This window comes from Mycobacterium sp. H4Y, from assembly GCF_000364405.1.
GTDB classification, from domain to species: domain Bacteria; phylum Actinomycetota; class Actinomycetes; order Mycobacteriales; family Mycobacteriaceae; genus Mycobacterium; species Mycobacterium intracellulare.
Genome location: NZ_AKIG01000001.1, coordinates 3,051,586 through 3,099,687, shown reverse-complemented (window position 1 = coordinate 3,099,687; position 48,102 = coordinate 3,051,586). Strand labels below are relative to the sequence as shown.

47 protein-coding genes and 3 pseudogenes (1 of these 50 only partly in view) are annotated in these 48,102 nt (G+C 69.7%); 33 read left to right on the top strand and 17 right to left on the bottom strand.

What is annotated here, in order from left to right; all coding sequences use genetic code 11:
* From W7U_RS26480 to W7U_RS13640, 5 genes and pseudogenes are all read left to right on the top strand, one after another.
* Positions 1-948: pseudogene (locus tag W7U_RS26480) on the top strand (hypothetical protein); the annotation flags it as partial.
* Between the two features lie 248 nt (positions 949-1,196).
* Positions 1,197-1,922 carry a hypothetical protein gene (locus W7U_RS13655; RefSeq protein ID WP_008258819.1) on the top strand — a complete coding sequence of 242 codons (726 nt, stop codon included), beginning with the start codon at positions 1,197-1,199 and terminating at the stop codon, positions 1,920-1,922.
* Between the two features lie 167 nt (positions 1,923-2,089).
* Positions 2,090-2,959 (top strand): siderophore-interacting protein, encoded by an 870-nt coding sequence (locus W7U_RS13650; RefSeq protein ID WP_008258817.1) that lies wholly within the window; start codon positions 2,090-2,092, stop codon positions 2,957-2,959.
* A gap of 25 nt (positions 2,960-2,984) precedes the next feature.
* The gene (locus W7U_RS13645) at positions 2,985-4,145 is read left to right on the top strand and encodes a lactate 2-monooxygenase (protein ID WP_008258815.1); all 1,161 of its coding nucleotides are present in this window, start codon (positions 2,985-2,987) and stop codon (positions 4,143-4,145) included.
* Between the two features lie 32 nt (positions 4,146-4,177).
* A complete protein-coding gene (locus tag W7U_RS13640) occupies positions 4,178-5,074 on the top strand; it encodes a tyrosine recombinase XerC (RefSeq protein ID WP_008258813.1) in 897 nt (298 codons plus the stop codon).
* A gap of 243 nt (positions 5,075-5,317) precedes the next feature.
* Here W7U_RS13640 and W7U_RS13635 read toward each other — a convergent pair.
* Positions 5,318-5,770: pseudogene (locus tag W7U_RS13635) on the bottom strand (M23 family metallopeptidase); the annotation flags it as partial.
* 330 nt (positions 5,771-6,100) lie between these two features.
* Here W7U_RS13635 and rpsB point away from each other — a divergent pair.
* From rpsB to W7U_RS13620, 3 genes are read left to right on the top strand one after another with little or no spacing between them, the layout of a single operon-like run.
* On the top strand, positions 6,101-6,937 hold the full coding sequence (gene rpsB, locus W7U_RS13630; protein WP_008258810.1) for a 30S ribosomal protein S2: 837 nt from the start codon (positions 6,101-6,103) through the stop codon (positions 6,935-6,937).
* A 12-nt stretch (positions 6,938-6,949) separates the two neighbouring features.
* Positions 6,950-7,777: a translation elongation factor Ts gene (tsf, locus tag W7U_RS13625; protein ID WP_008258809.1), complete on the top strand. Its 828-nt coding sequence runs from the start codon at positions 6,950-6,952 to the stop codon at positions 7,775-7,777.
* 31 nt (positions 7,778-7,808) lie between these two features.
* The gene (locus W7U_RS13620; protein ID WP_008258808.1) at positions 7,809-9,212 is read left to right on the top strand and encodes an amidase; all 1,404 of its coding nucleotides are present in this window, start codon (positions 7,809-7,811) and stop codon (positions 9,210-9,212) included.
* Here W7U_RS13620 and W7U_RS13615 read toward each other — a convergent pair whose 3' ends face one another.
* Entirely contained in the window at positions 9,213-9,638 is a 426-nt protein-coding gene (locus tag W7U_RS13615) for a MarR family transcriptional regulator (protein WP_008258807.1), read from the bottom strand. It abuts the gene before it with no gap.
* A gap of 132 nt (positions 9,639-9,770) precedes the next feature.
* On the opposite strand from W7U_RS13615, the gene W7U_RS13610 reads away from it, so the two are divergent.
* From W7U_RS13610 to W7U_RS13590, 5 genes are all read left to right on the top strand, one after another.
* Positions 9,771-10,184, top strand: a complete 414-nt coding sequence (locus W7U_RS13610) for a ChaB family protein (RefSeq protein ID WP_008258806.1) — start codon at positions 9,771-9,773, stop codon at positions 10,182-10,184.
* A 343-nt stretch (positions 10,185-10,527) separates the two neighbouring features.
* On the top strand, positions 10,528-11,505 hold the full coding sequence (locus W7U_RS13605; protein WP_008258805.1) for a phosphatidylserine decarboxylase: 978 nt from the start codon (positions 10,528-10,530) through the stop codon (positions 11,503-11,505).
* A 139-nt stretch (positions 11,506-11,644) separates the two neighbouring features.
* Positions 11,645-12,145, top strand: a complete 501-nt coding sequence (locus W7U_RS13600) for a hypothetical protein (protein WP_008258804.1) — start codon at positions 11,645-11,647, stop codon at positions 12,143-12,145.
* 11 nt (positions 12,146-12,156) lie between these two features.
* The gene (locus W7U_RS13595) at positions 12,157-13,647 is read left to right on the top strand and encodes a molybdopterin-dependent oxidoreductase (protein ID WP_014712071.1); all 1,491 of its coding nucleotides are present in this window, start codon (positions 12,157-12,159) and stop codon (positions 13,645-13,647) included.
* A 1-nt stretch (position 13,648) separates the two neighbouring features.
* A complete protein-coding gene (locus W7U_RS13590) occupies positions 13,649-14,005 on the top strand; it encodes a hypothetical protein (RefSeq protein WP_008258801.1) in 357 nt (118 codons plus the stop codon).
* Here W7U_RS13590 and W7U_RS13585 read toward each other — a convergent pair.
* The 4 genes from W7U_RS13585 to W7U_RS26475 all read right to left on the bottom strand — a co-directional run bounded on the left by W7U_RS13585 (position 13,971) and on the right by W7U_RS26475 (position 16,564).
* The gene (locus tag W7U_RS13585) at positions 13,971-14,303 is read right to left on the bottom strand and encodes a hypothetical protein (protein WP_008258800.1); all 333 of its coding nucleotides are present in this window, start codon (positions 14,301-14,303) and stop codon (positions 13,971-13,973) included. The two genes, W7U_RS13590 and W7U_RS13585, sit on opposite strands and share 35 nt — an antisense overlap.
* 10 nt (positions 14,304-14,313) lie before the next feature.
* On the bottom strand, positions 14,314-15,384 hold the full coding sequence (locus tag W7U_RS13580; protein ID WP_008258799.1) for a hypothetical protein: 1,071 nt from the start codon (positions 15,382-15,384) through the stop codon (positions 14,314-14,316).
* An 81-nt stretch (positions 15,385-15,465) separates the two neighbouring features.
* Positions 15,466-16,305, bottom strand: coding sequence for an SDR family oxidoreductase (locus W7U_RS13575; RefSeq protein ID WP_008258798.1), 840 nt, complete (start codon positions 16,303-16,305; stop codon positions 15,466-15,468).
* 82 nt (positions 16,306-16,387) lie between these two features.
* Positions 16,388-16,564 (bottom strand): hypothetical protein, encoded by a 177-nt coding sequence (locus W7U_RS26475; protein WP_167324040.1) that lies wholly within the window; start codon positions 16,562-16,564, stop codon positions 16,388-16,390.
* Positions 16,565-16,860: 296 nt separating this feature from the next.
* Between W7U_RS26475 and W7U_RS13570 the strand changes: the two genes are divergently transcribed.
* Entirely contained in the window at positions 16,861-17,439 is a 579-nt protein-coding gene (locus tag W7U_RS13570) for an MPT63 family protein (protein ID WP_008258797.1), read from the top strand.
* A gap of 91 nt (positions 17,440-17,530) precedes the next feature.
* Positions 17,531-18,469 (top strand): lysophospholipid acyltransferase family protein, encoded by a 939-nt coding sequence (locus W7U_RS13565; RefSeq protein ID WP_020188526.1) that lies wholly within the window; start codon positions 17,531-17,533, stop codon positions 18,467-18,469.
* A gap of 45 nt (positions 18,470-18,514) precedes the next feature.
* Here W7U_RS13565 and W7U_RS13560 read toward each other — a convergent pair whose 3' ends face one another.
* Together W7U_RS13560 and W7U_RS13555 are read right to left on the bottom strand one after the other, a co-directional pair.
* Positions 18,515-19,237 carry a response regulator transcription factor gene (locus W7U_RS13560; RefSeq protein WP_008258794.1) on the bottom strand — a complete coding sequence of 241 codons (723 nt, stop codon included), beginning with the start codon at positions 19,235-19,237 and terminating at the stop codon, positions 18,515-18,517.
* 190 nt (positions 19,238-19,427) lie between these two features.
* Positions 19,428-19,667: a CsbD family protein gene (locus tag W7U_RS13555; RefSeq protein ID WP_008258793.1), complete on the bottom strand. Its 240-nt coding sequence runs from the start codon at positions 19,665-19,667 to the stop codon at positions 19,428-19,430.
* Positions 19,668-19,992: 325 nt separating this feature from the next.
* Here W7U_RS13555 and pyrH point away from each other — a divergent pair, with 325 nt between their 5' ends.
* From pyrH to rlmN, 4 genes are read left to right on the top strand one after another with little or no spacing between them, the layout of a single operon-like run.
* Entirely contained in the window at positions 19,993-20,790 is a 798-nt protein-coding gene (gene pyrH, locus W7U_RS13550; RefSeq protein ID WP_014712070.1) for a UMP kinase, read from the top strand.
* Between the two features lie 15 nt (positions 20,791-20,805).
* On the top strand, positions 20,806-21,363 hold the full coding sequence (gene frr, locus W7U_RS13545) for a ribosome recycling factor (RefSeq protein WP_008258791.1): 558 nt from the start codon (positions 20,806-20,808) through the stop codon (positions 21,361-21,363).
* A 32-nt stretch (positions 21,364-21,395) separates the two neighbouring features.
* A complete protein-coding gene (locus W7U_RS13540) occupies positions 21,396-22,340 on the top strand; it encodes a phosphatidate cytidylyltransferase (RefSeq protein ID WP_036429090.1) in 945 nt (314 codons plus the stop codon).
* A 32-nt stretch (positions 22,341-22,372) separates the two neighbouring features.
* A complete protein-coding gene (gene rlmN / locus W7U_RS13535) occupies positions 22,373-23,476 on the top strand; it encodes a 23S rRNA (adenine(2503)-C(2))-methyltransferase RlmN (RefSeq protein ID WP_008258789.1) in 1,104 nt (367 codons plus the stop codon).
* A 102-nt stretch (positions 23,477-23,578) separates the two neighbouring features.
* Here the strand turns inward: rlmN and W7U_RS13530 are convergent, their stop codons facing one another.
* Positions 23,579-23,833, bottom strand: a complete 255-nt coding sequence (locus W7U_RS13530; RefSeq protein WP_036390065.1) for a DUF2631 domain-containing protein — start codon at positions 23,831-23,833, stop codon at positions 23,579-23,581.
* A 114-nt stretch (positions 23,834-23,947) separates the two neighbouring features.
* On the opposite strand from W7U_RS13530, the gene dxr reads away from it, so the two are divergent.
* From dxr to W7U_RS13465, 13 genes are all read left to right on the top strand, one after another.
* A complete protein-coding gene (gene dxr, locus W7U_RS13525) occupies positions 23,948-25,159 on the top strand; it encodes a 1-deoxy-D-xylulose-5-phosphate reductoisomerase (RefSeq protein WP_020823213.1) in 1,212 nt (403 codons plus the stop codon).
* A 19-nt stretch (positions 25,160-25,178) separates the two neighbouring features.
* Complete coding sequence (locus W7U_RS13520; RefSeq protein WP_008258786.1) at positions 25,179-26,402, top strand: M50 family metallopeptidase; 1,224 nt, start codon at positions 25,179-25,181, stop codon at positions 26,400-26,402.
* Between the two features lie 8 nt (positions 26,403-26,410).
* Positions 26,411-27,589 (top strand): flavodoxin-dependent (E)-4-hydroxy-3-methylbut-2-enyl-diphosphate synthase, encoded by a 1,179-nt coding sequence (gene ispG / locus W7U_RS13515; protein ID WP_008258784.1) that lies wholly within the window; start codon positions 26,411-26,413, stop codon positions 27,587-27,589.
* A 49-nt stretch (positions 27,590-27,638) separates the two neighbouring features.
* A complete protein-coding gene (locus W7U_RS13510) occupies positions 27,639-28,493 on the top strand; it encodes a GNAT family N-acetyltransferase (protein WP_008258775.1) in 855 nt (284 codons plus the stop codon).
* A 167-nt stretch (positions 28,494-28,660) separates the two neighbouring features.
* Positions 28,661-30,475, top strand: coding sequence for a penicillin-binding transpeptidase domain-containing protein (locus W7U_RS13505; RefSeq protein ID WP_008258774.1), 1,815 nt, complete (start codon positions 28,661-28,663; stop codon positions 30,473-30,475).
* Positions 30,476-30,526: 51 nt separating this feature from the next.
* Entirely contained in the window at positions 30,527-31,111 is a 585-nt protein-coding gene (locus tag W7U_RS13500; protein WP_008258773.1) for a DUF1707 domain-containing protein, read from the top strand.
* Between the two features lie 31 nt (positions 31,112-31,142).
* Positions 31,143-32,000: a type I methionyl aminopeptidase gene (map, locus tag W7U_RS13495; RefSeq protein WP_008258772.1), complete on the top strand. Its 858-nt coding sequence runs from the start codon at positions 31,143-31,145 to the stop codon at positions 31,998-32,000.
* Between the two features lie 25 nt (positions 32,001-32,025).
* Complete coding sequence (locus W7U_RS13490) at positions 32,026-33,546, top strand: cobyric acid synthase (protein WP_008258771.1); 1,521 nt, start codon at positions 32,026-32,028, stop codon at positions 33,544-33,546.
* Between the two features lie 153 nt (positions 33,547-33,699).
* Positions 33,700-34,251 carry an alpha/beta hydrolase gene (locus W7U_RS13485; protein WP_008258770.1) on the top strand — a complete coding sequence of 184 codons (552 nt, stop codon included), beginning with the start codon at positions 33,700-33,702 and terminating at the stop codon, positions 34,249-34,251.
* 20 nt (positions 34,252-34,271) lie between these two features.
* Positions 34,272-35,657, top strand: coding sequence for a glutamine synthetase family protein (locus W7U_RS13480; protein WP_008258769.1), 1,386 nt, complete (start codon positions 34,272-34,274; stop codon positions 35,655-35,657).
* Positions 35,638-36,435, top strand: a complete 798-nt coding sequence (locus W7U_RS13475) for a gamma-glutamyl-gamma-aminobutyrate hydrolase family protein (RefSeq protein WP_232518832.1) — start codon at positions 35,638-35,640, stop codon at positions 36,433-36,435. The genes W7U_RS13480 and W7U_RS13475 overlap by 20 nt, the downstream gene beginning before the upstream one ends.
* A gap of 1 nt (position 36,436) precedes the next feature.
* Positions 36,437-37,801 (top strand): aldehyde dehydrogenase family protein, encoded by a 1,365-nt coding sequence (locus tag W7U_RS13470; RefSeq protein ID WP_008258767.1) that lies wholly within the window; start codon positions 36,437-36,439, stop codon positions 37,799-37,801.
* 3 nt (positions 37,802-37,804) lie between these two features.
* Positions 37,805-38,584, top strand: a complete 780-nt coding sequence (locus tag W7U_RS13465; RefSeq protein WP_008258766.1) for a 3-oxoacyl-ACP reductase — start codon at positions 37,805-37,807, stop codon at positions 38,582-38,584.
* Here the strand turns inward: W7U_RS13465 and W7U_RS13460 are convergent.
* From W7U_RS13460 to W7U_RS13425, 8 genes and pseudogenes are all read right to left on the bottom strand, one after another.
* Positions 38,556-39,515, bottom strand: coding sequence for a PPE family protein (locus tag W7U_RS13460; RefSeq protein ID WP_008258765.1), 960 nt, complete (start codon positions 39,513-39,515; stop codon positions 38,556-38,558). The genes W7U_RS13465 and W7U_RS13460 overlap by 29 nt on opposite strands.
* Before the next feature lie 117 nt (positions 39,516-39,632).
* Entirely contained in the window at positions 39,633-40,094 is a 462-nt protein-coding gene (locus tag W7U_RS13455) for a hypothetical protein (protein WP_014712063.1), read from the bottom strand.
* A gap of 82 nt (positions 40,095-40,176) precedes the next feature.
* A complete protein-coding gene (locus W7U_RS13450) occupies positions 40,177-41,301 on the bottom strand; it encodes a nucleotide pyrophosphatase/phosphodiesterase family protein (protein ID WP_008258763.1) in 1,125 nt (374 codons plus the stop codon).
* Positions 41,302-41,348: 47 nt separating this feature from the next.
* A pseudogene (locus tag W7U_RS13445) lies at positions 41,349-42,215 on the bottom strand (hydrogenase maturation protein); the annotation flags it as partial.
* Between the two features lie 24 nt (positions 42,216-42,239).
* Positions 42,240-42,737 (bottom strand): hydrogenase maturation protease, encoded by a 498-nt coding sequence (locus W7U_RS13440; protein ID WP_008258761.1) that lies wholly within the window; start codon positions 42,735-42,737, stop codon positions 42,240-42,242.
* Between the two features lie 397 nt (positions 42,738-43,134).
* Positions 43,135-44,274, bottom strand: coding sequence for a HoxN/HupN/NixA family nickel/cobalt transporter (locus W7U_RS13435; RefSeq protein ID WP_008258760.1), 1,140 nt, complete (start codon positions 44,272-44,274; stop codon positions 43,135-43,137).
* Positions 44,275-44,417: 143 nt separating this feature from the next.
* Positions 44,418-45,797 carry a mycothione reductase gene (gene mtr, locus W7U_RS13430; RefSeq protein WP_008258759.1) on the bottom strand — a complete coding sequence of 460 codons (1,380 nt, stop codon included), beginning with the start codon at positions 45,795-45,797 and terminating at the stop codon, positions 44,418-44,420.
* A gap of 4 nt (positions 45,798-45,801) precedes the next feature.
* Positions 45,802-46,815 (bottom strand): alpha/beta hydrolase, encoded by a 1,014-nt coding sequence (locus W7U_RS13425; protein ID WP_008258758.1) that lies wholly within the window; start codon positions 46,813-46,815, stop codon positions 45,802-45,804.
* A gap of 166 nt (positions 46,816-46,981) precedes the next feature.
* On the opposite strand from W7U_RS13425, the gene mqo reads away from it, so the two are divergent.
* On the top strand, positions 46,982-48,102 hold the 5' portion of the coding sequence (gene mqo / locus W7U_RS13420) for a malate dehydrogenase (quinone) (protein ID WP_050989421.1). 313 nt of this gene lie beyond the right edge of the window; 1,121 of the gene's 1,434 nt are visible here — the first part of the coding sequence; the start codon lies at positions 46,982-46,984; the stop codon falls past the right edge of the window.

The following is a 48,102-nucleotide window of genomic DNA, read 5'->3' as shown; positions in this document are numbered from 1 at the left end:
ACTGTCACGGTCAATGGTGGGTCGGTTTTGGTTCCTGCGGGCAGTCTTGTTGATGACGGCAGTGTGACGGTGGCCGATGGTGGTGTCTTGTCGGTTGATGGTGGGTCGGTGCTGGGTTCGGGTGGGGTCTTGACTGACGGCGGTGCCTTGACGGTTGCGGATGGTGGTGCTCTGTCGGTCAATGGTGGCTCGGTGGTTGGTTCTGGGGGTTCGTTGACGGTCGGTTCCGCGGGCACGTTGACCGATGGCGGCAGCGTCACCGTCGGTGGTGGAGGGCTGTTGGGTTCGGGTGGGACGTTGACCGATGGTGGCACTGTGACGGTCAGCGCCGGCGGCGTCCTGACGGACGGCGGCACATTGACCATCAATGCCGGTGCCACGCTGACGGATTCCGGGACCGTGACCGTCATCGGTGGCGGTACGTTGACCGACGGCGGTACGTTCACAGTCAGCGTGGGTGGCACGCTCACCGACAGCGGCACATTCACGGTCAGCGTGGGTGGCGCGCTGACCGACGGTGGCACGGTCACGGTCGGCGGCACCCTGGCCGACAGCGGTATCGTCACCGTCGGGTCCGGCAGCACCTTCACTGTCGATCCCGGCGGCATCGTCCCCATCCTCAACGGCGGAAGCATCATTATCGGCCCCGGCGAGGTCATCACCATTGGCCCCGGTGGCAGTTACACCTCTACCGGCGTGATCGGTCCCGTCACCATCGCCCCCGGTACGCCGGTGCCGCCGGTCCCGTCCCATGTGGTGTTCGGAATTCCTCCGGGCGGGCTTGCCTCCCCCGGCCTGGCCGGCCTGGCGGGGCTTTCCGGAATCCAACCCCCACAAGACAATTCAATGTTATGCGCGCCTGGATCGGACGGTGGATCCTGCTGCCGGTATATAGACGCAAACGGAGGTCAATGCTGCTGGGACCTCCTCGCGTGCGAGGTTGATTGATGGGTTCGGTTGGGCCAGGAGAAATCATGGAAAGCGTTCAACGAGAAGGCGATTCGAAATCCACGACGCCGGAGGCGCCGCGGTCGCGATCCAGCGAGGCCTCCGGGCGCCGGGGCAAGGCAATTGCGCGCGGGCCGTTATCGGTGCCGCCGAGTTGGTCCGCGGATGCCCCGCGGATCCAGACGGCCTCGCCTCTGTCGGCTGTCGCCAGTCGTAACGCCACCCCTCGGCCCACCGTAGAAAACCCAATGGTGAGCACCTACTCCAAAGGGCTGATGGCAATGCTTACCTGGCCGGGTGCGATCTCTGCAGCGACCCGTTCACCGGATCACCGCAAGAGCACCGCAGACAACGCCGGGGTTCGCCGCGCCGAGACTCGGGCCCGAGATGACGCCACCGCGCATGACGGCAAAGCCGCTGATCCCGCGTCCGCAGTCGCCCAGACGCCAACCAACACCGCGGTGCGGACCGCGGACCACGTAATCGTCATCCGCATCCTGCAAGGCCAAACCGTCACCCTCCCGGTTGGCAGCACCATCGCTCTCGGCGAACGCACCACCATGCTCGTTGAGCGCGGCTCCATCAGCGTGGAAGGCGCTGGGGCCTGCGTCGCGAACGTCCCCGTTACCGTCAACGACGGCAGCACTGTCACCACCCTTGGTCGGTGTCGCGCGGCCGGCGCCGTCATCCCCTCCAACACGCGGCTACTCGCTGGCAGTTACGGCGCCTTCACCCTCACCCAGTACCGCCGTGCACGGGTCGAAATCGAACTGATCAACGGCTCCGCCACTACCGGTACCGGCCCACACGTCGGCCAGGTCACCATCCCCGCCCTGCGCACCGCCACCGCCACCGTCGGCGCGGGGGGCGTCACCATCACCAACACCGGAGGCACGATCACCGTCACCACCCGTCGGTACCCGCGACTCGGGTATTGCAACGGCGCCCGTTCGCCGGGTCGGGTGCGCTCATAACGCGCGGCGTGGTGTTCGACGTCTCGATGGGTTCACAACTCGGCGGCTCGCAGTCACGTCGATAGGCGCTGGCGCCGTCGCGTCGCCGCAGGCCAAGCTGCGGCCCAAGCTCTCAGGACTCGCGACTCGTATAGTCGACGGGGGTCAGGGGCTGGACAGGAGGACACGTGGCAGGTCGACCGCTGCAATGCTTCGAAGTTGTCGGTACCGAGCAGCTCACCCCGCACATGGTGCGGGTGGTGCTGCGGGGCAAGAATTTTGACGCCTTCGTGCCCAGCAAGTTCACCGACTCCTACGTCAAGCTGGCGTTCGTCGCCGACGACGTGGACGTCGCCGGTCTTCCCGAGCCGCTGACCCTCGACAGCTTCGCCGGTCTGCCCCCGGAGAAGAGGCCCACGGTGCGCACCCTCACCGTCCGGCACGTCGACGTCGAGGCCCGCCAGATCGCGCTGGACATCGTCGTGCACGGCGAGCACGGGACGGCCGGCCAGTGGGCGGCCACCGCCCAGCCCGGCCAGCCGATCTACCTGATGGGCCCGGGCGGCGCCTACACGCCGGACCCCGCCGCCGACTGGCACCTGCTGGCCGGCGACGAATCGGCGCTGCCGGCCATCGCCGCGGCCCTGGAGGCGTTGCCGCCCAGCGCGGTCGGGAAGGCGTTCATCGAGGTGGCGGGGCCGGAGGACGAGATCCCGCTGACCGCACCGGATGGCGTCGAGGTGCACTGGGTGTATCGCGGCGGACGCGCCGACCTGGTGCCCGAGGACCGCGCCGGCGATCACGCCCCGCTGATCGAGGCCGTCACCAGCGCCCCGTGGCTGCCGGGGCAGGTGCACGTGTTCATCCACGGCGAGGCGCAGGCGGTCATGCACAACCTGCGGCCCTACATCCGCAAGGAGCGGGGCGTGGACGCGAAATGGGCGTCGTCCATCTCGGGTTACTGGCGCCGCGGCCGCACCGAGGAGACGTTCCGCCAGTGGAAGAAAGAACTCGCCCAGTCAGAATCCGAGGCGGAGGCGGCGAACTCGTCCGCCTGACGGCTCGACTGGCATTCTCTTTTCCATGGCATTCGCGGACTACCAGAACGAGATCTACTTCAAGGGCCTGGGCGGAATCGCGCCCGCGCTGCCGATGGCCTTCGCGGAGTTGGAGGCCCGCGCCGAGCGGGCGATGTCGCCGTCGGTGTGGTCGTACGTCGCCGGCGGCGCCGGTGACGAACGCACGCAGCGGGCCAACCGGGAGGCGTTCGATCGCTGGGGCCTGATCCCGCGCATGTTCGTCGGCGCCGCCGACCGCGACCTGTCGGTCCAGATGTTCGGCCTGACCTTGCCGTCGCCGGTGTTCATGGCGCCGATCGGCGTCATCGGCATCTGCGCCCAAGACGGCCACGGCGACCTGGCCACCGCGCGCGCGGCCGCGAAAACCGGTGTGCCGATGGTGGTTTCGACGCTGACCGCCGACCCGATGGAAGATGTCGCCGCCCAGTTCGGCGATACCCCCGGCTTCTTCCAGTTGTACACGCCGAAGGATCGTGACCTGGCCGCCAGCCTCGTGCGGCGGGCCGAAGCCGCCGGCTTCCAGGGCATCATCGTCACCCTCGACACCTGGATTCCCGGGTGGCGCCCGCGCGACCTGTCCACGGCCAACTTCCCGCAGTTGCGGGGGCTCTGCCTGAGCAACTACACCAGCGATCCGATCTTCCGCGCCGGCTTGGCGCGCCCGCCCGAGGAGGACCCGCAAGGCACCGTGCTGCAGTGGATCACGACCTTCGGAAACCCGTTGACCTGGGACGACCTCGAATGGCTGCGGTCGCTGACCGAGCTGCCGCTGATCATCAAGGGCATCTGCCATCCCGACGACGCCCGGCGGGCCAAGGACGGCGGCGTCGACGGCATCTACTGCTCCACCCACGGTGGGCGCCAGGCCAACGGCGGCCTGCCCGCGCTGGACTGCCTGCCGGGCGTGGTCGAGGCGGCCGACGGGCTGCCCGTGCTGTTCGATTCGGGCGTGCGCAGCGGGGCCGACGTCGTCAAGGCGCTCGCGCTGGGCGCGACGGCCGTGGGTATCGGCCGGCCCTACGCCTACGGCCTGGCGCTCGGCGGCGACGACGGCATCGTGCACGTGCTGCGCTCGATCCTCGCCGAGGCGGACCTCATCATGGCCGTCGACGGCTATCCCACGCTCAAAGATCTCACCCCGGACACGCTGCGGCGCGTCGGCTAGAGCGCCCCGGCCGGCCCTGCGACCGTGGGGGAGTGCAGGCGATCCTCGAGGAGTTCGACGAATACCTGGATTTGCAGTGCCTGCGTTCGGCGCACACCCGCCGCGCCTACCTGGGCGACCTGCGCTCGCTGCTCGCTTTCGCGGCGGAGCGCGGCGTCGGCCTGGACGGGTTGAGCCTGCCGCTGCTGCGCTCGTGGTTGTCCGCCGCGGCCGCGGCCGGCGTCGCCCGCACGACACTGGCCCGGCGCACCTCGGCGGTCAAGGCGTTCACCGCCTGGGCCGTCCGGCGTGGCCTGCTGGACACGGATCCGGCCGCGCGGCTTCAGGTTCCCAAGGCGCACCGCACCCTGCCCGCGGTGCTGCGCCAGGACCAGGCCCTCGACGCCCTGGCCGCCGCCAAATCCGGTGCGCAGCAAGGTGAGCCGATGGCCCTGCGGGACCGGCTCATCGTCGAGATGCTGTATGCCACCGGGATCCGCGTCAGCGAGCTGTGCGGCCTGGACATCGACGACGTGGACACCCGGCATCGGCTGGTCCGCGTCCTGGGTAAGGGCAACAAGCAGCGCAGCGTGCCGTTCGGGGCGCCGGCCGCCGAGGCGCTCGACGCGTGGCTGGCCGACGGGCGTCCCGCCCTGGTGAACGCCGCGTCGGGCCCGGCGCTGCTGCTGGGCGCGCGGGGACGCCGGATCGACGTCCGCCAGGCCCGCACGGTGGTGCACCAGACCGTCGCCGCGGTGGACGGCGCGCCGGACATGGGTCCGCACGGCCTGCGGCACAGTGCGGCCACACACCTCCTCGAAGGGGGCGCCGACCTGCGCGTCGTCCAGGAGCTGCTCGGCCATTCCAGCCTGGCGACCACGCAGCTCTACACCCACGTCGCGGTGTCCCGGCTGCGCGCCGTGCACGACCAAGCCCACCCCCGCGCCTGAGCGCCGCCGCGGCCCGGGCGACGGGCCGGCGTCGTCGCACGTCGCGTCGCACCAGTCCCATCGGCCACACCAGGCGCTGGCGGAGGGCGCACTGCGAGTGCCCACCTCCGAGCGACAACACGTTTTCGCAGGTCATGGGCCCGCCCGAGATTGTCGCTCGGAGGTGGGCGCAGCGCCTGTCCACCCGCGCAGCGACGCGTGTGGCGCCTGTTACCCATGTTGCGCGGCGTCGCCCGGCGGCCGCAGCGGCTTGAGCCGGATCGGCGTCGACCTCAGCAGGCCCAGCGGATCGACATAGTGGGCCCCCGACGCCGGACCCCACATCGCGCCCCAGTGCAAACACGCCGCGACCCGGCACCCCGGGTGGCCGGCCATCAACGTCCCGATCACGGTCCCGGCCGCCACCGACTGCCCGGCCCGCACGGCCGCCCGCACCGGCTCGTAGCTGGTGCGCAAGCCCCCGGGATGCGCCAGCGACACCACCGGCCGCCCCACCAGCAGCCCGGCGAAGACCACGGTGGCCGCGCCCGCCGCGTACACCGGCTGACCGGCGGCGCCGGCCAGGTCCACACCGCGGTGGCCGGGATGCCAATCCTGCACGGGGGCATCGAACGCCCGGGTGACGGCCGGCGGCGGGCGCAACGGCCAGTCCAGGCGATCGTCGTCGGCCGCCGCCGGCGCCGCGCTGACCAGGGCCGCACCCAACGTCAGCGCCATCCACCGCATCCAGGCAGTTCAGCGCGGCCCGCCCGGCGACGCCACCCGGCCGCACCGGCACTGTGGACGGCGACGCCGCCTGGGGAAGCGTGGCAAAAGCACCCGCCGAACCGGTGTAAACTGCTGGTCGCAGCTCGTCCGCGGGCTGACTTCGCGCGTCCGCATCGCGTCTCCGGTTCCACGAGGAGAACGCAATCGCGTGCCGGGCGGTCCCGACCGGGTTTTCCGGACGGGTCCGGCATCGCAGCAGGCGCCAGGGCCCGGCTTCACCCGATGCCAGGCGACAACCGACACAAGTAAGGCACAACCATGGCCGTCGTAACCATGAAGCAGCTGCTCGACAGCGGCACCCACTTCGGGCACCAGACCCGCCGGTGGAATCCCAAGATGAAGCGGTTCATCTTCACCGACCGCAACGGCATCTACATCATCGACCTGCAGCAGACGCTGACCTTCATCGACCAGGCGTACGAGTTCGTCAAGGAGACCGTCGCCCACGGCGGCACCGTCCTGTTCGTCGGCACCAAGAAGCAGGCGCAGGAATCCGTCGCCGCCGAGGCGACCCGCGTCGGCATGCCCTACGTCAACCAGCGCTGGCTGGGCGGCATGCTGACCAACTTCTCCACCGTGCACAAGCGGCTGCAGCGCCTCAAGGAGCTCGAGGCGATGGAGCAGACCGGTGGCTTCGAGGGCCGCACCAAGAAGGAAATCTTGATGCTGACCCGCGAGAAGAACAAGCTGGACCGCAGCCTCGGCGGTATCCGCGACATGGCCAAGGTGCCGTCGGCCATCTGGGTCGTCGACACCAACAAGGAGCACATCGCCGTCGGCGAGGCCCGCAAGCTCGGCATCCCGGTCATCGCGATCCTGGACACCAACTGCGACCCCGACGAGGTCGACTACCCGATCCCGGGCAACGACGACGCGATCCGGTCGGCCGCGTTGCTGACCAAGGTCATCGCCTCCGCCGTCGCCGAGGGCCTGCAGGCCCGCGCCGGGGTCGGCCGCGGCGACGGCAAGCCCGAGGCCGAGGCCGCCGAGCCGCTGCCCGAATGGGAGCAGGAGCTGCTCGCCTCCGCCGCTGCCAGCGCCCCCACCGACGCCGCTGCGGGCACCCCCGAACCAACCACCACTGAATCCTCCTAGGAAGGCTGAACATTGGCGAACTTCACCGCTGCCGACGTCAAGCGGCTTCGGGAACTCACCGGTGCCGGCATGCTCGACTGCAAGAACGCGCTGGCCGAAAGCGACGGCGACTTCGACAAGGCCGTCGAGGCGCTCCGGATCAAGGGCGCCAAGGACGTCGGCAAGCGCGCCGAGCGGGCGACGGCCGAGGGTCTGGTCGCCACCCAGGGCGGCGCGCTCATCGAGTTGAACAGCGAGACCGACTTCGTGGCCAAGAACGCGGAGTTCCAGGCGCTGGCCGACCAGATCGTGGCCGCGGCCGTGTCGTCGAAGGCCGCCGACGTCGACGCGCTCAAGGCTTCTTCTATTGACCAAACCTCGGGTACCAAGACCGTCGAGCAGGCGATCGCCGAGCTGTCGGCCAAGATCGGCGAGAAGTTGGAGCTGCGCCGGGTCGCGAACTTCGACGGCACCGTCGAGGCGTACCTGCACCGGCGGGCGGCGGACCTGCCCCCGGCGGTGGGCGTGCTGGTCGAGTACCAGGGCTCCGACAAGGAGGCCGCGCACGCGGTCGCCCTGCAGATCGCCGCGCTCAAGGCCCGCTACCTGTCCCGCGACGACGTGCCCGAGGACGTGGTGGCCAGCGAGCGCCGCATCGCCGAGGAAACCGCCAAGGCGGAGGGCAAGCCGGAGCAGGCCCTGCCCAAGATCGTCGAGGGCCGGTTGAACGGCTTCTTCAAGGACGCCGTGCTGCTCGAGCAGCCGTCGGTGTCCGACAGCAAGAAGACGGTCAAGGCCCTGCTCGACGACGCCGGTGTGACGGTGACGCGGTTCGTGCGCTTCGAGGTGGGTCAGGCGTAGCCGGCGCGCGTGAGCGGCTAGCGTCACTGCTATGCGGCACGTGCACGCGTTCGGCGACGACGCCCTCGGCGATCTCGACGCGGTCGGGCTCGCCGAGGCCATCCGCTCCGGACGCGTCGGCAGGGCCGAGGCGGTCGAGGCGGCGATCGCCCGCACCGAAGCCGTCGACCCGGCCCTGAACGGGTTGGCGTACGCGGGTTTTCGGCAAGCGCGTGCGGCCGCCGAGCAGGCGGCCGACGGCTATTTTTCCGGCGTCCCGACGTTCATCAAGGACAACGTCGACGTCGCGGGCCAGCCGTCGATGCACGGCACCGACGCGTGGACACGCCGCGACGCCGTCGCCGACAGCGTGTTCACGAAGCTGTACCTGGCCACCGGGATGACCTCGCTGGGCAAGACGCAGCTTTCGGAATTCGGTTTCAGCGCGTCGGCCGAACACCCGCGGCTGGGCCCGGTCCGCAACCCGTGGGACACCGAATACAGCGCCGGCGCATCGTCGTCGGGATCGGGGGCGTTCGTCGCCGCCGGTGTGGTGCCGATCGCGCACGCCAACGACGGCGGCGGCTCGATCCGCATCCCGGCGTCCTGCAACGGGCTCGTCGGCCTCAAGCCGTCGCGCGGGCGGTTGCCCCTGGACGCGGTGCTGCGCCGGATGCCGGTCGGCGTCGTCGTCAACGGCGTGGTGACCCGTTCGGTGCGCGACACCGCGGCGTTCTACCGGGAGGCCGAGCGGATCTGGCGTAACCCCAAGCTGGCCCCGGTCGGGGACGTCACCGGGCCCGGCCGGCAGCGGCTGCGGATCGCGGTGTTGACCCGCTCGATCCAGCGCGAGTGCAGCCCCGCGGTGCGGGAGCTGACGCTGAAATCCGCGGGTTTGCTCGAAGAGCTGGGCCACCGCGTCGAACACGTCGACGAACCGCCGGTGGCGGCCAGTTTCGTCGACGACTTCGTGCTGTATTGGGGATTTTTGGCGCTGGCCCAGGTGCGCGGCGGACGGCACATGTTCGGCGAGACGTTCGACCGCGCCAAGCTGGACTGCCTGACGCTGGGCCTCATGCGACACACCGGCCGCCACCTGCACCGGCTCCCGGCGGCGATCATGCGCCTGCGCGGGGCGCGGCGGCGCACCGCGCGGTTCTACGGCACCTACGACGCGGTGCTGACGCCGACCCTGGCCGACGAGACGCCCCGCATCGGGTTCCTGGCGCCGACCGACTATCAGCAGGTCATCAACCGGCTGATCGAGTGGGTGTCGTTCACCCCGCTGCACAATGTGACCGGCGAACCGGCGATCTCGCTGCCGTTGGCCCAATCCGCCCACGGCATGCCGGTGGGCATGATGCTGTCGACCGGTATGGGGCAGGAGTCGCTGCTGCTCGAACTCGCCTACGAACTCGAAGAGGCCCGGCCGTGGGCGCGGATCCAGGCCGGGTGATCAGGCCTGCTCGTCGGACCCGAGTTTTTCGAGCATCCTTTTGAATTCGCGCTGCTGCGTCTCGGTGAGCTTGCTCAGGATCCGGGCGTCGGCGCCGCGCACCGCCGCTTCGGCGCGCTTGAGCAGGGCGCGGCCCGCGCCGGTCAGGTTGGCCGGCAGCGCCCGCCCCGACGACACCGACGAAGGCCGCTCCACCGCACCGACGTCCTCCAGCTTGCGCAGCACCGTGTTCATCGCCTGCGGGGTGACGCCCGCGTGGCGGGACAGCTCGGCGCTCGACATCCCCGGGTGCATCGAAAGGATGCGCAGGCAAACGAATTCGGGCAGGGCCAGGTCCAACGGACTCAGCACCGCGGCAACCTCCGGCCGCAACACCGTCCCCACCCGGTACAGCAGATAGCCAAGCGGGGCGTCGTCCTGGTTCATGTCAACCATGTTGACATATGTTCGCCTGGCCGCGGCGCACATTTGCCGGACCGCGATTGCCCGGCCCGCAACGGGGTAACCGACCGGCGGTAACAGGTTTCCCGCACCGCTTTTGGCGCACGAGGAGGTTCGATGCCGAAGACGACGAAAGGCGGAGCGCCCAAGAAGAGCGAACTGCCCAGCACTTTGCGGCGTTCCGACGCCAAAGCGCAACGCACGTTCGCGAAATCCCACGACGCGGCCGCCGAGGAGTACGGCAGCGAGGAACGGGCCCACCGGGTGGCTTACGCCGCCGTCAAGCACAGTTTCGAAAAGGTCGGCGACCACTGGGAACCCAAGGAGAAGAAGGGGCCGTCCGACGAGCGCGCCGAGCGTGGCGGGCTGCGACCGTCCGGCGAGTCGGCCGAGGGCGTCGACGCCAACGCCAGCAAAAAGCATCTGCTCGACGTGGCGCGCCGGCTCGAAGTTCCGGGCCGATCGACGATGAACAAAGCGGAGTTGGTCGACGCGATCAAGAAGCACAATCGCCGCGTCCGCGGACGCTGAGCGGGAATCGCCAACTCCCCGCGGTCCTTTGCGTTCGCGTGCGCACCGCGGCGATGCGGCGCCGTTTGCCGCCCGAGTCCGCGGGTACGTGACTGCCCGTGGTCGCGAAGCGTTCGCGCACAGACGACACCAGGGAGCAGTGACATGAGCGAGCCGGATTCCGTCATCCACAATCTGCGCGACACGCTCAACAACGAGCCCGGTCTCGCGGATCGGCTCGAGCGGTCTTTGCATCAGGCGCGGGCGGGCCGAATCCGAGCTGAACCCGGAGCTGTACGAGGCGCTCGAGTGGCCGCGCGACATCGGCGAGTACGAGGCCTACCTGAAGCGCTTCCTCCGATGGGTGCCCCACGAGTCGGACGCGGACGCCTGGAAGAACGAAAAGCGGCAGGCTCAAGAGGTCAGCGATCGCATGGCGCACTTCTACTTCCTGGTCGACCAGGGCGACGAGCCGGCCCAGGGCTCCGGTGTCTTTCGGGAATGGCTGACGGACTTCGCCCGGCAGTGGGGGAATTTCCTGGACACGCCGGAGTCGTTCAGCCCCGAAGCCCTGCAGTCGTTCATCGACAACGCGCCGGAGTACCGCATCCATGAGTCGCTGGTCGACGGTGCCCCGAACGCGCCCAGCGGATGGCTGACCGCCAACCAGTTCATCGCGCGGGAAATCAACGGGGGGCTGCGCCCGATCGCCGAGCCGACCACCAACCTGGTGGTGACCTCACCGGCCGACTGCAAATACCAGCACGCCTACGACATCGCTGCCGACTCGAGCATCCCCGCCACCACCGTCAAGAACGAAAAGTACGGCAACATCAAGCAACTCATCGAAGGAAGCCAATACAGCGAGAGCTTCGCCCGCGGCACCTTCGTGCATTACATGCTGCCCGTGCATGCCTACCACCGCTATCACCTGCCCGTCGCGGGACTGGTCGAGGAGTCCTTCCGGATCAACGGGAAAGTCTTCATGCGGGTGGGCCTGGAAGAACACGAGTTCGCCTCCAGCGACAGCGCCAGCAGCGGGTACGAGTTCTCCCAGACCCGCGGCGTGGTCACCGTCGACACCTCGCAATCGGATTGCGGCGACATCGGCATCGTGGCGGTCATCCCGGTGGGCATGGCCCACGTGTCGTCGGTCGTCCTCACCGCGGTGCCCGGCAAACACATGGCCAAGGGGGAGGAGTTCGGGTACTTCCAGTTCGGCGGCTCGGACATCATCATCCTCTTCCAGGAGGGGGTCGATCCCCAGCTGGACAGCAGTGAGGAGTTCCGGCTGGTCGGTTCGCCGGTGGCGCGCTGCGCCGCGCCGCGAAACCCGCAGTGAGGGTGATTATTACGCCGCCCAAGGGGTAAAAGCCCTGCCTGCGGGGGGCAAGGCGGCTTCTCCGACGGTGCGGATTGAGCCGTTCGAGGTCGCCTCGGTCGATCGTTTGTGGGGCTATCAGTCGGGGTAGTCAGCCGCAATGGCCGGTCTCCTGGGGCGACTGTGGCTCACGGCGTGGCACAAGGTGCTGTCCTCGCCCCTTCTCACGCTCAACGGCTACGTCGCCTTCGACTTGCCGCGCACCGTAACCGCGTTGGGCACATCGCTGCTCATGGGCCTGGTGGCGGTGCACGCCTACCTGGCGGCCACCCGGCCCGGCCTGCCGCTGTATTTCTGGGTGTATCTGGCCGCGCTGATCGCCGCCTGCCTGGCCGTCGCCGCCGCGATGGCCTTTGCCGCCAAACCCCTTGTGCCGCAAGCGGGCTGGTACGCCGGCAGCCTGGTGTGCGCGGCCTTCCTGGTGATCTATCTGGTCAGCCGCTTTGTCAGCCTGCCGGGTCTGGTGGCGGTGACCGGGCGGTGGGACCTGGCCCCGGGAACGTTTGCCATGGAGTTGGCCGGTGCCTTCATCGCCGTGCACACCACCGTCCTGTCCGGCATCAACGTGGCGTATCCGCAACGACAGAACTGGCGCGACTGAACGGTGACGACATGACAGTGCTCGACTATCCGGCGTGGCTGCGCATCGACCACTGGCTCAATGTCCTTTTTCTGACGCTGGTGATCCGCAGCGGCATCGAGATCCTGTCCACGCACCCGAAGCTGTACTGGCACGACGACAGCAGGCCCGGCAGCGAGTGGGCGCGCTTCACGGTCAAGGAAATGCCGGTCAACAAGCTCTACGACACCCTCGACGAGGAGGAGGACTACAGCTCGCTGTTCTCGTTGCCCGGCCACAAGAAACTCGGCATGGGCCGCCACTGGCACTTCTTCTCGGTGATCGGCTGGATCCTCGTCGGCCTCTCGTATTACATCCTGCTGTTCGCGACCGGGCAGTGGCACCGGTACTGGCCGGCGTCGTGGTCGATCTTCGGTGAGGCGTGGAACGACATCGTCACCTACATGAGCTTCAACCTGCCGCCGCTGCTGCCGGGCGAGCCACTGGACGCCATCCAGAAGCTGACCTACGCCGGGGTCATCTTCGTGCTGGCGCCGTTCCAGATCCTGACGGGTGCCGCGCAGTCACCGGCCATCGAGGCCGCGTTCCCCTGGTATGTGCGCATGTGGGGCGGCCGGCAATGGGCGCGCAGCCTGCACTTCCTCGGCCTGATCGCGTTTGTGGTGTTCATCGTCATCCACCTGTCGATGATCTTCTTCTGGAGTTGGGGCCAGCTCACCGCGTCGATGATCTTCGGTTCCGTGCGCAACATCGGTTGGGCCACCGCCCTGTCGCTGGTGATCGTCGCCGCCATCGTCGCCGTCCACGTCGCGGCGACGGTGTGGAGCCTGCGCCGGCCCGTTCAGGTGCGCCGCGTGCTCGGCGCCGTGGTCACCCGCGCCCGCAAAATCCTGTTGCGGCCGCTGAATTCGAGGCAGAACTACCCCGAGCGGATGACGTCCAAGGAGCACCGGGTCAACGGCAAGCCGCCGACCAGCGCCGAGTACAAGGTGATGGCCGTGCACAACTTCGTCGATTGGCGCGTGCGGGTGGGCGGGCTGGTGGAAAACCCGGTGACGCTGGACCTCGACGCGCTGCGCGGCCTGGCCGAACAGCAATCGCAACGCGTGATGCACAACTGCGTGCAGGGGTGGACCAGCATCGGCCAGTGGAGCGGAATTCCGCTGGCCCAACTCGCCGATCATGTGCGTCCGCTCCCGCAGGCGAAGTACATCTGCTTTTTGACCATGCAGGACACCGGCCGCGACGAGCCCAGCGCGGAGGGGGAGGGCCAGTTCTACGAGGTGATCGATCTCGAACTCGCCTACAAGCCACAGACTTTGCTGGCCTACGAGATGAACGGGAAGCCGCTGCCCATCAAGCACGGGGCGCCGCTGCGGCTGCGGGTGGAGACCCAGGTCGGTTTCAAGATGGCGAAGTGGATCAACCAGATCGAGTTCATCGACGACTACTCCGGCATCGGCCACGGCCTTGGGGGCTGGCGCGAGGACAACGTCCACTACGACAAGGACGTGGAGATCTGACATGCCCGACCCTTCGGCAACGCGTCCCGAGCTGATCGACCTGCAAAGCGTTGAGCGCGAACGAGTTTCAGAGCTGGTGGCCGTCAAGGGCGGGCACTGTGCCGGCTGCGGCGGCAAGGATTTCGCCGTCGGGCACGCGCTGTATCTCGGATTCTTGTTCCTCGACGAGGACGACGACGCCTTCATGGTGGCGTTGACGTGCCGCAACGACGGCTGTCCGGCCCCGCGCACCGGAATCGTGTTGGCCGCCAACGAGTTTTTGTCCGACTATCGGGAGATCTCCGACGTCGAGGACATCGCGAGCCGCGCCAGGGCGAGACAGGCTAGCGCAACGTGGGGTGGCTCGGGGTATCGGTGAATCGCGGCCGGGCGAGATCGAACCTCTCGATCAACTCCGACACGGAACGCAGGTCGTCACACAGGGATTGGAACCGTCGTTCGGAGGGCTCGTCGAGCACGCCCAGGCAACTGTAGTGCACCAGCCGCCGGAACCTCCCGGCGAGCGCTGCCCCCCAACGGATTCCGAAGTCGTAGGCCTGCCCTTCGGGAACGTCGTCGCGTCGCGCGAGCTCTTTGAGCGCCGCGATCTGCTCATCGAGCAGCTCGAAGTCGTCATCGATGCCGATCGGCTCGGGCCGCCGCGCTGTCGTGCTCACCTGACCTCCCTCACAGGCGTGGCTTCGCCACGCTGATCACGTGGGGCTGGCCGCGCAGGGTCAGATATACCCGCTTGGGCCCGATCGCCATCCCGGACAGCGGCGCCGAAGCGACCGGGCCCGACGGCAATCCCGCCCGGTAGTCGAGGGTGCGGATCACCCGGATGGTCCCGTTCGGAAAGCCGGTGAAGCTCGCGGTTTCCAGCACCGTCACGTCGCGGTCGGTGGCCGCGTAGATGCGCGTGTCGTCGGTGCCCAGATAGCGGATCGGCGACGACAGTTCGGTTCGGGCCAGCACCTCGAGCCCGTCGCCGCCGCGACGCGAGTCGACCGCGTACAGCACCTTGTCGTCGCGCCCGGCCACATAGCTGCGGGTGACCTGGGTTCCGTCGCCCGCCCACACGGCGACGGCCATCGGAAGCGAGCCGCGTTCTTCGGGCGGCGACGTGGGCCCCTTGTAGTAGCGGATGCCCGAGGCGCCGTAGAGGTGGTACTCGATTTGCCGCCCGCGGTTGGACCCGTCGATCGTGTCGGCCGGCTCCCCGGCGTAGGTGGCCGTCGGCAGCTTGCGGAACCCGTACTGGTCCACCGGCGTCACCGACGAACCGTCCGCGGCGAGCGCCAGCAGCACCCGCATGCCGGCGTCCTCGGCGAGGTAGGAAGGCGCGGGGCCGGCGTCGATTTCGGCGACCGGCCGCAGGGTCGCGATGTCGACGACGGCGACCTTGCCGCGTTCCGGCTGCGGCACGAAGACGTGGCGGTCGTCCTTCTGGCTGATCTGCAGGTTGCGCCCGGACCCCATCGGGGCCGACAGCCGGGTATGGGCGGTGCCCGGCCCGGCGTAGCCGATCGCGGCCAGCCGGTGATCGTCGGTGAGGCCCAGCAACTCGTGGTCGTGATAGGACCAGACCGGGTCATGCAGGGTCGCGTCGATGGTCGCCACGCTGACCGCCGGCGCGCTCTCCAGCGAGGACCCGGGCGCCGAACAACCCGCTACCGCCACGACTGCGGCGGCCGCCGCGACCGACCACCGTCGCAACCTTCGTCGCTGACCGCTCCCGATGGCCACGATCGGTGCCATCCTTTCGCCGTTTCGCCCGTCCGGGCTGTACCCCGCCGGGCGGCCCGTTACACCTGCGAGAGGACGCGACGGGAGCGCCGCCTACAGAATCGGCCGCCCGCCCGTGACGGCCACCCGCGCCCCGGAGATGTAGCTCGCGTCGTCGGAGGCCAGCAGCACGTAGAGCGGGGCGAGTTCGGCGGGCTGGCCGGCACGCCCCAGCGGCACGTTGTCGCCGAAGGACTCCACGCTGTCCGGCGGCATCGTCGACGGGATCAGCGGCGTCCAAATCGGACCCGGCGCCACGCTGTTGACCCGAATCCCCTTCTCGCCCAACAGCTGAGCCAAGCTGGCGGAGAAATTGGCGATCGCCGCCTTGGTCGCCGCGTAGGGCGCCAGGGTCGGATTGGGGCTGTCGGAGTTCACCGACGAGCTGCCGATGATCGACGAGCCGGCGTTCAGGTAGGGCAGGGCCGCCTTGGCGAGGTAGAAATACGCGCCCACGTTGAGCCGGAAGGTGTAATCCCACTCCTCGTCGCTGATCTCGTCCAGGCTCTTGCGCATCATCTGATACGCGGCGTTGTTGACCAGGATGTCCACGCCGCCCAATTCCTGCACCGCCCGGTCCACGACGGCGCGGCAGTGGGCGGCGTCGGAGAGGTCACCGGGCACCAGCACGCACTTGCGTCCGGCGTTGGTGACGTAGCGGGCCACGTCGCGCGCGTCGTCGTCCTCGTTGAGGTACGCGATCAGCACGTCGGCGCCCTCGCGCGCGAAGGCGATCGCGACCGCACGCCCGATGCCGCTGTCGCCGCCGGTGATGATCGCCTTTTTGCCGAGGAGTTTTCCCGAGCCCTGGTAAGTGTTTTCACCACAATCGGGAATTGGATCCATCTGGGCCTGCACGCCCGGGACGGATTGTTGTTGCGCGGTAAAGCCCATCTTGATTTCCTTTGCCTCGCTCGAAAGTTGGCCATGTCATTGGAGAAGCCGGCCCGGGCAAACGCCGGCGCCGCTTCCCGCTTTACGATTCGCGACGGGTTGGGCCGGCGGCCGGAACGTCCGGATCGTCGTCGGCCGGCGGCTCCGGGTCCCGCCACTCCTCGCTACGGCTGGACCGATTGCCGCGGACCGTGCCCTCCAGTTCGTGCTTGAGCTCGTCGTCTTCCCGTGAGCTGTGCTTGGAGTTGCCACGTTGCACGCGATCGCCCCCTTCGCGGATGTCTCGGCCTGTGCTCAGAACGCCTTCGCGCACCGGTTACCCGGCGGCGCACGGCTTAATCGGGGCGCGCGGCGGGTGTTAGCGGTGATGCGGATGTTGTGTTCTGTTACCAAAGATGTCGTCGGCGAAAACACCCGCATTTCACCAGCTAATGGACCCGATTATTGGCGTGCGGCGCGGGTAGATGTTTAAAGCCGGAGCCGCATGGCTATTTCGCTGCGTATATCTGCATGCCCTTGACGGGGGGCGTTTGTGTGCGACGAAAGGAATGAAGAATGAAGGTCACCAAGACGGCCATTAAGACAGTTGCCGCCGCCGGGATTGCGGCCGCGGGCGTTTTCGCCGCGGCGCCGGCTTTGGCTTCGCCGCCGCCCAACATTCAGGGATTCGGCACCAGCGAACAGCTCGTGGACGGCGCCCTGATCACCAATTACACCGTGAGCAACCTGCAGCCGAGCAATGTCACCATCCCGGGCTACACGCCCAAGGGCACGCTCTACCAGGCGGACATCAGCGCCCGGTCGGAGGCCGGCCTCGTGACCCCGATGGTCAACGACTTCATCGCCCGCGGACCCAACGGTCAGAATTACCGGGTGATCGACAAGGTCGGGACCCCGAACGGGCTCAGCCCCGCGCCGATCCCGCAGGGCAGCGAGTCGACCGGCACGCTGTACTTCGACGTGACCGGCGCGCCCCCCAACGGCGTCGTCTACAACGACGGCATGCAAGACGTCCTGATCTGGACGTCGAACATGGAGGGCGGCTCCGCGTCCGGGACGATCAACAGCCCGGCGCCCGGCGCGCCGAACAGCCCGGCACCCGGTGCCCCGCCGGCGCCGGCGCCCAGCGCCTGATCCGGCCGGCAAAACTCCCCGCACCCCCGTGGTGCGGGGAGTTTTTGCGTCCCGACGAATCGGGCGCGGGTGAACCGGGTACCCGGCATTCATGAGTAATCCGGACCACAGGCCGGCGAGCGTGCGCAAACAAGCGCAACGCAACGCCGAGCGAACGCGAGCGGCGATGGACGAGCGGCGCAGCGAACACAGCGGCGGGCTGAGCGGCTGGGTCGCCGAGCGCGCCGGCCGCTGGGATCTGTCCGGCCAGGACGAGGCCGCCCTGCAGCGACAGAAGTATTTGTGGAATGTGCTGGTGGACTATTGGTTTCGGATGGAGATCGACGGCTGGGAGAACATTCCGGAAGCACCGCCGGCGCTGCTGGTCGGGATCCACTCCGGGGCCCCGTTCGTGTGGGACGCCTGGACGGTTGGTCTGCAATGGTGGCGACGGTTCGGCCAGGACCGGCCGCTGCACGGCACCGCCCATGACGCGTTGATGGCAATCCCGTTGTTCGGGCGCTACTTCCGGTCGATGGGGGTGCTCCCGGCCGCCCCGGACGCGATCGCCACCGCCCTGGCCGAAGGGCGTGACGTCGCGCTGTGGCCGGGTGGGGAAGTGGACTCGCTGCGCCCATGGACGGAGCGCGATCGGGCCAACCTCGCCGGGCGGACGGGCTTCGTCAAGATGGCGATCCGGGCCGGGGTGCCGATCGTGCCCATCGCCACCGTCGGCGGGGCCGACGCGATGCCCGTGCTGATCCGCGGCGACCGGCTGTCAAAAGCCTTGCAACTGGACCGGTTACTGCGGCTCAAGGTGTTCCCGCTGGCGATCTCGCTGCCGTGGGGGATCGCCCCGGCGGCGCTGCCCCAACTGCCGCTGCCGGCCAAGATCAGGACGCGCTTCATGCCCGCCGTGGAACTCGACCACGACCCCGCGCGGGCGGACGACGAGGAATACATCGACCGCAAATACCACGAAGTGCAGGATTCCATCCAGGAGGGCATGGACGCGCTGGCGCGCAAGCGCGCCTTCCCGTTCTTCGGGTGACGGCCGCGAAAACCGTTGCGGCCACGTCGATGAGGGCGTCGTGGATCAGGTTGCCCGCGTGGGTGTCAGCGCCGGATCGGCGAGCACCCACTCCGGTTGCGGGGGCGTGGGCGCCCGGTAACCGACCCCGCGGACGGTGCCGATCATGAATTCGTGCCGGGTGCCGAGCTTGGCGCGCAGTCGCCGGATGTGGACGTCGACCGTGCGGGCCCGGCTGTTGCTGTCATAGCCGCACGCCTCCCGCATCAATCGGGTGCGCGTGAAGGCCTGGCCGGCATGCAGCACAAGGAAACTCAGCAATCTGAACTCGGTCAGGGTCAGAGTCAGGTCGTGGCCGTCCAGCGACGCGGTGAAGCTCGCCGGGTGCAGGCGGAGGTCGCCGAACTTCAAGATGCCGTCGGCGGTGCCGCGGCGGCGGCCGACCGCCAGCCGCAACCGCGCCCGCAGCTCGTCCGCGCCGGTGCCGGGCAGCATCACGTCGTCGAAATTGCCATCGGTGTCGACCGCGGCGCAATCCGCCGGCCTCACCAGGGCCACCACCGCGGTAGCGGGGTTCTGCGCCGCCAGTCGGCGGCTAACCGCCTGGGCCGCAGGCATATTGCTGCGCGCGTCGACGATCGCCACGTCGGCGGTGGCGCAATGACCGTCGGTGTGGGCGGTCAGCGCCACGCGCGCCGGGAGCGCGAACGTGGTCAAATCCGGTAAGGCCGATTCGAAATCAGCCTCGTCGGTGAGCACCACAATGTCCATCGACCTGTCCAACGACATCTCCAACCTCGTGAGGTCCCTGCGTTCCCCCCGGTCCGTAGGCGCCTCGCGCGAGATGTCTGGCAGCGCTAGGGCTGTTTACCCACTCGGCCGAAAACTATGCAAAGCTATGCAAACTCAGGCCGGCGCGCTGGAGAAAGTCGATGGGCCCGGCCCATTTTCATGGACCGGACCCATCTTTCCCATCAAGCTACTGGTTGGACTTCTGGCGCTCCTCGGCCGCCTCGGCGCCGCCACGCGCGGCTTCCGCCTCGGCTTCCTTCTTCGCCGCGTCACGCTGCGCTTCGGCCTTGTCCTGCTGCGCCTGGCCCTCACGGGTCAGGTCATCGCGACCGGCCACCGCGCCTACGGCCTCCTTGGCCTTACCCTTGACGTCCTCGACGACGCCCTTCACCGCTTCAGCGGGTCCCGACTTGTTTTCTTCCGCCATGGATCCGTTCCTCCTCGTTGGCGTACTGTGAGCGATCCACGCTCAACGATCGCGAGCGATCGATCCGGTCATACGGCGAACCCGGTCCTCATTGCTCGAGACCGCATATGTCACCGCGTTGTAGCGGGTTCCCCTGCCGTCGGCGGCTCAAACGCAGCGCCGGGCGTCGGAACATTCGGTACCGGCAGGCTCGAAAATCGCTCCCGCACGCCAACTGTGCGCATAATGCACCCCACCGACGCCCCGTTGTGCTGCGATGAGGCAGGATGTGAAATGCCGTTCCGGATGAGATCGCCCGGGATGGCACTCTCATGCGAGGAGTCTGATGACGGAGTCCAGGGAGCCCCACGTCGCCGGCCCGGCGGCTCCGAGGCAGGAGCCCACGAACGGACTGGCTTCCGGCCAGGCGCTGACCCGGGCCAGGTATTCGCGAGTGCTACTCAAGCTCGGCGGCGAAATGTTCGGTGGCGGCCAGGTGGGCCTGGATCCCGACGTCGTGGCGCTGGTGGCGCAGCAGATCGCCGAGGTGGTCCGCGGCGGCGTCCAGGTCGCCGTCGTGATCGGCGGGGGCAACTTCTTCCGGGGGGCGCAGCTGCAGCAGCGCGGCATGGAACGCACCCGTTCGGACTACATGGGCATGCTGGGCACCGTCATGAACAGCCTCGCGCTGCAAGACTTTCTGGAGAAGGAAGGCATCGTCACCCGCGTCCAGACCGCGATCACCATGGGTCAGGTCGCCGAGCCCTACCTGCCACTGCGCGCCGTACGCCACCTGGAAAAGGGGCGCGTGGTGATCTTCGGTGCCGGCATGGGCCTGCCGTACTTCTCCACCGACACCACCGCCGCGCAGCGGGCGCTCGAGATCGGCGCCGAGGTGGTGTTGATGGCCAAGGCCGTCGATGGCGTCTTCTCCGCGGACCCGCGGCAGTATCCCGAGGCCGAGCTGATCACCGCGATCAGTCATCGCGAGGTCATCGACCGCGGGCTACGAGTGGCCGATGCCACCGCGTTCAGCCTGTGCATGGACAATGGCATGCCGATCCTGGTGTTCAACCTGCTGACCAATGGCAATATCGCCCGGGCGGTCGCTGGTGAGAAAATCGGGACTCTGGTCACCACCTGATGAGGAGCGGCGCAGATGATTGACGAGGCTCTCTTCGACGCTGAAGAGAAAATGGAGAAGGCCGTAGCGGTCGCCCGCGACGACTTGTCGACCATCCGGACCGGGCGCGCCAATCCCGGCATGTTCTCGCGGATCGTGATCGATTACTACGGCGCCGCCACCCCCATCACGCAGCTGGCGAGCATCAACGTCCCCGAGGCGCGCCTGGTGGTGATCAAGCCCTACGAGGCGAGCCAGGTGGGGGCGATCGAGACGGCGATCCGCAACTCCGACCTGGGCGTGAATCCCACCAACGACGGCACCCTGATCCGCGTGGCGGTCCCGCAGCTCACCGAGGAACGTCGCCGCGAGCTGGTCAAACAGGCCAAGAGCAAGGGGGAGGACGCCAAGGTCTCGGTGCGCAACATCCGCCGCAAGGCGATGGAGGAGCTGCACCGCATCCGCAAGGACGGCGAGGCCGGCGAGGACGAGGTCGGCCGGGCCGAAAAGGACCTGGACAAGACCACGCACCAGTACACCACCCAGATCGAAGAGTTGGTCAAGCACAAAGAAGGCGAGCTGCTGGAGGTCTAGCGACCACTCGGCAGCTAAGTTGACTCAGGCCCGTGGCTACCCCAGATCCCGGCGCAGGCACCCCGCCCGACGAGCCCGGCGCCGCAGCCCAGCCGGAGCCTGCGTTCACGGCGATGCCGCCGCCCGCGAAGAAGACCTCGCGGGCCGGCCGCGACCTGCGCGCCGCGATCGCGGTGGGCGCCGGTATCGGCGGCGCTTTGGTCGTCACGCTGGTGTTCGCCCCCCGCTTTTGGGTCCCGATCGTCGCGATGGCCATCCTGGTCGCCACCCACGAGGTGGTGCGGCGGCTGCGTGAAGCCGGATTCGTCATTCCGGTCATCCCGTTGCTGGCCGGCGGGCAGCTCACGGTGTGGCTGACCTGGCCGTTCCACGCCGCCGGCGCGCTGGCGGGCTTCGGCGTCACCGTGGTGGCGTGCCTGTTTTGGCGATTGTTCATGCAGGACAACCGCACACCGCCCGAACCCGCCGGTGGGTCCCCGTCGCCGTCCTACCTGCGCGACGCGTCCGCCACAATTTTCCTGGCCGCGTGGGTGCCGCTGTTCGCGTCCTTTGCCGCGTTGCTGGTGTATCCCGCCGACGGCGCGGGGCGGGTGTTCTGCCTGATGATCACGGTGGTCGCGTCGGACGTGGGCGGCTACGCCGTCGGCGTGTTGTTCGGCAAGCACCCGATGGTCCCGGCGATCAGCCCGAAGAAGTCCTGGGAGGGGCTCGCCGGTTCGCTCGTCCTGGGCATCACCGCGGCGACCCTGACCGCGACCTTCCTCGCCGGCAAACCGCCGTGGGTGGGCGCGCTGCTGGGTCTGGTGCTCGTTTTGACCTGCACGCTCGGCGATCTGGTGGAATCGCAGATCAAGCGCGACCTCGGCATCAAGGACATGGGCCGGCTGCTGCCCGGCCACGGCGGACTGATGGACCGCCTCGACGGCGTCCTGCCGTCGGCGGTCGCGGCGTGGACGGTGCTGACGCTCGTTCCCTAGGTCGGCCCGACGTGACCGATACTGGACAGGTCATGGTCCAACAACTGGTGTTCTCCGAGCCGCGACCCGGCAAGCCGCCGCGGCACCTGGCCGATCTCGACGCGGACGGCCGCGCCGCCGCCGTCGCCGAGCTGGGGCTGCCGGCCTTTCGCGCCAAGCAGCTGGCGCATCAGTATTACGGGCGGCTGATCGCCGACCCGCGGCAGATGACCGACCTGCCGGCCGGGCTGCGCGACGCGATCGCCGACACGATGTTCCCGATCCTGCTCACCGCGGTCTCCGAGGTGGCCTGCGACGCCGGCGAGACGCGAAAGACGTTGTGGCGGGCCCTCGATGGGGTCACCGTGGAGTCGGTGTTGATGCGCTATCCGCAGCGCAACACGGTGTGCATCTCGTCGCAGGCCGGCTGCGGCATGGCGTGTCCGTTCTGTGCGACGGGCCAGGGCGGGTTGAGCCGCAACCTGTCGACGGCCGAGATCCTCGAGCAGGTGCGCGCCGCCGCCGCGGTGCTGCGCGACGACTTCGGCCCGCCCAGTCAGCGGCTGTCCAACGTGGTCTTCATGGGCATGGGGGAGCCGTTGGCCAACTACGCCCGGGTGGTCGCCGCGGTGCGGCGCATCATCGCCGCGCCGCCCCACGGGTTCGGCATTTCGGCCCGTTCGGTGACGGTGTCGACGGTCGGCCTGGCGCCCGCGATCCGCAAACTCGCCGACGAAGGGCTCGCGGTGACCCTGGCGCTGTCGCTGCACGCGCCCGACGACGAACTGCGCGACACGCTGGTGCCGGTCAACAACCGGTGGAAGATCGCCGAGGCGCTCGACGCCGCACGGTATTACGCCGACGTCACCGGCCGGCGGGTATCGGTGGAGTACGCGCTGATCCGTGACGTCAACGACCAGCCGTGGCGGGCGGACCTGTTGGGGCAGCGGCTGCATCGCGCGCTGGGGCCGTTGGTGCACGTCAACCTGATCCCGCTGAACCCGACGCCGGGCAGCGAGTGGGATGCGAGCCCGAAGGCGGTCGAGCGCGAGTTCGTGCGGCGGGTCCGCGCCAAGGGCGTGTCCTGCACGGTCCGCGACACCCGCGGCCGGGAGATCAGCGCCGCGTGCGGCCAGCTGGCCTTCGAGAACCGGTAGCGAGAGCGCAGGCGCTCACCCGGCGCCCAACGTGGACTTGGTGCGGCGAAACACCGCGAATTCGCCGCACAACTCGACGCTCGGCCGCGCCGAAGGCGCCAGCTACCTGATCCAGCCGCGCCGGCGGCCCCACAGGTCGCGGATCAGGACGACGAGGACCAGGGCCGCGAAGCCGATCAGGAACCAGTCCTCGATGTGGCCGACGTGGTTGCCGCGCAGCATCGCCAGCAACAGCCCGAAGATGCACAGGCCGACGATGTGCCAGGTCCGGTGATTGATCCGGCTCCAACCCCACGCCGCCGACGGCACCTCGACGGAGTCGACGCCGGTGAAGTGTTCGACCTCGGTACTGGCCACGGCGAATCCCTTTCGGATCGGATCGGCTTGCTGAATCCAAATTCTGGCATAAGGCCGCGCCGCGGGCGCGGCCGCATCGTGGCCCCCGTCCGGGCCGGGCGGCACAATGAATGGGTGACCAACCCGACGACCGACGGGCAAACCCCGGGCCGCGTGCGCGTGCTGGTGCTGGGCAGCACCGGCTCCATCGGCACCCAGGCGCTGGACGTCATCGCGGCCAATCCGGACCGCTTCGAAGTGGTCGGCCTGGCCGCGGGTGGGGCGAACCTGGACACGCTGCTGCACCAGCGCGCCGCCACCGGTGTGACCAACATCGCGGTCGCCGACGAAGCGGCGGCGCGGCGGGCCGGCGACATCCCCTTTGCCGGGCCCGAGGCCGTCACCCGGCTGGTCCAGGAGACCGAGGCCGACGTCGTCCTCAACGCGCTGGTGGGGGCGCTGGGCCTGCGGCCCACCCTGGCCGCGCTGGAGTCGGGCGCCCGGCTGGCGCTGGCCAACAAGGAATCGCTGATCGCCGGCGGTCCGCTGGTGCTCAAGGCCGCCAAGCCCGGCCAGATCGTGCCGGTCGACTCCGAACATTCCGCGCTGGCCCAGTGCCTGCGCGGCGGGACTCCCGACGAAGTCGCCAAGCTGGTGCTGACCGCGTCCGGCGGCCCGTTCCGCGGCTGGACCGCCGCCCAGCTCGAGGACGTCACCCCCGAGCAGGCCGGCGCCCACCCGACGTGGTCGATGGGCCCGATGAACACGCTGAACTCGGCCTCGCTGGTCAACAAGGGGCTCGAGCTCATCGAGACCCACCTGCTGTTCGGCCTTCCCTATGACCGCATCGAGGTGGTCGTGCACCCCCAGTCGATTGTTCATTCGATGGTCACCTTCGTCGACGGCTCGACCCTCGCCCAGGCCAGCCCGCCGGACATGAGGCTGCCGATCGCGCTGGCCCTGGGCTGGCCGCGCCGGGTGCCCGGCGCGGCCGCCTCCTGCGACTTCAGCACGGCGTCTAGCTGGGAATTCGAGCCCCTGGACAACGACGTCTTCCCCGCCGTCGAGTTGGCCCGGCACGCCGGGCAGACCGGCGGCTGCATGACCGCGGTCTACAACGCCGCCAACGAGGAGGCGGCGCAGGCGTTCCTGGCGGGCCGCATCGGGTTCGGTGCCATCGTCAAAACCATCGCCGACGTGCTGCACGCCGCCGACCAATGGGCCGTCTCACCCGCTAACGTGGATGAGGTACTCGACGCGCAGCGCTGGGCACGGGAGCGGGCCCAGCGTGTCGTCGCACAGGCGCAGCCCGCCAACTTATCGGTCAAAGCCTCCGGAGCGGTGTGAGAAAGGTCCTCGCAGCCTAATGATGTTCGTCATCGGCATTGTGCTGTTCGCACTGGCCATCCTGATCTCGGTGGCCCTGCACGAGTGCGGCCATATGTGGGTTGCGCGCGCCACCGGCATGAAGGTGCGGCGCTACTTCGTCGGCTTCGGCCCCACGCTGTGGTCGACCCGCCGCGGCGAGACCGAGTACGGCCTCAAGGCCGTGCCGCTGGGCGGATTCTGCGACATCGCCGGCATGACCTCGGTGGAGGAGCTGGCGCCCGACGAGACCGACCGCGCCATGTTCAAGCAGGCGGTCTGGAAGCGCGTCGCGGTGCTGTTCGCCGGGCCCGCCGCGAACTTCGTCATCTGCCTGGTGCTGCTCTACGGCATCGCGCTGGTGTGGGGCCTGCCCGACCTGCACCCGCCCACCAAGGCGGTGGTCGGCGAAACCGCTTGTGTGGCACCGGAAGTGGCGCCCGGCAAGATCGCGGACTGCACCGGGCCCGGGCCGGCGGCACTCGCCGGAATCCGTCCCGGCGACGTCATCGTCAAGGTGGGCGACACCCCGGTGTCGACCTTCGAGGAGATGGCCGCGGCCATCCGCAAGGTGCACGGCAACACCCCGATCGTCGCCGAGCGGGACGGCACCGCCATCACCACCTACGTCAACGTCACGCCCACGCAGCGCTACCTGACCACCGGGCCCGACGGGCAGGGCGCTCAACCGCAAGCCTCGACGGTCGGCGCCATCGGCGTCGGCGCCGTCCGGACCGGCCCGACGCACTACGGGGTGCTCTCGGCGATCCCGGGCAGTCTGGCGTTCGCCGGGGACCTGACCGTCGAGGTGGGCAAGGCGCTCGTCACAATTCCCACCAAGGTCGGTGCGCTGGTGCACGCCATCGGCGGCGGCCAGCGCGACCCGCAGACGCCGATGAGCGTGGTCGGAGCCAGCATCATCGGCGGCGACACCGTCGACCACGGACTGTGGGTGGCGTTCTGGTTCTTCCTGGCCCAGCTGAACCTCATCCTGGGCGCGATCAACCTGGTGCCGCTGCTGCCCTTCGACGGCGGGCACATCGGGATCGCGATGTTCGAAAAGGTCCGCAACCTGATCCGCTCGGCCCGGGGCATGGTCGCGGCCGCGCCGGTGAACTACCTCAAACTCATGCCGGCGACGTACGTCGTGCTGGTGTTCGTGGTCGGCTACATGCTGCTGACCGTGACCGCCGATCTGGTCAACCCGATCAGGCTGTTTCAGTAGGAGAACTCATGTCCGTTGGCCTGGGCATGCCGGACGCCCCGGCGCCCACGCTCGCACCCCGGCGCAAAACGCGCCAACTGATGGTGCGCGACGTCGGGGTCGGCAGCGACCACCCGATCTCGGTGCAGTCGATGTGCACCACCAAGACCCACGACGTCAACACCACGCTGCAGCAGATCGCCGAGCTGACCGCGGCCGGCTGTGACATCGTCCGCGTGGCCTGCCCGCGTCAGGAGGACGCCGACGCGCTGGCCGAGATCGCCCGGCACAGCCAGATCCCGGTGATCGCCGACATCCACTTCCAGCCGAAGTACATCTTCGCCGCGATCGACGCGGGATGCGCCGCGGTGCGGGTGAACCCGGGCAACATCAAGGAATTCGACGGCCGCGTCGGCGAGGTCGCCAAGGCCGCCGGCGCCGCCGGCATCCCGATCCGCATCGGGGTCAACGCGGGCTCGCTGGACAAGCGGTTCCTGCAGAAGTACGGCAAGGCCACCCCCGAGGCGCTGGTCGAGTCCGCGCTCTGGGAGGCCTCGCTGTTCGAGGAACACGGCTTCGGCGACATCAAGATCAGCGTCAAGCACAACGACCCCGTGGTGATGGTCGCCGCGTACGAGCAACTGGCGGAGCGGTGCGACTATCCGCTGCACCTCGGTGTCACCGAGGCCGGCCCCGCGTTCCAGGGCACCATCAAGTCCGCGGTCGCGTTCGGCGCGCTGCTGTCGCGCGGGATCGGCGACACCATCCGGGTGTCGCTGTCGGCGCCGCCGGTCGAAGAGGTCAAGGTCGGCATCCAGATCCTCGAGTCGCTGAACCTGCGCCCGCGCGGGCTCGAGATCGTGTCCTGCCCGTCGTGCGGCCGCGCGCAGGTCGACGTCTACACCCTGGCCAACGCCGTCTCGGCGGGCCTCGACGGTCTCGACGTCCCGCTGCGCGTCGCCGTGATGGGCTGCGTGGTCAACGGTCCGGGGGAGGCCCGGGAGGCCGACCTCGGCGTCGCATCGGGAAATGGCAAGGGGCAGATCTTCGTTCGCGGCGAGGTGATCAAGACCGTGCCCGAGGCGCAGATCGTCGAGACCTTGATCGAAGAGGCGATGCGGCTCGCCGCTGAAATGGGCACAGAGATGGGCGGCGATCACGGACCGGACACAACATCGAGCGGTTCGCCGGTTGTGACCGTAAGCTGATAAACGCCAGCGCCCTGGCCCTCAGATCGCACCACAGAGAGTTCGCCACATGTCGGCTCCGCCCCTTTTCCGCCTGGTCGGCGAGCGTCGGGTGTCCGTGGTGCGTGATGCGGCCGCGGTCTGGCGGGTTCTTGAGGACGATCCCGTCGCCTCGTGCATGGTCGCGGCCCGGGTGGCCGACCACGGCGTCGACCCCAATTCCATCGGCGGGGAACTGTGGACGCTGCGCGGCGCCGAGCAATCGCTGTGCTTCGCCGGCGCCAACCTGATCCCGCTGCGCGGCGCCCCGGCCGACCTGAGCGCGTTCGCCGACGAGGCCATGCGCGGGACGCGGCGCTGCTCGTCGCTGGTCGGCAGGGCCGACCTGGTGATGCCGATGTGGGAGCGGCTCGAGGGGGCGTGGGGGCCGGCCCGCGACGTGCGCGACCGCCAGCCGCTGCTGGCGTTGTCCACCCACCCGAGCTGCGACATCGACACCGCGGTGCGCCAGGTCCGGCCCGAGGAGCTGGACGCCTACCTGGTGGCGGCCGTCGACATGTTCATCGGCGAGGTGGGCGTCGACCCGCGGATCGGGGATGGCGGTCGCGGCTACCGGCGGCGGGTGGCCAGCCTCATCTCGGCCGGTCGCGCCTGGGCACGGTTCGAGCACGGCCAGGTCGTCTTCAAGGCCGAGGTGGGCTCGCAGTCGCCGGGGGTCGGCCAGATCCAGGGGGTGTGGGTGCACCCGGAGTGGCGCGGCCTGGGCCTGGGCACCGCCGGCACCGCCACGGTCGCCGCGGTGATCGTCGGCAGCGGGCGGACGGCCAGCCTCTACGTCAACGACTTCAACGCGGTGGCGCGCGCGGCCTACGCCCGCGTCGGCTTCGCCGAGATCGGCACCTTCGCGACGGTGCTGCTCGACTAGTTGTGCTCCCCGGCAGCGGCCGCCGCCCGGCTGGGCGGGCGCCGGCCGGCGAACGCCCGACTGCCCGGGCGCTCGGCATCGGGGCGAGCTGCCACGACCACGCATAACGGTTCGGTCTCGGTGTGGCGGCGCCGCAGTTCACCCCGCAGCTCATAACATCAGCACCGATGGTAACTAGAACAACAGCGGCCTCATCCGTTTCAGGCCTGCTGCTCGTCGCGGTCATCGCGCTGTCCGGGTGCACGCCCCGGCCCGACGGCCCGGGCCCGGCCGCGGAGAAGTTCTTCCGCGCCCTCGCCGTCGGCGACACCGCGACGGCCGCCCAGCTCAGCGACAGCCCCAACGAGGCGCGCGAAGCGCTCAACGCCGCCTGGTCCGGCCTGCAGGCGACCCACCTCGACGCGCAGGTCCTCAACGCCAAGTACGCCGAGGACACCGGCACGGTCGGCTATCGCTTCGCCTGGCACCTGCCCAAGAACCGCGTCTGGAGCTACGACGGCCAGCTGAGGATGGCGCGCGACGAGGGCCGCTGGCGGGTGCGCTGGACCACCACGGCTCTGCACGCCAAACTGGGCGAGCACCAGACGTTCGCGCTGCGCGCGGATCGGCCGCGCCGCGCCTCGGTGAACGAACTCGGCGGCAGCGACGTGCTGGTGCCCGGCTACGTGTACCACTACACGCTGGACGCCACCCAGGCCGGACCCGCGCTGTTCGGCACGGCGCACGCGGTGGTCGACGTACTGCACCCGTTCAACGACACGCTCAACGACCCGCAGCTGCTCGCCGAGCAGGCCAGCTCGACACCCCACCCGGTCGACCTCGGCGTCACGCTGCACCCCGACGACAACGACAAGGTGTTCCCGGCGATCGGCCGGCTGCCCGGCATCGTGGTCACGCCCCAGCCCGAAATGCTGCCCACCGACCCGCATTTCGCGCCCGCGGTCGTCGCCGCGGTGAAGAAGGCCGTGGTGGACCAGCTGGACGGCGAGGCCGGCTGGCGGGTGGTGAGCGTCAACCAGAACGGCGTCGAGGTCGAGGTGCTGCACGAGGTCGAGGGATCACCGGCCCCCTCGGTGTCGCTCACGATGGACCGCGCGGTGCAGAACGCCGCCCAGCATGCGGTGGACACCCGCGGCGGCAAGGCGATGATCGTGGTGATCAAGCCCTCGACCGGGGAGATCCTCGCGATCGCCCAGAACGCGGGCGCCGACGCCGACGGCCTGCCGGCCACCACCGGGCTGTTCCCGCCCGGGTCGACGTTCAAGATGGTCACCGCCGGCGCGGCGGTCGAACGCGACATGGCCACGCCCAACACCATGCTGGGCTGCCCGGGCCGCCTCGACATCGGGCACCGCACCGTCCCCAACTACGGGGGCTTCGACCTCGGGGTGGTGCCGATGTCGCGGGCGTTCGCCAGTTCGTGCAACACCACCTTCGCCGAGCTCAGCAGCAAGATGCCCCCGCGCGGCCTGACCCAGGCGGCCTCCCGCTACGGGCTCGGGCTGGATTACCAGATCGACGGCATCACCACGGTGACCGGCTCGGTGCCGCCGACGGTCGACCTCGCCGAGCGCACCGAGGACGGCTTCGGCCAGGGCAAGGTGCTGGCCAGTCCGTTCGGCATGGCCCTGGTGGCGGCGACGGTCGCGGCCGGCAAGACGCCGGTGCCGCAACTGATCGCGGGCCGCCAGACGGCCGTGCAGGGCGACGCCACGCCGATCAGCCCGAAGATGATCGACGCGCTGCGGCCCATGATGCGGCTGGTGGTGACCAACGGGACCGCCAAGGAGATCGCCGGCTGCGGCGAGGTGTACGGGAAGACCGGTGAGGCCGAGTTCCCGGGCGGGTCGCATTCCTGGTTCGCCGGCTACCGCGGCGATCTGGCGTTCGCGGCGCTGATCGTCGGGGGTGGCAGCTCGGAGTACGCCGTCCGGATGACCAAGGTGATGCTCGAGTCGCTGCCGCCGGACTTTCTGGCCTAGCAGTCCTACGGGCCCGGTCCGCTTCGGCCGCGGCGGCGGTAAATTGCGAGCATGACCGATACCGGCGGCGACATGGTGGCGTTGCGCGTCTCCGACGCCGACCGCAACGGCACGATGCGGCGACTGCACAACGCGGTTGCGCTCGGGCTGATCGACATCGACGAGTTCGAGCAGCGCTCCTCGCAGGTGTCCTACGCGCGCACGCGCGGGGAGCTGGACCATCTGGTCGGCGACCTGCCGGGACCGGGCGCCATCGTCACCTCGGCGGCCGACCGGGTGGAACTGCGCGGCTGGGCGGGCTCGCTGAAGCGGCACGGCGAATGGACGGTGCCCACCCGCCTGGCGCTGGTGCGCCGGCTGGGCTCGGTGGAACTCGACCTCACCAAGGCCCGGTTCGCCGGGCCGGTGGTGGTCGTCGAACTGGACATGCGGTTCGGCTCCGTCGAGATTCGATTGCCCGACGGCGCCAGCGCGTCGATCGACGACGTCGAGGTCTACGTGGGCAGCGCCAGCGATCGCCGCAAAGACCCGCCTGGTGAGGGCAGGCCGCACGTCGTGCTGACCGGGCGAGTGGTGTGCGGTTCGGTGATCATCCGGGGCCCGCGCCGCTCGCTGCTGCGCCGCCAGCGAGTCTGATCGCCGGGGGGACCCCGGTTAAGCTGGTCGCATGCCCGCTCGCACCGCGCTTTCCCCCGGAGAGTTGTCCCCGACTCTGCCGGTGCCCGGCAACGTCCCGCGCCCCGAGTACGCCTGGAAGCCGACGGTCCACGAGGGCAGCGAGCCGTGGGTGCAGACGCCCGAGGTGATCGAGAAGATGCGGGTCGCCGGCCAGATCGCGGCGCGCGCACTGGTGGAGGCGGGCAAGGCGGTCGCGCCCGGGGTCACCACCGACGAACTCGACCGGATCGCCCACGAATACATGGTCGACCACGGCGCCTATCCCTCGACGCTGGGCTACAAGGGCTTCCCGAAGTCGTGCTGTACGTCGCTCAACGAGGTCATCTGCCACGGCATCCCCGACTCGACGGTGATCGAGGACGGTGACATCGTCAACATCGACGTCACCGCCTACATCGACGGCGTGCACGGCGACACCAATGCCACCTTCCTGGCCGGCGACGTCGCCGAAGAACACCGGCTGCTGGTGGAGCGGACCCGGGAGGCGACGATGCGCGCCATCAACGCCGTCAAGCCCGGGCGTGCCCTGTCGGTTGTCGGCCGCGTCATCGAGTCGTACGCTAACCGGTTCGGCTACAACGTCGTTCGCGACTTCACCGGGCACGGCATCGGCACCACGTTCCACAACGGGCTGGTCGTCCTGCACTACGACCAGCCCTCGGTGTCGACCGTCATGCAGCCGGGCATGACGTTCACCATCGAACCGATGATCAACCTCGGCGGCCTGGACTACGAGATCTGGGACGACGGCTGGACGGTGGTCACCAAGGACCGCAAGTGGACCGCGCAGTTCGAGCACACCCTGCTGGTCACCGACACCGGCGTCGAAATCCTCACGCTGCCATGAGGGCCCCACTGCTCGCCGCGCACGGGTGAGCGGGGCGCTGCTGGTCGCCGGCACCAGCTCCGACGCCGGCAAATCGGTGGTGGTGGCCGCCCTGTGCCGGTTGCTGGCCCGCCGCGGAACCCGGGTCGCCCCGTTCAAGGCGCAGAACATGTCCAACAACTCCGTGGTCACCGTCGAAGGCGGCGAAATCGGTCGCGCCCAGGCGATTCAGGCCCGCGCGGCCGGCCTGGAGCCCAGCGTGCGGTTCAATCCGGTGCTGCTCAAGCCGGGCAGCGACCGCACCTCGCAGCTCGTGATCAAGGGCCGGGTCACCGACTCCGTCAGCGCGAAAAGCTATGTCCAACACCGCGATCGGCTCGCCTCCGTCGTACTCGACGAATTGGCATGCCTGCGAGACGAATTCGACGCGGTCATCTGCGAGGGCGCCGGATCACCCGCCGAAATCAACCTGCGCGCCACCGATTTGGCCAACATGGGGCTGGCCCGGGCCGCCGGCCTGCCGGTGGTCCTGGTCGGCGACATCGACCGCGGCGGCCTGCTCGCGCACCTGTTCGGCACCGTCGCGGTGCTCGAGCCCGACGACCAGGCGCTGATCTCCGGTTTCATCGTCAACAAGTTCCGGGGCGATCCCGCGCTGCTCGAGCCGGGATTGCGTCAGCTGCAGGCCATGACGGGGCGGCCCACCTACGGGGTGCTGCCGTACGCCGAGGAGCTGTGGCTCGATGCCGAGGACTCGCTGTCCGTGGTCGCGCACCGCGTCATCGGCACGCCCGCCCCGCCGCGCGGCGACGAGTGGCTGCGGGTGGCCGCGGTCCGGCTGCCCCGGATCTCCAACTCCACCGACGTCGAGGCGCTGGCCTGCGAACCGGGCGTGGTGGTGCGCTGGGTCGCCGACCCCGCCGGCGCGGCCGACGCCGACCTGATCGTCGTCCCGGGCAGCAAGGCCACCGTCGCCGACCTGTCCTGGTTGCGCGAGCGCGGCCTGGCCGAGGCGATCGTGTCGCACGCGCGGGCCGGCAAACCGGTGCTGGGGATCTGCGGGGGATTTCAGATGCTGTGCCGTCGTATCGATGACGCGGTGGAGTCCGGCGCCGGCGAGGTGCCGGGGCTGGGGTTGCTCGACGCCGACATCGCCTTCGATCCGGCCAAGACCCTGCGCCGCTGGCGGTGTGGGATCGACGGTCCCTTGGGCGGATACGAGATCCATCACGGGCGGATCGCGCGCTGCGCCGAGCAAACCTGGTTCGCCGCGGGCACCGATCCGCAACCGCAAGGTGTGGTGCGCGGCGCGATCTTTGGGACGCATTGGCACGGCGTGCTCGACAACGACGACTTCCGGCGCGCCTGGCTCACCCGGGTCGCCGACGCCGCGGGCCGGGGCGGCTTCGTGGTCGACGACGACACCAACGTCGCCGCGCGGCGCGACGCCCAGCTCGATCTCGCCGCCGATCTGCTGGCCGCCCATCTCGACGTCGACGCCGTCCTCGGGCTGCTGCGCGGCCCGCCGCCGGCGCGTCCGCATCTGGCAAGTCTGTTGCGCCCGTAAGGTATTCGCCGAAGTCGCGATGTGAACGCCGCCGTTGACGACGCGGCCGGCGGGCCGTCATCGAGTGCCGGTGGAAACTGTGTCCCTGTATCACATGCCGCAGAATCATCGCGCGCGCATGCCGTTTGGCTGTAGCGTGCTTGGGTGTCCTCGATGATGACCACCCTGGAGGGGTTCCCGGTCCCGGTCGTTGTGGCCGGACCGGAGACGGGCGTCGTCGTCGTCATATTGGGCGACGAGGAACGCGCCCCCGCCGCGTATGACGCGGTCTGCGAGCGCCTGCACACCGCATCGCTGCGGACGGTCGTGATCGGCTTCGACCCGCGGCTGACCCCCAAGTCGGTGATCGGCATTCTCGACGCCCTGGGAATCGGTTGGGCCGTCGTCATGGGCGACCGCGCCGGTGGCGACCTCGCGTGGGAACTGACGGCGACCCGGCTGGGCCGGTTCGTCGGGCTGGTGGTGATCGACCGCGGGCATCCGCGCGCCGGCGATCGCGACGGCGCCATCCGCGACGGGCACTGCCCACCGGTGGAGATCGGCACCACCGTGTTGGTCAGCTCGCCGGCCGCCCGGTCGGTGGCCCAGGCCAGCCAGCAGTACGTCTACGCCGACTACCGGGTGGTGCATCTGGGACGGCGCACCGTGCAGGAGTCGACGGCGCAACTGGCCGCCGAGATCATTTTGCGCACCAGCACCTGGTAGCGCCTGGTTGACTAACGGTCATGGCCTCCGACGATGACGCCGTGACCGACCCGATGCTCTCGCTGAGTGCTCTGCGGCAGCTGGTGGCCGCCGGCGCGGTGGACACGGTCATCGTGGCGTTCGCCGACATGCAGGGACGCCTGGTCGGCAAGCGGGTGGCCGCGCAACTGTTCGTCGACGAGGTGGCCACCCGGGGCGCCGAGTGCTGCGACTATCTGCTGGCGGTCGACGTCGACATGAACACCGTCGATGGCTACGCGATGTCGAGCTGGGACACCGGATACGGCGACACCGTGCTGAGGCCCGATCTGTCCACCCTGCGGCGCATTCCCTGGCTGCCCGGCACGGCCCTGGTGATCGCCGATGTGGGCTGGGCCGACGGCAGCCCGGTCGCCGTGTCACCGCGGGCCATCCTGCGCCGCCAGCTCGATCGGCTGGCCCGGCGCGGGTGGAGCGCCGACGCCGCGACCGAGCTGGAATTCATGGTGTTCGACGAGACCTATCGCCAGGCGTGGGCCGGCGGATACCGCGGCCTGACCCCGGCCAGCGACTACAACATCGACTACGCGATCGCGGCGTCGTCGCGCATGGAGCCGCTGCTGCGCGACATCCGCAACGGAATGACCGGCGCGGGCCTGCAATTCGAGGCCGTCAAAGGCGAATGCAACAGGGGACAGCAGGAGATCGGTTTCCGTTACGCCGAGGCGCTGGTCACCTGCGACAACCACGTCATCTACAAGAACGGGGCCAAGGAGATCGCCGATCAGCACGGCAAGAGCCTGACGTTCATGGCGAAATACGATGAGCGAGAAGGCAACAGCTGCCACATACACCTCTCGCTGCGCGACCCGCAGGGCGGCGCGGTGTTCGCCGACCCCGCCCGTCCGCACGGCATGTCGTCGACGTTCTGCAGCTTTGTGGCCGGGCTGCTGGCGACCCTGCGCGAATTCACCGTGTTCTATGCGCCGAACATCAACTCCTACAAGCGATTCGCCGACGGCAGCTTCGCGCCCACCGCGGTGGCCTGGGGGCTGGACAACCGCACCTGCGCGCTGCGGGTGGTCGGCCACGGGCCCAACACCCGGGTCGAGTGCCGGGTGCCCGGCGGCGACGTCAACCCGTATCTGGCGGTGGCGGCGATCGTCGCCGGCGGGCTGTACGGTGTCGAACGGGGCCTCGAGCCACCGGAGCCCTACGCGGGGAACGCCTATCACGCCCCCGGCGTCGAGCGGCTGCCCGCCACCCTGGCCGAGGCGGCCTCGGCCTTCGAGCGCTCGACGCTCGCGCGCGAGGTGTTCGGCGACGACGTGGTCGCCCACTACCTGAACAACGCCCGCGTGGAACTGGCGGCGTTCAACGCCGCGGTCACCGACTGGGAAAGGACGCGTGGTTTTGAACGGCTCTGAGCTGGATGGTGGCGACCCGCTGCGCCCGGCTGCGCCGCGCTTGCGATCGCCACGCAAGTCCGCGCGCCCGGTCGTGGGCCTGACCACGTACCTCGAGCGGGTGCAGACCGGGATCTGGGACATCCCCGCCGGATACCTGCCGACCGACTACTTCGAGGGTGTCATCCAGGCCGGCGGGATCGCCGTGCTGCTGCCCCCGCAGCCGGCGGACGACGAGATCGTGGGCTCGGTGCTCGACGGCCTGCACGCGCTGGTGATCACCGGGGGCTATGACCTCGACCCCGCCAGCTACGGCCAGCAACCGCATCCGACGACCGATGAACCCCGCACCGACCGCGACGCCTGGGAGTTCGCGCTGCTGCGCGCCGCGCTGCAGCGGGGGCTGCCGGTGCTCGGGATCTGCCGCGGCGCACAGGTTCTCAACGTCGCGCTCGGCGGCACGCTGCACCAGAACCTGCCCGACGTTCTCGGGCACAGCGGGCACCGCGCGGGCGACGGGGTGTTCACCCGGTTGCCGGTGCGCACCGTGGCGGGCACCCGGCTGGCCGCACTGGTGGGGGAGTCCGCCGACGCGCCGTGCTATCACCATCAGGCCATCGACAGAGTCGGGGACGGCCTGGTGGTCAGCGCGACCGATGCCGACGGCGTCATCGAGGCGCTGGAGCTCCCCGGGGACCGGTTTGTGCTTGGCGTGCAATGGCATCCGGAGCAGTCCCTGGAGGATCTGCGATTGTTCGCCGCGATCGTGGACGCGGCCCGGGCGTATGCGGGGCGCTGACGTGGGCGCGACGCAGCTGATCAACCCGGCGACCGAGGAGGTGCTGCGCACGGTCGAGCACGCCGACGCGGCGGCGGTCGACGACGCGGTGCGCCGCGCGCGGGTGGCGCAGCGGCGGTGGGCGCGGCTGTCCCCGGCCGAACGAGCCTCCGGCCTACGGGCTTTCGCCGCCGCCGTCGACGCCCATCTCGACGAGCTCGCGGCCCTCGAGGTCGCGAACTCGGGTCATCCCATCGGGTCGGCCGAGTGGGAGGCCGGCCACGTCCGCGACGTGCTGACCTACTACTCCGCCAGCCCGGAACGGTTGTCCGGCAAGCAAATTCCGGTGTCCGGCGGGCTGGACGTCACGTTCAACGAACCGCTGGGCGTGGTCGGTGTGATCGCCCCGTGGAACTTCCCGATGCCCATCGCCTGCTGGGGGTTCGCGCCGGCGCTGGCGGCGGGTAACGCCGTGCTGGTCAAGCCCGCCGAGGCGACGCCGCTGACCACGATCCGCCTCGGTGAGCTGGCGGCCGACGCCGGCCTGGACCCAGACCTGCTCCAGGTGCTGCCGGGACCGGGCCCGGTGGTGGGGGAGCGGTTCGTCACGCACCCCGACATCGCCAAGATCGTGTTCACCGGCTCCACCGAGGTCGGCAAAAGGGTGCTGGCCGGGGCGGCGGCCCGCGTCAAGCGGGTGACCCTGGAGCTGGGCGGCAAGAGCGCGAACATCGTGTTCGCCGACTGCGATCTGGAGCGGGCGGCCGCGACCGCGCCGGCCGGGGTGTTCGACAACGCCGGGCAGGACTGCTGCGCCCGCAGCCGGATCCTGGTGCAGCGCAGCGTCTACGACCGCTTCATGGAGCTGCTCGAACCCGCCGTCAAAGGTGTCGTCGTCGGGGACCCCGCGTCCCGGGGCACCGAAATGGGCCCGCTGGTGTCGGCCGCGCACCGCGCCAGGGTGGCGTCCTACGTGCCCGACGGCGCCCCCGTCGCGTTTCGCGGCACCGCGCCGAGCGGGCGCGGATTCTGGTTCCCGCCAACGGTTCTCACACCGCAGCGCACCGACCGCACCGTCACCGAAGAGATCTTCGGCCCGGTGGTCACGGTGCTGGCCTTCGACGACGAGCAGGACGCCGTCACGCTGGCCAACGACACCGCCTACGGCCTGTCCGGATCGATCTGGACGAACGACCTGTCCCGCGCCCTGCGGGTGTCCCGCGCGGTCGAAGCCGGGAACCTGTCGGTGAATTCGCACTCGTCGGTGCGGTACAACACCCCGTTCGGCGGTTTCAAGCAGTCGGGCCTGGGCCGCGAGCTGGGCCCGGACGCGCCGCTGCACTTCACCGAGACGAAGAACGTTTTCATCGCGATCGGGGAGGATTAGGCGGTGGCGGTCGATCTCACCCAACGGTTGGCGGGCCGGGTCGCCGTCGTCACCGGCGCCGGCGGCGGCATCGGGCTGGCCTCGGCGCGGCGGATGCGCGCCGAGGGCGCCACCATCGTGATCGCCGACGTCGACCACGACGCGGGCGCGGCCGCGGCCGACGAGCTGTCCGGCCTGTTCGTGCCCACCGACGTCGCCGACGAGGACGCGGTCGACGCGCTGTTCGATACCGCGGCGCAGGCCTACGGCCGCGTCGACATCGCGTTCAACAACGCCGGCATCTCACCCCCCGACGACGATGTCATCGAGAACACCGAGCTGCCCGCCTGGCAACGCGTCCAGGACGTCAACCTGAAGTCGGTGTACCTGTGCTGCCGGGCGGCGTTGCGGCACATGGTTCCCGCGCGGCGCGGCTCGATCATCAACACCGCGTCGTTCGTCGCCGTCCTGGGGTCGGCGACGTCGCAGATCTCCTACACCGCGTCCAAGGGTGGGGTGCTGGCCATGTCGCGGGAGCTGGGGGTGCAGTTCGCCCGGCAGGGCATCCGGGTGAACGCGCTGTGCCCCGGGCCGGTCAACACCCCACTGCTGCAAGAGCTTTTCGCCAAGGACCCCGAACGGGCCGCGCGCCGGCTGGTGCACGTGCCGGTGGGACGCTTCGCCGACCCCGGCGAAATCGCCGCGGCCGTCGCGTTTTTGGCGAGCGACGACGCGTCGTTCATCACGGCGTCGACGTTCCTGGTCGACGGCGGCATCAGCTCGGCCTACGTGACTCCGCTCTAACGGCGGTACCCACCGGCCCTGACCACGCGGGCGCCTTCGCCCGCCGGTCCCCGCCCAGGCCTTGCGCGGCGGACGCGGCCGTCGTCCAGCTGCGCGGCACCGACAGCGCGCCCAGCGACACCCCGCGGCCCACGCGCGCGTTCACCCCGTCGACGGCGGCCGGCCTGGGGAACAGTGTGCGCAGCGCCGCCGCCTTGTTCATCGAATTCAGGTGGCCGATCGCGAAATCCGACGGCGCGGTCAGCGAATTCAGCTTCGACAGCGACGGTGTCACCGAGGAAAGGGACGCCTCGAACGTGGTCCGCGATGCCGACGACAGGTGCTTGAGCGCGCCGGGAATGGCCGACATCACGCGGCGGCCGGCCGATATGACGTCGGGCGCCGCCTTCAACGGCCAGCTGTCTGCGCGCGCACCGGCGTCGGAAGGCGGAGGGGTGAACGGGGCCAACGTCGCCGCGCCGGCGGCGGCGTCGGCGTAGGCGTACATGGCGCCGGCGTTGCGCGCCCACATGGCGTCGTAGTCGGTGTCGACGTCCGCGATCGCCGCGCTGTGCTGGCCCAGCCAGTTCGCCGACACCAGCGCCGTGCGGCGCGCGCGGTTGCCCGCGATCGCCGGTGGGGGCACCGTCGCCGCGAACGCCGCGTCGTGCGCCCCGGCCGCCGCGCCCAGCTGCACGGCCGCCTCCTGGCTCCGTGCGGCGTTGGCGTCCAGCCAGTCGACGTAGCGGGCGGCCTCGCGCAGCGCCGAGGGCGCCGGGCCCTCCCATTGCGCCGCCAGCTTCGCGGTCACCGCCCGGTAGTCGGCCGCCGCGGCGCAGAGCCGCGCGGCCAGCTTGTCCCACGCCGCGGCGGCCGCGACCATCGATCCCGCACCGGGACCCGAATACATCAGCGCCGAGTTGATCTCCGGGGGCAGCGTCGCGAAATCCATTACAGCCTCCGCCGGGGGCGGGCGGTGTGGTTGGTGCTCGAAAACATTGGGGGCGTCCTTCACGAGATAGACACGGGGGATATGAGCCCTGTCGCGCGAATGCGCGGCGTGCGGCGATCAGACGCGGGCGATGCAGAGCCGGGTCAAGGTATCTCGGTCGGTGGCAATGATTGCGGGAGAACGGGATTGGGCGTGGTCGGGCGCCGCACGCACCGGGCCGAACGTCGTCGGCGCCGGTGACAGGGCCACTTGCGCTGACGAACGGTTCCAGGTTTGGGGCCGTTCCTTCGTCATCCACATGCTGTGAAACGGCTTCTTGTTGGTGTTGTCCGCCGGTGCCGGCGGCTGCCACGCGGCCGGCGCCGGGCGGCCGACGGCGGAGTGGAGGCCCCGGGGGAGCGCATGCGCGCCGACCCCGGCGGCCGGGCCGGACCAGGCGGCCGGCTCGGGCAGGCTGGACGCGGCGAACTGGGGCCGCAGCGACGAACCGGCTATCAGCGCGATGAACACACCCAGGGCTGCGACGATCGCGGTGGCGGGCCGCCACCGCCGAGTCTGACCGCCAACCCGGAACAACACAGTGCGCCGAATGTACAACGTGAATCGTGGTAAACCGGTCGGAACGAGCTGTGAAGTCGGTCCGAATCCACGGTTGGTGCAGCTAGGGGCGGAAAACGATGAGCGGGATCGCCATCTCGGCCGGGCTGGCTCCGCCGTGGAAACCGATCAGGCGCGAGGCTTCCGGCGGCTCGTGCGCGCTGGCCAGCACCGCCGTGTCGCCCGAGCAGACCACCACCACGTCGCCCAGCCGCTCCAGGTGCGGCGCGGCGACCGGCCCGAACATCCCGGTGGCCACCGCCTGCTCGCGGCTGTACACGGTCGCCCGGCCGTCGAGCACCTCGGCCCACGCGGCCCGCACGTCGGGCGCGGCGCCCGGCTCGGTGTGCAGGTAGCGGACCCGGGGCTCGCCGGCGACCACCCGGACGCCCCGGGCCAGCCGGGGGTCGGCGTCGAGGTCGATGCGGGCCTCCGGCGGGACGTTGAGGCCGCCGTGGTCGGCGGTCACCAGCAGCGCCGCGTTCGGCGGCAGCGCCTCGAGCAGGCGCGAGAGCAGCGTGTCGACGCTCGCCGCGGCCGCATGCCACTGCTCGGAGCCGACGCCGAAGACATGGGCCGCGGTGTCGAGTTCGGCGGTGTAGCCGTAGACCAGTCCGGGCGCCGAGCGCAGGTCGTCGACCACCAGCTGGGCGTAGTCGTCGGCGGGGCCGGCCGGGCGGAATTCCGCGCCACGGTACGCGGCCTCGGTCAGCCCACTGCCGAGGAACAGCGCCGGCAGCACCGCGCGGGCGCTGACGCCGGCCTCTTTGAGCCGCTGAAACCAGGTCGGCACCGGCTGCCAGACGGCCGGCGAGGGATCGTCGCGCCACCGGACGTGGTTGAGCACCGTCTCGGTGCCCGGCACCCGCAGGGTGAAGCCCAGAACCCCGTGCTCGCCGGGCGCCGCACCGGTGCCCAGGGACACCAGGCTGGTCGGCGTCGTCGACGGGAAGGTGCACTCCAGCCGGGTCAGCCGGCCGGTGCCGCCCCCCAGCACGGAGGCCAGCAGCGGCGCGCCGCCCGCCAGCTGCGGAAGCAGGTGCCAGCCCAGCCCGTCCACCAGCACGACGAGCACCCGGTCGATCCGATCGGAGCCGGCCCGCTCCGTCACCGCCAGGGTGTCGACCGCGCCCGGAACGCCGAGCAGGGCGGCCGCGGCGGGCAGCACGTCACGCAGGGAACCGGGCACCGGGCCAGTCTGACGTCGAAGCTAGACGCGCGCCAGTCGCCGGTCGGTCACCGCGTGGCCCCCTCCCGCGCCGTCAGCACCGAGAGTGCGGCCTGTCCCGGCGACGGTCCGCCGTCGTTCGGCGGCACGGTGCGGTGGGTGAGGACCTCGAAACCGTTGCGCTGCAATAAGTCACGGCAGGCGCGCGTCAGCAGAACGTTCTGGAACACCCCGCCGGTGAGCCCCACCAGCCGGGTGTCGCCGGCCACCCGCGCCACCACGTCGGCGACCGCGTCCGCGACCGCGAGGTGGAACGCCGCGGCCAGCACCGCGCGCGGCGTCCCGGCGTACAGCGCCGCGACCAGCGTCTGCACCATCGGCGCCGGATCGATCACCCCGTCGGGGCGCACCGCCAGCGGCAACGACGGCCGGGGCCGCCCGGGATCGCAGCCCGCCGACTCCGCCAGCGCCTCGAGCTCGACCGCGGCTTGCCCCTCGTAGTCGATGCGGTGCCGCACCCCGAGCAGGGAAGCGACCGCGTCGAACAGCCGTCCCATGCTCGAGCACGGCACACAGCCCGTCCCGGTCTCCAGTTGCGAACGGACCAGGCGCAGTGCGTCATCGGTCGCGGCGGCGACGGGCGCCAGATCCGGGGTCCAGTCGATGTCGGCCGTCCATAACTGGGACAGCGCCATCCGCCACGGTTCGCGCACCGCCGCATCGCCGCCGGGCATCGGCACCGGCCGCAGGTGGCCGATCCGCACGAACTGCCGGCTCCGGGCGCCCAGCGCCAAAATCTCTCCGCCCCAGATCGTTTCGTCACCGCCGTTACCGGTGCCGTCGAAACAGACCCCGACGATGGGTTCGCCGATGCGCCCGCGCTCGGCCAGCAGCGACACCACGTCGGCGCGGTGGTGCTGAACGAGATCCAGCGGCCCCCCTGGTGCCGGGCACATGGTTCAGTACCCGTCTTCGGCCGCGGGTAGTGCCGCCCCGTGCAACGCCGCGACGATCTCTTCGACCGCCCGCGCCGCCCGGGGGACGGCCTTGGCGACCGGCTCGGTCAGCCCGATGCCTTCCTGGACGCTGCCGGCCTCGCAGCCGACGACGACGGTGTAGGGCGGACGGCCGCCCAGCGCCCGCAGGCTGGCGAAGACCGCGGCGGGGTCCATGCTGTGGCCATCCAGACCGCTTGTCCGCGAGGGCGATTCGTGATCGGCCTGGAAGACGTGCAGCGTGCCGGGATGGCCGCGGCTGGGTACGGCGTCGACGAGGACCAGCGTGTCCCACTCCTCGAGCAGGTCATAGGCCAGGTGCATCCCCCTGATTCCGTAGTCGATGACCTGGACCATCGGATCATCTTGCGGCAGTTCGGCATTGCGGACCACTTCGGAGCCGAATCCGTCATCCCCCAGGAAGCTGTTGCCGATCCCGGCTACCAGGATGCGGGCTGTCATGCCGGCACCGCAGTCCGCCGGCTTTGATCGTCCGCCTCGCGCCACTGCGCCGGCCGCGGTGAAAGTCCCGTCGGCTGCACCGGGCGATCCGCCATGGCGTCACCCCCCGACCGTGTCGACGGTGCGCTCCGTGGTACCCCTCGATCTTCGAATCACGGTGCCGTGCACACGCGACGCGGCGCCCGAGACCTTGCCGCGCAGAGCACGGGTCAACGGTGGTGCTGTCTGGACTGCCGCTTCCGTTGGCATGCTGCAGCTTTCCGGAGCCGGGCCGGGGCTCCTGCGCCGCCGGAGTCGACCGTCGGCCCACTTGCGCGGCGCTGTTTTTTGGGTCTACTCCCGCTGCCGAGCGTTGTCAACGCTTCGTGCGCCTCGCACGCCCGCGCCCGGTGAGCCGCTAGGTCGCGGATTCGGCCCCCAGGTCGGTGGGGCCCCACTTTTCCTCGATGCGGCCGTAGCGCCAGACGAGCAGGGCCACCGCCCAGGTGAGGACGAACATGCCGACGACGACGTAGCCGACCGCGTTGAGGTCCAGCCCGCCGATCCAGGTCCAGAAGGCGCCCCGCCAACCGAATTGGTCGGCGAACAGGACGAGCAGTTCGACGCTCCCGATCAGCAGGGCGACGGCCACCGACAGCGCGGTGATGGTGATGTTGTAGTAGATCTTGCGCACCGGATTGGAAAACGCCCAGCCGTAGGCGAAGTTCATGAACGAACCGTCGATGGTGTCCAGCAGGCACATGCCCGCGGCGAACAGCACCGGCAGGCAGATGATGGCGTACCACGGCAGCCCGGCGGCGGCGCTGGTGCCGGCGAGCACCAGAAGTGCGATCTCGGTGGCGGTGTCGAAGCCCAGCCCGAACAACAACCCGATCGGGTAGCAGTGCCACGACTTGGTGATCGACTTGGTGAGCCGGCCGAGCACCCGGTTCATCAGTCCGCGGCTCTGCAATTGCCGCTCCAGCTCGGCCCCGTCGGTCTCGGGGTCGAATTCGCCGCGGCGCAACCGCGCGAACACGCGCAGGATGCCGGCCAGGACGATGAGGTTGAGAAGGGCGATCGCATACAGGAAGACGCCGGAGACGCTGGTGCCGATCAACCCGGTGTAGTGGTGCAGCGTCGAGGAGTCGTCCTCGACCGGCCCGACGACCGTTTTCACCCCGCCCGCCAGCAACAGCGCCAACGCGAACACCACGGTGGAGTGGCCCAGCGAAAAGAAGAAGCCGACGGCCAGCGGGCGCTGCCCGTCGTTCATCAGCTTGCGGGTGGTGTTGTCGATGGCGGCGATGTGGTCGGCGTCAAAGGCGTGCCGCATACCCAGCGTATAGGCCGTCAATCCGATCCCGACACCAAAAGCTTTGCCGCCCAAGCTGTATTGGGCCGGTGCCACCAAGAACACCAGGGTGAGCCAGCCGAGCAGGTGCAGCGCGACGATGGACGCGAGCATCGCGGCCAGCCGCCACCACTCCGCTGTGGTCAGGGCGCCGAGAAGTCTGGTCACCCGTGACGGCCGCCGGTCGATCTCGGTGCTGGCCACTGGGGTCCTTCCGGCGCGTCCTTGCGGTATCGGGCTGAGAACAACCGGCCACGACTGTAAGTTCCCCGCCGCGCCGGATGCAAGTGAAGCGCGGATTCTTGGCCCTCGACACTGAACCGCTCACGCCCGAGCCGCCGCCGAGGTCAGTGCAGACCCAGTAGCGCGTTCTCCACCACCTCGGCCAGGGCCGGATGAATCCAGTATTGCCCGCGGGCCGTCTGCAGGGCGGTCAGCCCGAAGCTCATCGCCTGGATCAACGGCTGGATGATCGACGAGGCCTGATCACCCATGATGTGCGCACCCAGCAGGCGGCCGGTGCCGCGCTCGGCGACGAGCTTGACGATCCCGGTGGTGTCCTCGGCCGCCCAGCCGTAGGCGACGTCGCCGTAATTCTGGATCTTCACCGAAATCTTGAAACCCTGTGCGATGGCCTGGTTTTCGGTCAGCCCGACGGAGGCGATCTGGGGATCGGTGAACACCGCCGCGGGCACGTAGCGGTGGTCGGTGGCGGCCAGGGCTTCGGTGTCGTCCCAGTCGCACAGCAGGTTGTGCTGCACGACGCGCGCCTCGTGGTTGGCGACGTGCTTGAGCTGATACGACGAGGAGACGTCGCCGAGCGCGAAAACGCCACGCGCCGTGGTCCGCTGGTACTCGTCGACGACCACCAGGCCGTCGGTGACGGTGACGCCGGCCTGCTCGGCGTCGAGCAGATCGCCGTTGGGCACGCGGCCGGTCGCCACCAGCAGCGCGTCGGCGTTCACGGTGCGACCGTCGTCGAGTTGCACCGCGACGCCCGAACCCTGGTTTTCGGCGCCCACGACGTTGCGGTGGGTGTGCAGCTCCCACTTGCTGGCCGCGATGCGGGTGAAGCGTTCGCCGACGACGTCGTCGAGGTGCCGCAGCAATGTGGAGCCCCGGACCACCAGGGTGACCCGCGAGCCCAGGGAGGAGAAAGTGTGGGCGAATTCGGCTGCGACGAAACCGCCGCCGACGATCACCAAATGCTCGGGCAGTTCAGGGATTCGCATGATCGTGTCGCTGGTGTGGTACGTCGCGCCGCACTCGAGGATCGCGGGCGGGACCACGGCGCGCGCCCCAGCCGCGATCACCACCTGATCGGCCGTGAACTCGTCGCCGGCGTCGGTGCGCAACAGGTAGCGCCCATCGGGTTGGACCGCGCCGAACCGGGTGTGCTGTTTGTACACATCGATATTGGGCGCGGCGTTGCGATAGTCCTCGCCGCTGACCCCGATCGGGTCGATGCGCCCGAACACGCGCGAGACGATGTCGTCCCAGCGCACCCGCTCGATGCGGGCGTCGATGCCGTAGCGCGCCGCCTCCCGGATGCTCTGGGCGACCTCGGCGGCGTAGACGAACATCTTGGTCGGGATGCACCCGACGTTCAGGCACGTGCCCCCGAACGTGCCCTGTTCGCAGATGGCCACCCGTTTGTCGGCGAAGCGTTCATCGAGAATGCTGTTGCCCGAACCGGTTCCGATGATCGCGACGTCGTAGGTCTCCACACCGTCACCCCCTTCCGAACGACGCCGGGGCGTCGCTGTTGTTGGTGGGCAGGTACTCGTCCAGCCAGAGATCCAGTTCCCGATAGGCGACGTCGCGCGGGCCCTCCAACGACAAGAACACATCGTGCTTGGCATCGACCACCGGGACGATGGTGCTGCGGTTTCCGACACAGCCTGCCCACCTGGCGATCTGGGTGACGTCGAGAACGGCGTCGCCGCACCGCATGGGCTCCGGGTCCGCGGTTTCGCGCACGCTGTGGTCCGAGCGCAGGATCAGATTCGGCACGCCGACGTCGAGGCCGCGGTGCAGCCGGGCCTGGCCGCGGCGGACGGCGTGCAGCCAACCGAAGGTGATCGGGAAGCCACCCACGGGTTTCCACTGCAGGTTGTAGTCGAATTGCCCGCCATAGTCGCGGTGCAACGTGGTGCCGTAGCCGCCCTCACCCGGCGACCTGGCCACGCCCTTGGACCGCACCCGCGACAGACCCCCGAGCAGCGCCACGGTCGCCGAATGCCGCAGGATGGCCGGGCCGGGCAGATCCAAAAACGGGCTGTTGAGCACCAACCCGCCGATGTCGGCGTGCGCGTCCGGGTTGCGGCGGCGCAACCGATCCAGCCACAACGACACGATGAGCCCGCCCGCGGAATGCCCGTACACCAGCACGTCGCGGGCCTGCGCGCGCACGACGTCCAGGGCGTGCTCGAGTTCGGTGTCGTAGTTGGCGAGGTCGGTGACGAAGTGCGGCGTCTGGCCGTCGCGCCGCGACCGACCGCACTTGTGAAGGTCCAGCGCGTAGAAGGCGAAGCCGCGCGCGGCGAAATGGTCGGCCAGCTCGGTGTGGAAGAAGTAATCGGTGTAGCCGTGCACCGCCAGCACCGCGCGCCCGGCCGGGCCCGCCTGTGCCGGCCCGCGCCGGATCAGGGTCGCGACGATGTCGCCCTCACCGGCGGGATCGCGGCCGAGCGCGATGGTGCGCTGCCAATATCCGGGGAGGACATCGGGCACCCAGCCAGTCACGAGGCAAGCTTAGCTTTTGCTGGGCACGGGGAGCCGCACGTCGTTCGCGCCCACTTTGCCTCGGGATAACCTGGGGATCGGCCCAGTCGAGGGAAGGACCAGCAAGCCGGTGTCATCGCTAGCCACAACCGCGCGGACGGACGTCGTGCTGGTGGGCGCGGGCATCATGAGCGCGACGCTGGGCGCGTTGCTGCGCCGGCTGCAGCCGGAGTGGTCGCTGACCTTCGTCGAACGCCTCGACGCCGTCGCCGCGGAAAGCAGCAGCCCCTGGAACAACGCCGGCACGGGGCATTCGGCGCTGTGCGAGCTGAACTACACCCCGCAGCGCGCCGACGGCTCGATCGACATCAGCAAAGCGGTGCGCATCAACGAGCAGTTTCAGGTGACCCGCCAGTTCTGGGCTCACGCCGTGGAGAACGGCATCCTGACCGATCGGAGCTTTTTGACCCGGATCCCGCACGCGAGCTTCGTGCGCGGGGCGCGGCGCGTGGACTATCTGCGGCGGCGCCGTGACGCGCTGGCGGCCAACCCGCTGTTCGCCGGCATCGAATTGATCGAGGACCCGGGCGAGTTCGCCCGCCGGCTGCCGTTGATGGCCGCCCATCGCGACTTCTCCACGCCGACCGCACTCAACTGGGCCGCCCACGGCACCGACGTCGACTTCGGTGCGCTGTCGCGCCAATTGGTCGGATTCTGTGTGCGGGGCGGCGCGACGGCCCTGTTCGGGCACGAGGTCCGCAACCTGACCCGCGGGTCCGACGGCGGCTGGACGGTGTCGATCCGCAATCGCCGCACCGGCCAAAAGCGCCGCTGTCACGCCAAATTCGTCTTCGTCGGGGCCGGCGGCGACGCGCTGCCCCTGCTGCAGAAGTCCGGCATCAGCGAGGTCAGGGGTTTCGCCGGATTCCCGATCGGCGGCCGGTTCCTGCGCGCCGACAAGCCGGCGCTCACCGCCGCGCATCGGGCCAAGGTGTACGGGGCGCCCGCGCCCGGCGCCCCGCCCCTGGGGGCGCTGCATCTGGACCTGCGCTACGTCAACGACAAGCCGTGGCTGGTGTTCGGCCCGTACGCCGGCTGGTCACCGAAGTTCTTGAAACGCGGGCACTTCACCGACCTGCCCCGCTCGGTGAAGCCGCATAACCTGGCCTCCCTGCTCGGGGTCGGCGCCACCCAGCTGACGCTGCTTGGGTACCTGCTCGGCCAATTGCGGCTCTCCGAGCCGGACCGGCTGCGCATGCTGCGCGAATTCGCGCCCACCGCAGCGGGTTCCGACTGGGAGTTGACCGT

What these genes read in the sequence shown, in the direction of transcription:
- W7U_RS13575 (WP_008258798.1), bottom strand. Translation starts at nt 16,305, where the DNA reads ATGGGCTTTACCGCGCAACAACAATCCGTCCCGGGCGTGCAGGCCCAG.
- W7U_RS13595 (WP_014712071.1), top strand. Translation starts at nt 12,157, where the DNA reads ATGACAGTGCTCGACTATCCGGCGTGGCTGCGCATCGACCACTGGCTC.
- W7U_RS13655 (WP_008258819.1), top strand. Translation starts at nt 1,197, where the DNA reads ATGGTGAGCACCTACTCCAAAGGGCTGATGGCAATGCTTACCTGGCCG.
- W7U_RS13570 (WP_008258797.1), top strand. Translation starts at nt 16,861, where the DNA reads ATGAAGGTCACCAAGACGGCCATTAAGACAGTTGCCGCCGCCGGGATT.
- rpsB (WP_008258810.1), top strand. Translation starts at nt 6,101, where the DNA reads ATGGCCGTCGTAACCATGAAGCAGCTGCTCGACAGCGGCACCCACTTC.
- W7U_RS13600 (WP_008258804.1), top strand. Translation starts at nt 11,645, where the DNA reads ATGGCCGGTCTCCTGGGGCGACTGTGGCTCACGGCGTGGCACAAGGTG.
- W7U_RS13615 (WP_008258807.1), bottom strand. Translation starts at nt 9,638, where the DNA reads ATGAACCAGGACGACGCCCCGCTTGGCTATCTGCTGTACCGGGTGGGG.
- frr (WP_008258791.1), top strand. Translation starts at nt 20,806, where the DNA reads ATGATTGACGAGGCTCTCTTCGACGCTGAAGAGAAAATGGAGAAGGCC.
- W7U_RS13610 (WP_008258806.1), top strand. Translation starts at nt 9,771, where the DNA reads ATGCCGAAGACGACGAAAGGCGGAGCGCCCAAGAAGAGCGAACTGCCC.
- ispG (WP_008258784.1), top strand. Translation starts at nt 26,411, where the DNA reads ATGTCCGTTGGCCTGGGCATGCCGGACGCCCCGGCGCCCACGCTCGCA.
- pyrH (WP_014712070.1), top strand. Translation starts at nt 19,993, where the DNA reads ATGACGGAGTCCAGGGAGCCCCACGTCGCCGGCCCGGCGGCTCCGAGG.
- W7U_RS13480 (WP_008258769.1), top strand. Translation starts at nt 34,272, where the DNA reads ATGGCCTCCGACGATGACGCCGTGACCGACCCGATGCTCTCGCTGAGT.
- W7U_RS13505 (WP_008258774.1), top strand. Translation starts at nt 28,661, where the DNA reads ATGGTAACTAGAACAACAGCGGCCTCATCCGTTTCAGGCCTGCTGCTC.
- W7U_RS13580 (WP_008258799.1), bottom strand. Translation starts at nt 15,384, where the DNA reads ATGGCACCGATCGTGGCCATCGGGAGCGGTCAGCGACGAAGGTTGCGA.
- W7U_RS13555 (WP_008258793.1), bottom strand. Translation starts at nt 19,667, where the DNA reads ATGGCGGAAGAAAACAAGTCGGGACCCGCTGAAGCGGTGAAGGGCGTC.
- W7U_RS13620 (WP_008258808.1), top strand. Translation starts at nt 7,809, where the DNA reads ATGCGGCACGTGCACGCGTTCGGCGACGACGCCCTCGGCGATCTCGAC.
- W7U_RS13565 (WP_020188526.1), top strand. Translation starts at nt 17,531, where the DNA reads ATGAGTAATCCGGACCACAGGCCGGCGAGCGTGCGCAAACAAGCGCAA.
- W7U_RS13500 (WP_008258773.1), top strand. Translation starts at nt 30,527, where the DNA reads ATGACCGATACCGGCGGCGACATGGTGGCGTTGCGCGTCTCCGACGCC.
- W7U_RS13460 (WP_008258765.1), bottom strand. Translation starts at nt 39,515, where the DNA reads ATGGATTTCGCGACGCTGCCCCCGGAGATCAACTCGGCGCTGATGTAT.
- W7U_RS13520 (WP_008258786.1), top strand. Translation starts at nt 25,179, where the DNA reads ATGATGTTCGTCATCGGCATTGTGCTGTTCGCACTGGCCATCCTGATC.
- W7U_RS13590 (WP_008258801.1), top strand. Translation starts at nt 13,649, where the DNA reads ATGCCCGACCCTTCGGCAACGCGTCCCGAGCTGATCGACCTGCAAAGC.
- map (WP_008258772.1), top strand. Translation starts at nt 31,143, where the DNA reads ATGCCCGCTCGCACCGCGCTTTCCCCCGGAGAGTTGTCCCCGACTCTG.
- W7U_RS13510 (WP_008258775.1), top strand. Translation starts at nt 27,639, where the DNA reads ATGTCGGCTCCGCCCCTTTTCCGCCTGGTCGGCGAGCGTCGGGTGTCC.
- W7U_RS13560 (WP_008258794.1), bottom strand. Translation starts at nt 19,237, where the DNA reads ATGTCGTTGGACAGGTCGATGGACATTGTGGTGCTCACCGACGAGGCT.
- W7U_RS13485 (WP_008258770.1), top strand. Translation starts at nt 33,700, where the DNA reads ATGATGACCACCCTGGAGGGGTTCCCGGTCCCGGTCGTTGTGGCCGGA.
- W7U_RS13440 (WP_008258761.1), bottom strand. Translation starts at nt 42,737, where the DNA reads ATGACAGCCCGCATCCTGGTAGCCGGGATCGGCAACAGCTTCCTGGGG.
- W7U_RS13645 (WP_008258815.1), top strand. Translation starts at nt 2,985, where the DNA reads ATGGCATTCGCGGACTACCAGAACGAGATCTACTTCAAGGGCCTGGGC.
- rlmN (WP_008258789.1), top strand. Translation starts at nt 22,373, where the DNA reads ATGGTCCAACAACTGGTGTTCTCCGAGCCGCGACCCGGCAAGCCGCCG.